General features: G+C 59.6%; 52 protein-coding genes and 4 pseudogenes (1 of these 56 running past the window's edge). 13 read left to right on the forward strand and 43 right to left on the reverse strand.

The annotated features are described in order from the left end of the window. The 31 genes and pseudogenes from mhpE to rpmH all read right to left on the reverse strand — a co-directional run. Positions 1-523, reverse strand: a pseudogene (mhpE, locus tag G7009_RS19010) (4-hydroxy-2-oxovalerate aldolase); the annotation flags it as partial. Further along, positions 520-1,449 carry an acetaldehyde dehydrogenase (acetylating) gene (locus G7009_RS19015; RefSeq protein ID WP_181131642.1) on the reverse strand — a complete coding sequence of 310 codons (930 nt, stop codon included), beginning with the start codon at positions 1,447-1,449 and terminating at the stop codon, positions 520-522. The gene G7009_RS19015 and the pseudogene mhpE, both read right to left, overlap by 4 nt. Positions 1,450-1,463: 14 nt before the next feature. Further along, a complete protein-coding gene (gene mhpD / locus G7009_RS19020) occupies positions 1,464-2,258 on the reverse strand; it encodes a 2-keto-4-pentenoate hydratase (RefSeq protein ID WP_181131643.1) in 795 nt (264 codons plus the stop codon). 268 nt (positions 2,259-2,526) lie between these two features. Further along, on the reverse strand, positions 2,527-4,068 hold the full coding sequence (locus tag G7009_RS19025; protein WP_181131644.1) for a bifunctional 3-(3-hydroxy-phenyl)propionate/3-hydroxycinnamic acid hydroxylase: 1,542 nt from the start codon (positions 4,066-4,068) through the stop codon (positions 2,527-2,529). Continuing rightward, complete coding sequence (locus G7009_RS19030; RefSeq protein WP_181131645.1) at positions 4,065-4,889, reverse strand: alpha/beta fold hydrolase; 825 nt, start codon at positions 4,887-4,889, stop codon at positions 4,065-4,067. The genes G7009_RS19025 and G7009_RS19030 overlap by 4 nt, the downstream gene beginning before the upstream one ends. Next, positions 4,882-5,772, reverse strand: coding sequence for a VOC family protein (locus G7009_RS19035; protein ID WP_258197991.1), 891 nt, complete (start codon positions 5,770-5,772; stop codon positions 4,882-4,884). Before G7009_RS19035 ends, G7009_RS19030 begins: the two co-directional genes overlap by 8 nt. Positions 5,773-6,544: 772 nt before the next feature. Beyond that, complete coding sequence (locus G7009_RS19040; protein WP_181131646.1) at positions 6,545-7,231, reverse strand: TetR/AcrR family transcriptional regulator; 687 nt, start codon at positions 7,229-7,231, stop codon at positions 6,545-6,547. A 451-nt stretch (positions 7,232-7,682) separates the two neighbouring features. Continuing rightward, positions 7,683-7,857: pseudogene (locus tag G7009_RS19045) on the reverse strand (IS3 family transposase); the annotation flags it as partial. Further along, positions 7,851-8,027 carry a hypothetical protein gene (locus tag G7009_RS19050; RefSeq protein WP_181131778.1) on the reverse strand — a complete coding sequence of 59 codons (177 nt, stop codon included), beginning with the start codon at positions 8,025-8,027 and terminating at the stop codon, positions 7,851-7,853. The pseudogene G7009_RS19045 and the gene G7009_RS19050, both read right to left, overlap by 7 nt. A gap of 212 nt (positions 8,028-8,239) precedes the next feature. Beyond that, positions 8,240-8,646, reverse strand: a pseudogene (locus tag G7009_RS19055) (RES family NAD+ phosphorylase); the annotation flags it as partial. 73 nt (positions 8,647-8,719) lie between these two features. Then, positions 8,720-10,555 carry a glutamine--fructose-6-phosphate transaminase (isomerizing) gene (gene glmS / locus G7009_RS19060; RefSeq protein ID WP_181131647.1) on the reverse strand — a complete coding sequence of 612 codons (1,836 nt, stop codon included), beginning with the start codon at positions 10,553-10,555 and terminating at the stop codon, positions 8,720-8,722. An 11-nt stretch (positions 10,556-10,566) separates the two neighbouring features. Next, positions 10,567-11,334 (reverse strand): DeoR/GlpR family DNA-binding transcription regulator, encoded by a 768-nt coding sequence (locus G7009_RS19065; RefSeq protein WP_181131648.1) that lies wholly within the window; start codon positions 11,332-11,334, stop codon positions 10,567-10,569. Positions 11,335-11,731: 397 nt separating this feature from the next. After that, positions 11,732-13,099: a bifunctional UDP-N-acetylglucosamine diphosphorylase/glucosamine-1-phosphate N-acetyltransferase GlmU gene (gene glmU, locus G7009_RS19070; protein ID WP_181131649.1), complete on the reverse strand. Its 1,368-nt coding sequence runs from the start codon at positions 13,097-13,099 to the stop codon at positions 11,732-11,734. Positions 13,100-13,213: 114 nt separating this feature from the next. Then, on the reverse strand, positions 13,214-13,639 hold the full coding sequence (locus G7009_RS19075) for a F0F1 ATP synthase subunit epsilon (RefSeq protein ID WP_181131650.1): 426 nt from the start codon (positions 13,637-13,639) through the stop codon (positions 13,214-13,216). Positions 13,640-13,683: 44 nt separating this feature from the next. Continuing rightward, positions 13,684-15,060, reverse strand: coding sequence for a F0F1 ATP synthase subunit beta (gene atpD, locus G7009_RS19080; RefSeq protein WP_181131651.1), 1,377 nt, complete (start codon positions 15,058-15,060; stop codon positions 13,684-13,686). A 27-nt stretch (positions 15,061-15,087) separates the two neighbouring features. Continuing rightward, the gene (gene atpG, locus G7009_RS19085; RefSeq protein ID WP_181131652.1) at positions 15,088-15,948 is read right to left on the reverse strand and encodes a F0F1 ATP synthase subunit gamma; all 861 of its coding nucleotides are present in this window, start codon (positions 15,946-15,948) and stop codon (positions 15,088-15,090) included. Positions 15,949-15,997: 49 nt separating this feature from the next. Next, the gene (gene atpA / locus G7009_RS19090) at positions 15,998-17,542 is read right to left on the reverse strand and encodes a F0F1 ATP synthase subunit alpha (RefSeq protein WP_181131653.1); all 1,545 of its coding nucleotides are present in this window, start codon (positions 17,540-17,542) and stop codon (positions 15,998-16,000) included. A 21-nt stretch (positions 17,543-17,563) separates the two neighbouring features. After that, the gene (locus tag G7009_RS19095) at positions 17,564-18,100 is read right to left on the reverse strand and encodes a F0F1 ATP synthase subunit delta (protein ID WP_181131654.1); all 537 of its coding nucleotides are present in this window, start codon (positions 18,098-18,100) and stop codon (positions 17,564-17,566) included. 12 nt (positions 18,101-18,112) lie between these two features. After that, positions 18,113-18,583 carry a F0F1 ATP synthase subunit B gene (locus tag G7009_RS19100; protein ID WP_181131655.1) on the reverse strand — a complete coding sequence of 157 codons (471 nt, stop codon included), beginning with the start codon at positions 18,581-18,583 and terminating at the stop codon, positions 18,113-18,115. Positions 18,584-18,641: 58 nt separating this feature from the next. Further along, positions 18,642-18,899, reverse strand: a complete 258-nt coding sequence (gene atpE / locus G7009_RS19105; RefSeq protein WP_003097235.1) for a F0F1 ATP synthase subunit C — start codon at positions 18,897-18,899, stop codon at positions 18,642-18,644. Between the two features lie 142 nt (positions 18,900-19,041). Beyond that, entirely contained in the window at positions 19,042-19,911 is an 870-nt protein-coding gene (atpB, locus tag G7009_RS19110) for a F0F1 ATP synthase subunit A (protein WP_181131656.1), read from the reverse strand. 16 nt (positions 19,912-19,927) lie between these two features. After that, positions 19,928-20,335, reverse strand: coding sequence for a F0F1 ATP synthase subunit I (locus G7009_RS19115; protein WP_181131657.1), 408 nt, complete (start codon positions 20,333-20,335; stop codon positions 19,928-19,930). Positions 20,336-20,483: 148 nt separating this feature from the next. Next, positions 20,484-21,356 (reverse strand): ParB/RepB/Spo0J family partition protein, encoded by an 873-nt coding sequence (locus G7009_RS19120; RefSeq protein ID WP_181131658.1) that lies wholly within the window; start codon positions 21,354-21,356, stop codon positions 20,484-20,486. 9 nt (positions 21,357-21,365) lie between these two features. Continuing rightward, positions 21,366-22,157 (reverse strand): ParA family protein, encoded by a 792-nt coding sequence (locus G7009_RS19125; protein WP_181131659.1) that lies wholly within the window; start codon positions 22,155-22,157, stop codon positions 21,366-21,368. A gap of 18 nt (positions 22,158-22,175) precedes the next feature. Continuing rightward, positions 22,176-22,826 (reverse strand): 16S rRNA (guanine(527)-N(7))-methyltransferase RsmG, encoded by a 651-nt coding sequence (gene rsmG, locus G7009_RS19130; protein WP_181131660.1) that lies wholly within the window; start codon positions 22,824-22,826, stop codon positions 22,176-22,178. Continuing rightward, positions 22,823-24,715 carry a tRNA uridine-5-carboxymethylaminomethyl(34) synthesis enzyme MnmG gene (mnmG, locus tag G7009_RS19135; RefSeq protein WP_181131661.1) on the reverse strand — a complete coding sequence of 631 codons (1,893 nt, stop codon included), beginning with the start codon at positions 24,713-24,715 and terminating at the stop codon, positions 22,823-22,825. Before mnmG ends, rsmG begins: the two co-directional genes overlap by 4 nt. Positions 24,716-25,245: 530 nt before the next feature. Next, positions 25,246-26,616 (reverse strand): tRNA uridine-5-carboxymethylaminomethyl(34) synthesis GTPase MnmE, encoded by a 1,371-nt coding sequence (gene mnmE / locus G7009_RS19140; RefSeq protein WP_181131662.1) that lies wholly within the window; start codon positions 26,614-26,616, stop codon positions 25,246-25,248. An 86-nt stretch (positions 26,617-26,702) separates the two neighbouring features. Then, positions 26,703-28,385, reverse strand: a complete 1,683-nt coding sequence (gene yidC, locus G7009_RS19145) for a membrane protein insertase YidC (RefSeq protein ID WP_181131663.1) — start codon at positions 28,383-28,385, stop codon at positions 26,703-26,705. Positions 28,386-28,387: 2 nt separating this feature from the next. After that, on the reverse strand, positions 28,388-28,633 hold the full coding sequence (gene yidD / locus G7009_RS19150; protein WP_181131664.1) for a membrane protein insertion efficiency factor YidD: 246 nt from the start codon (positions 28,631-28,633) through the stop codon (positions 28,388-28,390). Next, positions 28,626-29,030: a ribonuclease P protein component gene (rnpA, locus tag G7009_RS19155; protein WP_181131774.1), complete on the reverse strand. Its 405-nt coding sequence runs from the start codon at positions 29,028-29,030 to the stop codon at positions 28,626-28,628. The genes yidD and rnpA overlap by 8 nt, the downstream gene beginning before the upstream one ends. A 13-nt stretch (positions 29,031-29,043) precedes the next feature. Then, positions 29,044-29,178 carry a 50S ribosomal protein L34 gene (gene rpmH, locus G7009_RS19160; protein ID WP_003253163.1) on the reverse strand — a complete coding sequence of 45 codons (135 nt, stop codon included), beginning with the start codon at positions 29,176-29,178 and terminating at the stop codon, positions 29,044-29,046. Between the two features lie 580 nt (positions 29,179-29,758). Here rpmH and dnaA point away from each other — a divergent pair. The 4 genes from dnaA to gyrB are packed head-to-tail and all read left to right on the forward strand — an operon-like array spanning position 29,759 to position 35,965. Further along, complete coding sequence (gene dnaA / locus G7009_RS19165) at positions 29,759-31,276, forward strand: chromosomal replication initiator protein DnaA (RefSeq protein ID WP_181131665.1); 1,518 nt, start codon at positions 29,759-29,761, stop codon at positions 31,274-31,276. Positions 31,277-31,316: 40 nt separating this feature from the next. Further along, positions 31,317-32,420 carry a DNA polymerase III subunit beta gene (gene dnaN, locus G7009_RS19170; protein WP_181131666.1) on the forward strand — a complete coding sequence of 368 codons (1,104 nt, stop codon included), beginning with the start codon at positions 31,317-31,319 and terminating at the stop codon, positions 32,418-32,420. A gap of 16 nt (positions 32,421-32,436) precedes the next feature. After that, positions 32,437-33,540: a DNA replication/repair protein RecF gene (gene recF / locus G7009_RS19175; RefSeq protein ID WP_181131667.1), complete on the forward strand. Its 1,104-nt coding sequence runs from the start codon at positions 32,437-32,439 to the stop codon at positions 33,538-33,540. 4 nt (positions 33,541-33,544) lie between these two features. Then, a complete protein-coding gene (gene gyrB / locus G7009_RS19180) occupies positions 33,545-35,965 on the forward strand; it encodes a DNA topoisomerase (ATP-hydrolyzing) subunit B (RefSeq protein ID WP_181131668.1) in 2,421 nt (806 codons plus the stop codon). Between the two features lie 254 nt (positions 35,966-36,219). Here the strand turns inward: gyrB and G7009_RS19185 are convergent, their stop codons facing one another. After that, on the reverse strand, positions 36,220-37,107 hold the full coding sequence (locus G7009_RS19185) for a LysR family transcriptional regulator (RefSeq protein WP_181131669.1): 888 nt from the start codon (positions 37,105-37,107) through the stop codon (positions 36,220-36,222). Positions 37,108-37,243: 136 nt separating this feature from the next. Here G7009_RS19185 and G7009_RS19190 point away from each other — a divergent pair, with 136 nt between their 5' ends. Beyond that, positions 37,244-38,893: a GMC family oxidoreductase gene (locus G7009_RS19190; RefSeq protein ID WP_181131670.1), complete on the forward strand. Its 1,650-nt coding sequence runs from the start codon at positions 37,244-37,246 to the stop codon at positions 38,891-38,893. Positions 38,894-38,992: 99 nt separating this feature from the next. After that, complete coding sequence (locus G7009_RS19195; protein WP_181131671.1) at positions 38,993-40,615, forward strand: MFS transporter; 1,623 nt, start codon at positions 38,993-38,995, stop codon at positions 40,613-40,615. Positions 40,616-40,781: 166 nt separating this feature from the next. Here the strand turns inward: G7009_RS19195 and G7009_RS19200 are convergent, their stop codons facing one another. From G7009_RS19200 to glyQ, 4 genes are all read right to left on the reverse strand, one after another. Then, a complete protein-coding gene (locus G7009_RS19200; protein ID WP_181131672.1) occupies positions 40,782-41,552 on the reverse strand; it encodes a lysophospholipid acyltransferase family protein in 771 nt (256 codons plus the stop codon). Positions 41,553-41,614: 62 nt separating this feature from the next. After that, positions 41,615-42,145: a D-glycero-beta-D-manno-heptose 1,7-bisphosphate 7-phosphatase gene (gene gmhB, locus G7009_RS19205; RefSeq protein ID WP_181131673.1), complete on the reverse strand. Its 531-nt coding sequence runs from the start codon at positions 42,143-42,145 to the stop codon at positions 41,615-41,617. Between the two features lie 3 nt (positions 42,146-42,148). Next, the gene (gene glyS / locus G7009_RS19210) at positions 42,149-44,203 is read right to left on the reverse strand and encodes a glycine--tRNA ligase subunit beta (RefSeq protein ID WP_181131674.1); all 2,055 of its coding nucleotides are present in this window, start codon (positions 44,201-44,203) and stop codon (positions 42,149-42,151) included. After that, entirely contained in the window at positions 44,200-45,147 is a 948-nt protein-coding gene (glyQ, locus tag G7009_RS19215) for a glycine--tRNA ligase subunit alpha (RefSeq protein ID WP_181131675.1), read from the reverse strand. The genes glyS and glyQ overlap by 4 nt, the downstream gene beginning before the upstream one ends. Before the next feature lie 82 nt (positions 45,148-45,229). On the opposite strand from glyQ, the gene G7009_RS19220 reads away from it, so the two are divergent. Together G7009_RS19220 and G7009_RS19225 are read left to right on the forward strand one after the other, a co-directional pair. Next, positions 45,230-45,781, forward strand: a complete 552-nt coding sequence (locus tag G7009_RS19220) for a DNA-3-methyladenine glycosylase I (RefSeq protein WP_181131676.1) — start codon at positions 45,230-45,232, stop codon at positions 45,779-45,781. A gap of 39 nt (positions 45,782-45,820) precedes the next feature. Continuing rightward, positions 45,821-46,708 carry a lysophospholipid acyltransferase gene (locus G7009_RS19225; RefSeq protein ID WP_181131677.1) on the forward strand — a complete coding sequence of 296 codons (888 nt, stop codon included), beginning with the start codon at positions 45,821-45,823 and terminating at the stop codon, positions 46,706-46,708. A 42-nt stretch (positions 46,709-46,750) separates the two neighbouring features. On the opposite strand, the gene G7009_RS19230 is transcribed toward G7009_RS19225, so the two are convergent. Genes G7009_RS19230 through def form a run of 5 tightly spaced genes read right to left on the reverse strand, consistent with a single transcriptional unit; the run spans position 46,751 to position 51,274 of the window. Continuing rightward, on the reverse strand, positions 46,751-47,065 hold the full coding sequence (locus G7009_RS19230) for a tetratricopeptide repeat protein (protein WP_181131678.1): 315 nt from the start codon (positions 47,063-47,065) through the stop codon (positions 46,751-46,753). Between the two features lie 9 nt (positions 47,066-47,074). Then, positions 47,075-48,448 carry a Trk system potassium transporter TrkA gene (gene trkA, locus G7009_RS19235; RefSeq protein ID WP_181131679.1) on the reverse strand — a complete coding sequence of 458 codons (1,374 nt, stop codon included), beginning with the start codon at positions 48,446-48,448 and terminating at the stop codon, positions 47,075-47,077. 19 nt (positions 48,449-48,467) lie between these two features. After that, the gene (gene rsmB, locus G7009_RS19240) at positions 48,468-49,778 is read right to left on the reverse strand and encodes a 16S rRNA (cytosine(967)-C(5))-methyltransferase RsmB (protein ID WP_181131680.1); all 1,311 of its coding nucleotides are present in this window, start codon (positions 49,776-49,778) and stop codon (positions 48,468-48,470) included. Next, entirely contained in the window at positions 49,775-50,707 is a 933-nt protein-coding gene (gene fmt / locus G7009_RS19245; protein WP_181131681.1) for a methionyl-tRNA formyltransferase, read from the reverse strand. Before fmt ends, rsmB begins: the two co-directional genes overlap by 4 nt. Before the next feature lie 60 nt (positions 50,708-50,767). Next, entirely contained in the window at positions 50,768-51,274 is a 507-nt protein-coding gene (def, locus tag G7009_RS19250; protein WP_181131682.1) for a peptide deformylase, read from the reverse strand. Between the two features lie 199 nt (positions 51,275-51,473). Between def and dprA the strand changes: the two genes are divergently transcribed. The 3 genes and pseudogenes from dprA to G7009_RS19265 all read left to right on the forward strand — a co-directional run bounded on the left by dprA (position 51,474) and on the right by G7009_RS19265 (position 54,125). Continuing rightward, on the forward strand, positions 51,474-52,571 hold the full coding sequence (dprA, locus tag G7009_RS19255) for a DNA-processing protein DprA (protein ID WP_181131683.1): 1,098 nt from the start codon (positions 51,474-51,476) through the stop codon (positions 52,569-52,571). A 36-nt stretch (positions 52,572-52,607) separates the two neighbouring features. Then, the gene (locus tag G7009_RS19260) at positions 52,608-53,165 is read left to right on the forward strand and encodes an L-threonylcarbamoyladenylate synthase (protein WP_181131684.1); all 558 of its coding nucleotides are present in this window, start codon (positions 52,608-52,610) and stop codon (positions 53,163-53,165) included. 667 nt (positions 53,166-53,832) lie between these two features. Further along, a pseudogene (locus tag G7009_RS19265) lies at positions 53,833-54,125 on the forward strand (hypothetical protein). A gap of 30 nt (positions 54,126-54,155) precedes the next feature. On the opposite strand, the gene G7009_RS19270 reads toward G7009_RS19265, so the two are convergent. Continuing rightward, positions 54,156-55,133 (reverse strand): NADPH:quinone reductase, encoded by a 978-nt coding sequence (locus tag G7009_RS19270; RefSeq protein WP_181131685.1) that lies wholly within the window; start codon positions 55,131-55,133, stop codon positions 54,156-54,158. A 132-nt stretch (positions 55,134-55,265) separates the two neighbouring features. On the opposite strand from G7009_RS19270, the gene hemF reads away from it, so the two are divergent. Next, positions 55,266-56,186 carry an oxygen-dependent coproporphyrinogen oxidase gene (hemF, locus tag G7009_RS19275; protein WP_181131686.1) on the forward strand — a complete coding sequence of 307 codons (921 nt, stop codon included), beginning with the start codon at positions 55,266-55,268 and terminating at the stop codon, positions 56,184-56,186. A 30-nt stretch (positions 56,187-56,216) separates the two neighbouring features. Then, complete coding sequence (aroE, locus tag G7009_RS19280; protein ID WP_181131687.1) at positions 56,217-57,041, forward strand: shikimate dehydrogenase; 825 nt, start codon at positions 56,217-56,219, stop codon at positions 57,039-57,041. On the opposite strand, the gene G7009_RS19285 is transcribed toward aroE, so the two are convergent. After that, positions 57,038-57,149 carry the final stretch of a SulP family inorganic anion transporter gene (locus G7009_RS19285; protein ID WP_181131688.1) on the reverse strand. Its footprint extends 1,454 nt past the window's final position, so 112 of the gene's 1,566 nt are visible here — the last part of the coding sequence; the start codon falls outside the window, past its right edge — the gene reads right to left on this strand; the stop codon is at positions 57,038-57,040. The two genes, aroE and G7009_RS19285, sit on opposite strands and share 4 nt — an antisense overlap.

A 57,149-nucleotide genomic window follows, 5' to 3' on the forward strand; every position in this document is an offset into this window, starting at 1 on the left:
CATCCATGTTCATCGCCCCGCCCGAGTCCACCACATAGATGCAGGTGGCGCCGTAGCTTTCCATCAGCTTCGCCTGTTGCGCGAGCCCTTCGGGCGTTTGCATATGGCTCATCATCAGGAAGCCCACGGTGTCCATGCCCAGCTCGCGGGCGTATTCGATGTGCTGCTTCGACACGTCCGCCTCGGTGCAATGGGTGGCCACGCGCACGACACGCGCGCCGGCGGTGTAGGCGGCTTTCAGGTCGTGGATGGTGCCGATCCCTGGCAGCAGCAGCGTGGCGATCTTGGCGTGGTTGACCGCGTCGGCGGCTGCTTCGATCCATTCGAGGTCGGTATGGGCACCGAAACCGTAGTTGAAACTGGAGCCCTGCAGGCCATCGCCGTGGGCGACTTCGATGGAGTCGACCTTGGCTCGATCCAGTGCCGTGGCGATGGCGCGCACGTCATCCAGCGAATACTGGTGGCGGATGGCGTGCATGCCATCGCGTAGGGTCACGTCGGAGATGTAGAGTTTCTGGCTCATGCCGAAGCCCCCATTGCTTGCGCCATGCGCTCGGCGGTGGCCAGCGCGGCGGAGGTCATGATGTCGAGATTGCCGGCGTAGGCCGGCAGGTAGTGAGCGGCGCCTTCGACTTCAAGGAACACCGAGGTTTTCAAGCCCGAGAACTTACCGTGGCCGGGGATGTTCAGGTCGGTGACATCGTCGAACTGCACCTTCTGCTTCAAGCGGTAACCCGGCACATAGGCCTGCACGGCGGCGGCCATTTCTTCCACGCTCGCCTCGACCCTGGCTTTGTCTACAGACTCGCTGAGTACGTACACGGTGTCACGCATGATCAGCGGCGGCTCCGCCGGGTTCATGATGATGATCGCCTTGCCCTTCGCGGCGCCGCCGATCACCTCAATGGCCTTGCTGGTGGTCTCGGTGAACTCATCGATATTGGCGCGTGTGCCTGGGCCGGCGGATTTCGAGGCGATGGAAGCGATGATTTCCGCGTAGTGGACTTTGGCCACCCGGGCAACAGCGGCCACCATCGGAATGGTCGCCTGCCCGCCGCAGGTCACCATGTTCACGTTCAGCGCTTGCAGGTGCTGCTCCAGGTTGACCACCGGCACGCAATACGGACCGATTGCGGCCGGGGTCAGGTCGATCAAGCGAAGATTGGGCTTGTGACCGCGCAGGAAGGCGTCGTTCTTCACGTGAGCGCCAGCGCTGGTTGCATCGAAGACGAAGTCGATCTCGTGGAAGATCGGCAGGCGGGACAGGCCCTCGACGCCTTCGTGGGTGGTGGCGACGCCCATTCGTGAGGCACGGGCCAGACCGTCGGAGGCCGGGTCGATACCGACCATGACGGCCATTTCCAGGTGCTGCGCGTTGCGCAGGATTTTGATCATCAAATCGGTACCGATGTTGCCGGAACCGATGATGGCGACTTTGCGTTTACTCATGGTTTTCTCTCTGCTCATTCGCCGCTGAAGGTCACGCCGACGCGGCCCAGGCCGTCGATCTCGGCGTCGAAACGGTCACCGGCGGCCACCGCCACCATCGGCCCGAGGGCACCGGTGAGGACGATGTCGCCGGCCTTGAGCGGCTCGCCCAGGCGGGCCATGGTGCGGGCCAGCCAGACCGCCGCATTCAGCGGATGGCCGAAGCATTCGGCGCCGCTGCCGGCGGACGCTTCCTCGCCATTGCGGGTCATGCGCATGGCCGCGCCGCGCAAGTCCAGGCCGTCGATACGGCGGGCCGGGCCGCCGAGCACGAAGCAACCGCTGGAGGCGTTGTCGGCTACGGTGTCGGCAAAGCGGATGTTCCAGCCCTGCACGCGGCTACCGACGACCTCCAGTGCCGGGAGGACCCAGTTGGTGGCATTGATGAGATCGGCGAAAGTGGTGTCGGCGCTGGGCAGGTCGCGCTCCAGTACCAAGGCGATCTCCGCCTCGATCCTCGGTTGCAGCACTCGGCTGAAGGGCACAGTTTCGTTATCGCCATAGGCCATGTCGGCGAACAGGCAGCCGAAATCCGGCTGGTCCACGCCCAACTGGGCCTGCACCTTGGGGTTGGTCAGGCCGACTTTGCGGCCGACCAGGCGCCGGCCGTTGGCCAGGGCGTGGGCGACATTGAGGCGCTGGATGGCGTAGGCGGCCTCGCCGTTCTCCGCGCCCAGGGAATCACGCAAGGGAGCAATGGTCTCGCCCTGCTGTTCCGCGCGACGAAGGTCCGCGGCCAGGCGTTCGAGAGTCTCTTGGCTGATGGTCATGGGGCACCTCTGTTCAGTGCTGATGGAAGCCCAGTTGCCGGCGACGTCTCGGCGTAACTAAGTTGCCGACTCACCGCTGGACCTCCACATGGTTTTTTAGGGCCGTCCTCGTGATGCCTGTATGGCTAGTGTCGAAAACCCGGACACGAGCAGCCCCAGGACTAGTCACGAAGAACAGTCCGCGTTTCATTTGAATAAAGGTCGTCAGCAGGAGGCTTCACAGTCGTCTCTGACTACTAAGCCCTCTGGACTGGTACGATCCGACTTGTCAGCCCAAAGCAGGTACATCCAGGTTACCGCTTGCAGCCAAGACGATTTTGTCCGGGCGTACAGCGACGACATCGACCCCATGCTTGTCGAGCCAGGCAATCAGCTCACCGTCAATGTCGATCAAGTCGCTATCGGTCTGCGCGTGCTGATCGACCGAGCGCAACGCGATAAACCGTGCTCCCAGCTCTTCCCATGCGGCTTTCTGAGAGGCATTGAGCTTGCTGGCGGGATCGATGTTGGCGCCCAGGAAAACGATGCCATCTCCGGCAAGATCATCGAGCAGGCTGAATTTCCCTCTGCAGTTGGCTGCTCGCGGCTGCGGCAGCAGCTTGCCAACCACGTCCTTACTCCCTTCACCTTTTTGCAGCCATCCCAGTTGATAATGAGGTGGACGCAGCACTGCCGGCAGATCGCCAGACGTGCGTTCGGCCTCCATCATTGCCGCAATCTGTTCGTCGGACAGTTCTCGCTTGATGATCATGCCCATGCCGACCGAAAGCTGCGTATAGCGATCCACATCCGGCGCGCGCTCGGTCTCGTAGGTGTCCAGAATGGATTCAGGCAACCGCCCACGCAGCACTTCGGCCAACTTCAGGCAAACGTTTTGGGTATCGCGAATGCAAGACTGCATCCCCGACCCAGCCCACGGCGGCATCAGGTGCGCAGCGTCGCCGCAGAGGATGACGCGGCCTTCACGCCAGCGTTCGGCAAAGCGCACGTGGTGGTTATAAAAGGCCTGCTGGTGGATCTCCACTTCGTTTTCGGTTACACCGAGCAAATTGAGCAACTTCCAAAGTTGTTCGTGGGTTTGGAAGTCGGCATCTGTCTCACCGGGATTGAGCGGAAACTCCCAGCGATGGTTGCCCATCGACAGTGCAATATCGACCACAGGCCGCTTCTTGTCCGACCAGAACGTCAGCATATGGCGGTTCGGCCACCACCGTTTGACGCGGCAGTCGATAACCACCCAGCGAACCGGCAAGGTGTCACCGATCAGTTTGATGCCCAACTGCTCCCGGATCTGGCTTGCGCCACCATCACAGGCCAATGCGTAACGAGCTCGAACAGTTTCGACATCGCCAGTATCCAGATTCTTGACGCTGACGGTTACACCTTCACCGTCCTGGTCGAGCGAAATCGTCTCGTACCCATACTTGACGCTCACGCTCTCATAGCGTTGCGCGCCGTCGCGGAGAATTCTCTCCATCTCGGGCTGATAGATCGCATAGGAGGTAGGGTGACCGAATTCGCTGGAAGGGAAAGGCATCGAAGTCAGCTCACGACCTTCGTAGTCCACCCAGCGCAGTGAGTGGGTCACGTCCATGACTTCCTTCATTCTCGCGGCCAGGCCCATGCCCTGGAAAATGCGCATGGTCCAGTCATTTACCGTTACCGCACGGGCCCTGGAATAGATGTCCTTGTTGCGCTCGATGGCGACGGTCTTCACCCCAAGCTTGCCAAGAACGTTGGCAGCAGCGACACCGCCTGGGCCGTAACCAATAATGGCGATGTCTGCGTCGAACTGAGTCTTGTTACTCATGGGGCAAGAAATCCTTCAACAATGCGATTGAACTCGTCGGCGTGTTCCCATTGCACCCAGTGACCGCATTGCGGCATCACCAGAAAACGAGCATGGGGAATCTGCTTCATCAACGTGAAACCGGCGTCCAGAGGCATCACACGATCTTCGCGCCCCCAAATGATCAGCGTCTGGTGCGGTAGCCGCGTCAGTCGAGCATCTCGCCACAGCTCTTCGGGCATGCCTCCAGGACCCGGACGCATCGGCGGCTGAGCGACGATCCGTGGGTCCATCGCAGCCTCAAAGCGCTCCTTTAACAGATCGTCAGTGAGCGCTGCCGGGTTAAACACCATCTGGCTCGTGAAGCTTTTGAGGCGATCTAAGGACGGCCCAGGACCGTCGTAGAAACCGACCAGGTTCTTGATTCCCTCCGTCGGGAACACCGAGCTGACCGGCGCCCCCCCGCCTGGGCCCATCAGGACCATGCGGTTGATGCGCTCCGGCTTCTCCAGAGCAATCTTCAGGGTGACCATTCCGCCCATCGAGTTGCCCACAAAATCCGCTTTGTCGATGCCAAGCGCGTCGAGGAGTCCAATGATGACTCCAGCCCACCAACCTGGAATGGGGGCATCCGTCGGCTTCATATCCGACTTGCCGAACCCCGGCAGGTCAGGGCAGATGACGCGATGGGTCGCAGCGAAGTGGGTGATATTGCGGCTGTAATTCGACCATCCGGTTGCTCCGGGACCGGAACCTTGGAGAAGTACCAGAGCTGGGCCTTGACCCTCATCATGGTAGTGAACCTTGACGCCATTGATCGTGGCGAAACTGCCCTTAGCCATGTGTGCGATCCTCCGGTTTGATCTTCAGTTCGTGGCCCCAGATGCTCATCGAGTCGTGGCGCTCCACAGTCCAGGTCGCATCGTTGATCTCGCGCGCCCCCCAGCCGTACTCGAACTCCCACTTCGACGGTGACAGCATGTAGAACGAAGTCATGTGGTCATTCGTATGGCGACCGAGGTCCCATGCCAGCGGAACGCCGTTCTTCTTCACGCGGTCGAGGGCGAGTCCGACATCGTCCAGGCTCTGGGTCTGCAGCATGAGATGGATGATTCTTTTGGGGTGGGGAACCGCCGCAAATGCAAGGGAGTGATGGCGCGCATTGCAGTGCATAAAAGTCACTTTTGCGCGCATGCCAGGCGCAGGCATGAACTCGATGTAATCGCTGAGTTTGAAACCCAGACTGGCCCAGAACGCTTGATACTCGGCATCGTCCCTCACTGCGATTACTATGTGACCAAGACCCTGATCGCCAGTGACGAAACCCAGTACACCAGCGGGCGACACGAACGGCTTCTGGAACAACTGAGTCGCTCCATAGAACACCTCGATCGTCACTCCGGCGGGATCCACGAAAGTGGCCAGCTCAACGACGCCGCGCGCCTTGGCCAGCGCTATATCCTTCGTATACGGGACATCTTGCGCATCCAGGGACGCCAATACATCGGCAAAGGCGACCGGCGTCGAAGTTTCAAAGCCAATAGCCTTGAGGTCGTCCAGCGGACCCTGCTCAACGCGCAAACGCCAGGCGCGCTCGTCGACGCGCATTTCCAGCGCACCTTCACTTTCGTTGACCTCGGCGCCGAGGATCTTGCGGCCGTATTCGGCCCAGGCCTCTAGGTCAGCAGCTTCGACGACGACGTAGCCCAATGCAGAAATGGACATATGTTCTCCGTGCATGAATGTGAGTTGACGCTTGGCTATGGGCTTGGGGAGGAATGAGCGTCTGGATCGCGAAGACCGTCCCGTTTGGGACGTCGCGTAACACTTGGGAGTGGTTCGTCGCTTATCGGTGGATAACCGTCGACGCTGAAGTCCCAGCTGTTGCCCACCCTTGCCCTTGGCTTAGCGACGATTAGTTGCTAGCCCAAGCAGCATTCTCAACGATGGTTCACACGCCATTTGGGTGCTGAAGGTGAGCGGGATTGACTTGGTCGGGTCGCCGGTGCGATCGGGGATGGATGCTGCAGCAGCTTTAAGGCTGAGATCATTCATCGAATAAACCTCTATTTGTTTTTATTGGTCTCGCTCAGGCCTTGGAGGCTTGGCTTTTGCCTGGCCCCGGCAGAGCAGACGACATCACACATCGACATATCAATGTATGTGTCGTTCGCTACATAAGCTAAGTGAAAGCGCCTGCCTTGATCAAGCCCCCGGCAAGATTTTTGTGGCTAGAGCCGGACGGCCGGTCGTTGGGCCATGACTGCTTTTCCATCTAACAACGTCTAGAACGGTGCTCTCGGGCGATGGGTGAATCGTTGCCTAAGAGCAGTGAGGATTGTTTCAGAGAGGGGGAGTTGGCAGGGCGACGTTCTCGCTAGCTCAGAAAAGACCCGGGTTGGTGCGCCACCAAAGCCACTTCCCAGGCGCATTGTCCGGCTGGCACCTAGGCTTGGTTCTTTTCTGCACGTCCGATGTCGCCCGGGGCGCTGAATAATTAGCCTCCTAAAGGCTTGCGTTCTTCAAGGCGCTTCTCTGCCAGGGCCTGCATTGCGCAGAGCTGCTGGCGACAGCAATTGACCACATCCACCGATCCCGGATCCAATTGCGAGGCAACGAAAATGCCATCCCCGAATGCCATCCACACCTGTGACAGCTCCTCGGCGAGGTCACGAGGCAGAATCTGACCTGCTGGGCGGATAACGTGGAGAATCTGCTCCGCCAAGATGTCACGGCTGTGCTTGCGAATACGAGCAATGACGCTGGTCACCTCGGGATCCGAGCTACGACGCTCTAAGCCAATGAGGAAAATAAGTCTCATGAACGCGGGAGGTTTTTCAAGGAACTCGGCATCACTGCGCGCCTGGCTTTCTATCAGATCCGCATCATTAGTCCTCGCGCTTCTGCGTGCCAGGTTACTGTCAATCACCTGTAAGGCACTATGCTCGAGAGCCGCCAGCAGTAGTTTTTCCTTACTTCCAAAGTGCCAGTAAATTGAGGTTGTGGGATAGCCGCTACGCTCCCTGATCATCGACATACTGGTACCGGCATAGCCGAATTCGGCCATCAGACCCATCGTTACATCAAGAATCTTTTCCGGATTCGCTTCGGCCCGTTGGCGTGTGGTTGAGCGTTTTTTTACGACCTTACTTTTTTTTTCCGACGAATGCTCCGCATTGCTCATCGGTTTATCCCCTTGAATCTAATAATCGTCTTAGCCAGCTGACCACAATATCGCTCATGGCCTCCTTCAGGCACCAGTGCTACTCGAGCTCTCAGATCGAAGTCAGCTTCGGAGGGATACAAGGCCTCGCTGGTCGCGGGTATGACAATTGTGACCATCTGCATCTTCAACCGGCTACCTCGACATCACCTCGAAGGCCGATCCCGAACACTCGTACCGACCTCCAGATGATGGTCAGAAAGATTCTCTTTGGCTCGACAAAGCGCTTCATTCATGCCTTCGATCTTCGTGAAACCCTGACGATGAACTGACGGCATAAACCTGGCGACAACCATACTGGTAGAGCGCTTTTGAATCCATGATAAGCCTATGTGGCCAAGCGGTGACCAGCGGTTTCTCAACCACCGGACCGGTTCTTTCGACGAGCCTGGCAATTGGCAGGCCGCAATTAGGACCGACGAGGGTTTTGCAAATCAATCAGCATGTGCGCTCGTACTCTTCCGACATCAAGAGCGCGGTAGCCTTGTTTAAAATGGATTCTCCTGCTCAAGACGAGCGATCCGGGCTCGCAGCTCCTGGATTTTCTACTGCTCGGGCGTCAGGGCTTTGCTCTGAGGCGTTACCCCAGCCCAAAACATGGAACTCCATTGATCGGATCAACATTCACGTAAACGGCCGTCGCTTTGACGATGCCATTTTCGATCAACGCATACGTCAGTCGTGGCGTACCCTCGGCATCATCGTGCAGAACACAAGCTGTGGCTGCTTGGAACACGGGGAAGATGGCTGCGCCCATCCGAAAGCCTCTTGATAGCTAACCAGCCCAACAAGCGGGTCTGTCATCTGCGACATTCTGCATTTCCTTCTTCTTGCGGGCTCGAAAGTTGCGCCTCTCCTACGGCCTCGGCCCCGCTAAAGGCGAGGCTTGGGCAGTAGCGACAAATTTCCATTTCCTACAGCCGGAATTGAGGCGGAAAGCCTCTGGTCAGGGTTTCCCGTTCGGTATAGTCAGGACTTGATTAGCCGCGTGTCCAGGCCGAAGCGCTCTTGGCTGATCAGCCGGTACTTGTCCTCGGCGAGATTGCAGCTGACCAGCAGGTTCCAAGAATGGCGAGAGACGGCAGACGGGATCAGCACAAAGGGATGCTTGGCCAGCAAGGCGTCTGCAAACTTCTGCTGGTTGGGAGAGGCCAATGCGCTCGTCAACCAAACCGGGTTCGGCACGTCCTCGGGCTGTACAACGTGGATCAGCTTCGGGTCGAGCACTTCGAAACAGGTGAGGACATGCGGCACCGTGCCCAGTGCGTCGAAGCCGGCTGCACCGCGACCTCGAGGATGGCGGACGATGGATCAGCCGATGCGTACACGACGTTACGCCCCGGTGGGTTCCACCGACCACCCATTGCATGGTGTCCCGTCAATTCTAAGGGCGCGAACACCACGCTTCTCCTACGACCTAGCCCCTAAAGAACGCTAAAACCGACCCGCTTACTCCACCGTCACCGACTTGGCCAGGTTACGCGGCTGGTCGACGTCGGTGCCTTTGAGCACGGCGACGTAGTACGAAAGCAGCTGCAACGGAATGGTGTACAGGATCGGCGCCAGCGCATCGATGATGTGCGGCACCTTGATCACATGGGTACCCTCTCCATTGGTCAAGCCGGCATGCTCGTCGGCGAAGACCACCAACTCACCGCCACGGGCGCGAACTTCCTGCAAGTTGGACTTGAGCTTCTCCAGCAGTTCGTTGTTCGGGGCCACGGTCACCACCGGCATGTCGCTGTCTACCAGCGCCAGCGGACCATGCTTGAGCTCGCCCGCCGGGTACGCTTCGGCATGGATGTAGGAGATCTCCTTGAGCTTGAGCGCCCCTTCCATGGCGACCGGGAACTGCGCGCCGCGTCCCAGGAACAGGGTGTGATGCTTGTCGGCGAACAGCTCGGCGGTCTTCTCGATGGTGCTGTCCATGGCCAGGGCTTCGCCCAGACGCGACGGCAGGCGACGTAGCTCTTCGACCAATTCGGCTTCGACACCGGCTTCAAGGGTGCCGCGCACACGGCCCAGGGCCAGGGTCAGCAACATCAGGGAGACGAGCTGGGTGGTAAAGGCCTTGGTGGAGGCAACTCCGATTTCCGGACCCGCCAGAGTCAGCAGGGTCAGGTCGGACTCGCGCACCAGGGAGCTGATGCCGACGTTGCAGATGGCCAGGCTGCCGAGGAAGCCAAGCTCCTTGGCATTGCGCAGCGCTGCCAGGGTATCGGCGGTCTCGCCCGACTGGGAGATCGAGACGAACAGGGTGTCCGGCTGCACGACGACCTTGCGGTAACGGAACTCGCTGGCCACTTCCACCTGACAAGGGATACCGGCCAAGCTCTCGAGCCAGTAACGGGCAACCATGCCGGCATGGTAGCTGGTGCCACAGGCGACGATCTGCACATTGCGCACCTTGGCGAACAGTTCGGCTGCTTGTGGGCCGAAGGCCTGGACCATGACGTGATCATTCGTCAGACGGCCTTCCAGGGTGCGTTGCACCACGGCGGGCTGCTCATGGATTTCCTTGAGCATGAAGTGGCGATAGGTGCCTTTGTCGGCGGCTTCGGCGCCCTCGTGATACTGCACGGCCTCACGTTGCGCCAACTGGCCATCTTGATCCCAGATCGTCACCTGGTCGCGAAGGATCTCGGCAATGTCACCCTCCTCCAGGTACATGAAGCGGTCGGTAACCTGGCGCAGCGCCAGTTGGTCGGAAGCCAGGAAGTTCTCGCCATGACCCAGGCCGATCACCAGGGGGCTGCCACTCCGGGCAGCCAGCAGACGATCAGGCTGCGCCGCGCTGATGACCGCCAGGCCATAGGCGCCATGCAGTTGCTTGACCGCTGCCTTGAGGGCATCGCCCAGGTCGGGCACGGTCTTCAAGATATGATTGATCAGGTGGACGATGACTTCGGTATCGGTCTGCGAAGTGAAGGCATAGCCAAGCCCTTTCAGGTCCTCGCGCAGGCTTTCGTGGTTCTCGATGATGCCGTTGTGCACTACTGCCAGATCCTGTCCGGAAAAGTGCGGGTGAGCATTGTGCTCGGTCGGCGCGCCATGGGTGGCCCAGCGGGTATGAGCGATACCCAGGTTGCCGACCAGTGGTTCGGCAGTGACGGCGGTTTCGAGCTCGCTCACCTTGCCAATGCGACGACGACGCTCCAGCTGACCCTGCTGGGTATAGACGGCCAGGCCGGCACTGTCATAGCCGCGGTATTCCAGGCGCTTGAGGCCTTCGATCAGGATGGTTGTGATATTGCGCTCGGCAACGGCACCGACGATTCCACACATATGTCTTGCTCCTAGCTGAGGGCGGCGCACATCAGGTTGATGCCGCGGGCTTTGATCTGGTCGCGTGCCTCGGCGGACAGGCGATCGTCTGTAATGAGGGTGTTCACGCTGCTCCAAGGCAGCTCGAGATTGGGGATCTTGCGGCCAACCTTGTCGGACTCGACCATGACGATTACTTCCCGGGCCACATCGGCCATGACGCGACTGAGACCGAGCAGTTCGTTGAAAGTGGTGGTACCGCGTTCGAGGTCGATGCCATCGGCACCGATGAACAGCTGGTCGAAATCGTACGAGCGCAACACCTGCTCGGCCACTTGACCCTGGAAGGATTCCGAATGCGGATCCCAGGTGCCGCCCGTCATGAGCAGTACAGGTTCGTGCTCCAGCTCGGTAATGGCGCGAGCCACGTTCAGGGAGTTGGTCATGACTACCAGCCCGGGCTGACGACCCAGTTCCGGGATCATCGCGGCGGTAGTGCTGCCGCTGTCGATGATGATTCGGGCATGCTCACGGATACGTCCTACCGCCGCCTTGGCAATAGCCTGTTTGTAGACTGAAATAGGCTGTACCGCCTCGCTGAGCAATTCCTGGGGCATGGTGACGGCTCCACCGTAGCGACGCAGCAGCAACCCGTTGGCTTCGAGAGCGGCTAGGTCCTTGCGTATGGTGACCTCGGACGTCTCGAAACGCTTGGCCAGCATGTCGACGCTCACTTCGCCCTGCTCGTTGAGCAGAGCCAGGATATTGTGACGTCGCTGAGGAGTGTTACGTTTCGACATGGCGTACTAAGTTTCGATTCGAAAGATAATGCTTGCAATCAAAACCTATGAACGGAATTTCGTCAAGTCCGAGTTTGTGGTCCCTGTGGATATCTGCTCCGGCAACGAGCGTGCTCGCGCAGGGCTGCGTTGCCGGCACAGAACAAGCCCGCAAGCGCGGCGCATATTTTGTGGGAGTGGGCTTGCCCGCGAAGCAGGCACTGCGGTGTATGGCACCGGCTTCGCCGGTGTTCGCGGGCAAGCCCGCTCCCACAAAATATGCGCTGCGCTTGCGGGATTTGTTCCATGGGTGGGCAGGCCAGCCCGCGCCAAGGCTTAGCCACCGCCAAACCCTGACTGGAGAAACAAAAAAGCCGACTTATCCACATAAGTCGGCTTTTGTTTTTACATCGCTCGATCAGCTTTTCTTGATTTTTTCCGGACGCTTCCATCCATCGATGTTGCGCTGACGCGCACGCGCCACTGCCAACTGGCCCGCCTCTACCGATTGCGTAATGGTCGAGCCTGCTGCCGTTGTAGCTCCAGACGAGATATCCACAGGCGCGACCAGCGAATTGTTCGAACCGATGAAGACGTCTTCCCCCATCACGGTCCTGAATTTGTTGGCCCCGTCATAGTTGCAGGTGATGGTGCCAGCGCCGATGTTGGTGCGGGCGCCGATCTCGGCATCGCCCAGGTAACTCAAGTGGCCGGCCTTGGCGCCCTCTCCCAGATGCGCATTTTTCAGCTCGACGAAGTTACCCACATGGGCCCGGGCTTCGAGCACACTGCCCGGACGCAAGCGGGCAAACGGACCGGCATCGCTGCCTTCGCCCAAGATCGCGCCTTCCAGGTGACTGTTGGCCTTGACCACCGCGCCCTTGCGCAGGGTGCTGTTCTTGATGACGCAGTTGGGGCCGATCTGGACATCATCTTCGATGACGACGGTACCTTCGAGAATCACGTTGACATCGATAAGCACATCGCGACCTACCGTGACTTCACCACGTACATCGAAGCGTGCCGGATCGCGAAGCGTGACTCCTTGGGCCATCAGACGACGCCCCTCTCGAAGCTGGTAGTGGCGCTCGAGTTCCGCCAACTGCCGACGGTCGTTGGCGCCCTGGACTTCCATCGGATCCTGGGGTTGCTCGGTGGCCACTACCAGCCCATCGGCGACGGCCATGGCAATCACGTCGGTGAGGTAATACTCGCCTTGGGCATTATTGTTGGATAACCGACCCAACCATACCGCTAGACGCGACGCAGGGACGGCGAGGATGCCGGTATTGCCTTCCTTGATCGCCTTTTGCACCTCGTTGGCGTCCTTGTGTTCGACGATGGCGGCAACCTGGCCACTCCCATCGCGAACGATCCGACCATATCCAGTCGGGTCCTGAAGAGTGACAGTCAACAGTCCCAGTTGCTGGTCGTTGACCTTGGCCAGCAAGCGTTGAAGGGTTTCTACCTCGATCAGCGGCACATCGCCGTAAAGGATCAGGACGGTCTCGGCACTGATGGCGGGAAGCGCCTGGGCCACGGCATGGCCAGTACCCAACTGCTGGTCTTGCATGACGAAGTTTAGGTCATCGGCGGCCAGACGATCGCGTACCTGCTCGGCGCCATGGCCGATGACTACATGAATACCCGTTGGGTGGAGCTTGCGCGCACTGTGGATAACATGGCCGAGCATCGAGTTGCCGGCCACGGGATGAAGCACCTTGGGTAGCGCGGAACGCATGCGAGTGCCTTGGCCTGCGGCGAGAATAACGATATCGAGTGACATTGACTGGCTACCAATCCTGGGCGGTCAGCGGAATGACCGGTATGTGGGAGACTGAAAAAGAAAAAGGGTAGCCGATGGCTACCCTTTTTCTCAATCGACATGAAACCGGCGGCATCAGCCGCCGAACTTCTTGCGGATCTGTTGGACGGTACGCAGCTGGGCTGCGGCCTCGGCCAGGCGTGCCGAAGCAGCACTGTAGTCGAAATCCGCGCCTTTTTCATGCAGGGCCTTCTCAGCGGCCTGAACAGCCTCCTGAGCAGACGCCTCGTCCAGGTCTGCAGCACGTTGCACAGTATCGGCAAGCACCTTGACCATGTTCGGCTGCACTTCAAGGAAACCACCGGAGATGTAGAACACCTCGCGATCGCCACCCTGCTTGGTCAGCGTGATCGGACCCGGCTTGAGATTGGTGATCAGCGGGGCGTGGCCTGGGGCGATACCAAGATCACCCAGGTTGCCGTGCGCAATCACCATCTCGACCAGACCGGAGAAGATCTCTCCTTCCGCGCTGACGATATCGCAATGGACTGTCATAGCCATCTGCTTGCCTCAACCTGATTAGCGCCCCTTTCGGGGCGCCTGGATTACAGTTTCTTGGCTTTCTCGACCGCTTCTTCGATACCGCCGACCATGTAGAACGCTTGTTCTGGCAGGTGGTCGTAGTCGCCGTTGAGGATGCCTTTGAAGCCAGCAATGGTGTCTTTCAGGGAAACGTATTTACCCGAGGCACCCGTGAAGACTTCAGCCACGAAGAACGGCTGGGACAGGAAGCGCTGGATCTTACGAGCGCGGGATACCAGTTGCTTGTCGGTTTCGGACAGTTCGTCCATACCGAGGATCGCAATGATGTCCTTCAGCTCTTTATAGCGCTGCAGCACGTACTGAACGCCACGGGCGGTCTCGTAGTGCTCGTTGCCGATGACGTTCGGGTCCAGCTGGCGCGAAGTCGAGTCCAGTGGATCGACCGCTGGGTAGATACCCAGGGAGGCGATGTCACGGGACAGTACGACGGTGGCGTCCAAGTGGGCGAAGGTGGTCGCCGGCGACGGGTCGGTCAGGTCGTCCGCAGGTACGTAGACGGCCTGGATCGAAGTGATCGAGCCCTGCTTGGTGGAGGTGATACGCTCCTGCAGAACACCCATCTCTTCAGCCAGAGTCGGCTGGTAGCCTACTGCCGAAGGCATACGGCCCAGCAGTGCGGATACTTCGGTACCGGCCAGGGTGTAACGATAGATGTTGTCGACGAACAGCAGAACGTCGTTACCTTCGTCACGGAACTTCTCGGCCATGGTCAGGCCGGTCAGCGCTACGCGCAGACGGTTTCCCGGTGGCTCGTTCATCTGACCGTAGACCAAGGCTACCTTGTCGAGAACGTTGGAGTCCTTCATCTCGTGGTAGAAGTCGTTACCCTCACGAGTACGCTCACCCACACCGGCGAACACGGAATAACCGCTGTGCTCGATGGCGATGTTACGGATCAGTTCCATCATGTTGACGGTCTTGCCGACACCGGCACCACCGAACAGACCAACCTTACCACCCTTGGCGAACGGGCAGACCAGGTCGATAACCTTGATGCCGGTTTCCAGCAGATCGTTGCCGCCTGCCTGCTCAGCGAAGGAAGGCGCGGCACGGTGAATGCCCCAACGCTCTTCTTCACCGATAGGGCCCGCTTCGTCGATCGGGTTGCCGAGGACGTCCATGATGCGACCCAGGGTCGCTTTACCGACCGGCACGGAAATGGCTGCGCCGGTATCGATGACATCCAGACCGCGCTTGAGGCCTTCGGTGGAGCCCATCGCAATGGTACGAACCACGCCGTCGCCCAGCTGCTGCTGAACTTCGAGGGTGGTTTCCGCGCCTTGAACTTTCAGCGCGTTGTAAACACTCGGAACGACGTCACGTGGAAATTCCACGTCGATGACGGCGCCGATGATTTGAACGATACGTCCGCTACTCATAGCTGGATCCTCTGAATTTTTGAACCGTTAAACCGCGGCAGCGCCGCCGACGATTTCCGAGATCTCCTGGGTGATCGCAGCCTGACGCGCCTTGTTGTAGATCAGCTGGAGGTCGCTGATCAGGTCACCGGCGTTGTCTGTGGCGTTCTTCATGGCGATCATCCGGGCAGCCTGTTCGGCCGCATTGTTCTCGACCACCGCCTGGTAGACCTGCGACTCCACGTAACGCACCATGAGGCCGTCCAGCAGCTCCTTGGCGTCGGGTTCGTAGAGGTAGTCCCAGTGGTGCTTGAGTTCTTGATCCGGGGTTGCCACCAACGGTACCAACTGCTCGACCGTAGGCAATTGCGTCATGGTATTGATGAACTTGTTCGACACCACGGACAGGCGATCGATACGGCCGTCCAGATAGGCGTCCAGCATGACCTTCACGCTGCCGATCAGATCGTTGATCGACGGCTCTTCACCCAAATGGCTGATCGCGGCCACGACGTTGCCGCCGAAGCTACGGAAGAAGGCTGCGCCTTTGCTGCCCACTACGCACAGGTCGATTTCGATACCCTGTTCGCGGTTGGCGTTCATGTCCTTGACCAGGGCCTTGAACAGGTTGGTGTTCAAGCCACCGCACAGACCACGGTCACTGCTCACCACGACGTAACCGACACGCTTGATTTCGCGTTCGATCATGAAGGGATGGCGGTATTCCGGGTTGGCGTTGGCTAGATGACCGATCACCTGACGGATACGCTCCGCGTAAGGACGGCTAGCAGCCATGCGCATTTGAGCCTTGCGCATTTTGCTGACCGCCACTTTTTCCATGGCGCTGGTAATTTTTTGCGTGCTTTTGATGCTCGCAATCTTACTGCGAATCTCTTTTGCGCCTGCCATGTATCACCTATGAGGTTAGCAAGCGGGGGCCAGAAGCCCCCGCTGCGGCTTACCAGGTCTGGGTGGCCTTGAACTTCTCGATACCGGCTTTCATGCCAGCGTCGATTTCGTCGTTGAAGTCACCTTTCACGTTGATCTTGGCCATGAGTGCGGCGTGATCGCGGTTGAAGTAGGCGATCAGCGCTTGTTCGAAGCTGCCGACCTTGGGGATTTCAACGTCGGTCAGGAACCCACGCTCAGCGGCGTACAGCGACAGCGCCATGTCCGCGATGGACATAGGAGCATACTGCTTCTGCTTCATCAGCTCGGTGACACGCTGACCGTGCTCGAGCTGCTTGCGGGTAGCCTCGTCCAGGTCAGACGCGAACTGGGCGAATGCCGCCAGTTCACGATACTGAGCCAGGGCGGTACGGATACCACCGGAAAGCTTCTTGATGATCTTGGTCTGAGCGGCACCACCTACGCGGGATACCGAAACACCGGCGTTCACTGCAGGGCGGATGCCCGAGTTGAACATGGCCGATTCCAGGAAGATCTGACCGTCGGTGATCGAGATCACGTTGGTCGGAACGAACGCGGAAACGTCGCCAGCCTGGGTTTCGATGATCGGCAGAGCGGTCAGGGAACCGGTCTTGCCAGTCACGGCGCCATTGGTGAACTTCTCGACGTACTCTTCGGAAACGCGCGATGCACGCTCCAGCAGACGGGAGTGGAGATAGAACACGTCGCCTGGATACGCTTCACGTCCTGGTGGACGGCGCAGCAGCAGGGAGATCTGACGGTAGGCAACGGCCTGCTTGGACAGGTCATCGTAAACGATCAGTGCGTCTTCACCGCGGTCGCGGAAGAACTCGCCCATGGTGCAGCCGGCGTAAGGCGCCAGGAACTGCAGTGCGGCGGATTCGGAAGCACTGGCGGCAACGATGATGGTGTTGGCCAGGGCACCGTTTTCTTCCAGCTTGCGCACGACGTTGGCAATGGTCGACTGCTTCTGGCCCACGGCCACGTATACGCAGAAGATGCCGCTGTCTTTCTGGTTGATGATCGCATCGATCGCCAGAGCGGTCTTACCGATCTGACGGTCACCGATGATCAGCTCGCGCTGGCCACGGCCGACCGGGATCATGGCGTCGACGGCCTTGTAGCCAGTCTGTACAGGCTGGTCTACCGACTTACGCCAGATAACGCCCGGAGCAACCTTCTCGACCGCGTCGGTCTCGGTGTTGTTCAGGGGGCCCTTGCCGTCGATCGGGTTGCCCAGTGCGTCGACGACGCGACCCAGCAGTTCCTTGCCAACCGGAACTTCCAGGATGCGGCCGGTGCACTTGGCGCTCATGCCCTCGGCGAGGGTGGTGTAAGCGCCCAGCACGACCGCACCCACGGAGTCTTGCTCCAGGTTCAGGGCCATGCCGTAGACGCCGCCCGGGAACTCGATCATTTCGCCGTACATGACGTCGGCCAGACCGTGAATCCGCACGATACCGTCGGAAACGCTGACGACGGTACCTTCGTTACGGGCTTGGGAGGCTACATCGAGCTTGTCGATGCGGCCCTTGATGATTTCACTAATTTCGGAAGGATTGAGTTGCTGCATTGCTCTGCTGCCCCTTCAAACTCAAGATTTCAATGCTTCGGCCAGTTTCGCGATCTTGCCGCGAACAGAGCCATCGATAACCAGGTCGCCGGCGCGGATGACGACGCCGCCGATCAGGCTGGCATCCTCCGACGCGTGCAGGCGCACTTCCCGGCTGAGCCGTGCACTGAGAACCTTGGCGAGTTTGTCTTGCTGTTCTTGGTTCAACGCAAAAGCACTGGTGACTTCCACGTCCACGGATTTTTCCTGCTCGGCCTTGTACAGCTCGAACAGTGAGGCAATCTCCGGCAACAGCAGGAGACGGTCGTTTTCCGCGGCAACATGAATGAAATTCTGTGCCTGTGCATCGAACTTGTCACCGCACACTTCAATGAAAGCGGCGGCCTTTTCTGCGCTCGTCAATCGCGGGGCCTTGAGCAGGCGCTGCATGGTGTCGTCTTCGGACACCGCAGCAGCCAGGCCGAGCATGGCTGACCAATTGGCCAGCTGCTGATGGGCCTGTGCGTGCTCGAAGGCTGCCTTAGCGTAAGGTCGGGCCAACGTGGTCAGTTCTGCCATGATCGCCCTCGCTTAAATTTCAGCGGCCAGTTTATTAACCAGCTCCGCATGCGCGTTTTGATCGATTGTGGCACCAAGGATCTTTTCAGCACCGCCGACAGCCAGCATACCCACTTGGGCACGCAAGGCGTCCTTGACGCTGTTGAGCTCCTGTTCGATCTCGGCTTGAGCCTGGGCCTTGACACGGTCAGCTTCGACGCGGGCCTGTTCACGGGCTTCATCGACGATCTGGGTACCGCGTTTCTTCGCTTGCTCAATGATTTCGGCTGCCTGCGTCTTAGCTTCGCGCAGTTGCTGACCCACTTTCTCTTGGGCCAGCTCCAGGTCGCGAGCTGCGCGATTGGCAGCGTCCAGTCCTTCAGCGATCTTTTTCTGGCGTTCCTGCAAAGCCGTGATGACCGGAGGCCACACGAACTTCATGCAGAAAAGCACGAAGAATAAGAACGCAACGGACTGGCCAATCAGGGTTGCATTAATGTTCACGCCAACACCTCGCTCGTTCTCTGTCCATCACCCTAATCAACTCGTCGGTAACGAGTGATTAGCCAGCGATCTGGCCAACGAACGGATTCGCGAAGGTGAAGAACAGGGCAATACCAACACCGATCATGGTTACGGCGTCGAGCAGACCGGCAACGATGAACATTTTAACCTGCAGCATCGGAACCATTTCCGGTTGACGCGCAGCGCCTTCCAGGAACTTGCCGCCCAGCAGGCCGAAACCAATGGCGGTACCCAGAGCGCCCAGGCCGATCAGCAGAGCAACAGCGATAGCGGTAAGACCAACTACAGTTTCCATCTTTCCTCCCGACTTTTACGTCGTATTGGTTAGGTTTTTTAGTTTGAAGCGGTAAAACGAACTGTTTTGTACAACTGCCCTTGCGGACTTTTTAAGCCCTCCCCCGAACAGGCGGGAAGGCTATCAGACACGCCAGGCGGTCTTAATGGTTATCTTCGTGAGCCATCGACAGGTAGACGATGGTGAGCATCATGAAGATGAAAGCTTGCAGGGTGATGATCAGGATGTGGAACACCGCCCACGCCCATTGCAGCACGATACCCAGGCCGCTGAGCCACAGGATGCCGGCGCCGAACATCACCGCGATCAGGATGAACACCAGTTCGCCGGCATACATGTTGCCGAACAGACGCAGTGCCAGCGAGATCGGCTTGGCGATCAGGGTGACGAATTCCAGCAGGAAGTTGACCGGAATCAGCAGGATCTGCACAAAGATGTTCTTGCTGCCGAACGGGTGCAGGGTCAGTTCACCGATGAAGCCGCCCAGACCCTTGACCTTGATGCTGTAGAAGATGATCAGGGCAAACACGCTCAGGGCCATGCCCAGGGTCGCGTTCGGGTCGGTGGTCGATACGGCACGGAACGGAATGTGCGGATCGCCAGAGATCATGATGGCCAGTTGCGGAATCCAGTCGACCGGGATCAGGTCGATGGCGTTCATCAGGAATACCCAGACGAAGATCGTCAGTGCCAGCGGCGCGATCACCGGGCTACGGCCGTGGAAGGAGTCCTTCACGCTGCCGTGGACGAAGTCGACCAGCACCTCGACGAAGTTCTGCAGACCGCTCGGTTGGCCGGAAGTGGCCTTCTTTGCCGCCATGCGGAAGATGAAGAGGAAGATCAGACCCAACGCAACAGACCAGCCCAGGGTGTCCAGGTGGAAAGCCCAGAAGCCCATAGCCTTGGCTTCGGCAGCCGAATGGGCAAAGCCCCAGCTGCCGTCTGGTAGTTGACCGTAGGTCAGGTTCTGCAAGTGGTGCTGGATATAGCCCGAAGCGGTTTCTGCTGCCATGGTTGCCTCAAACGCCCTAAGGTCTCGAATGTCTTTTAATCATCAGCAGTGGCGCAAACCAGCTGACCGATATCGTCAACAGGAAGACGCCGAATACTGCCAACGGCGCCAGTGGCTTCACCCCTGCGAAGGTCAGTGCGAAAAGCACTGCCGTCAGAATCAATTTGCCAGCCTCGCCTGCGTAGAACGACTTGACGATGGCTTGCGCTGCCCTGGCCCCGCTATAGCGAAAGGCCTTCCAGGCGAAATACACATTGGGCAGCCAGGCAATCAGTCCTCCGCAGAGGCCCGAATATCCACTTACCGCCCCTTGCCACTGCCACAACACCAGAGTTGCCAGCAGCAGCACGATACATTGAGCCAGCAGTACCGGAAAAACCTCCCAGCGATGGAAAGGCAGGCGGTTTGGCGTGCGTATTTCCATCACGACTGCTCCTCTGAAGTCGACCTTTCAACCAGCGACGACTTGGCATAATTTGTGCCGACAAAATGCGCGCAGAGTATAGGGGTGGATCAACCCCTATTCAACTATCAGGTAGTGATTTCCGACTACGCCTACATCAGGAATTGTTTCAGCGGATGTGAGCGAGAACACCTTGCAACTCGTCGAGCGAGTTGTAGCGAATTACCAGCTGGCCTTTTCCCTTGTTACCGTGACGTATCTGTACCGCAGAGCCCAGACGCTCTGCCAGACGCTGTTCGAGGCGTGCGATATCCGGATCGGCCTTGGCCGGCTCGACCTCTTCAGGTTTGCCGTTGAGCCATTGGCGCACCAGTGCCTCGGTCTGGCGCACGGTCAGCCCACGTGCGACAACATGACGCGCCCCCTCGAGCTGCTGTGCCTCCTCGAGACCGAGCAATGCACGCGCGTGGCCCATTTCCAGATCACCGTGCGCGAGCATGGTCTTGATCGCTTCCGGCAGGGAAATCAGGCGCAGCAAGTTGGCCACGGTCACCCGCGACTTGCCCACGGCATCGGCCACCTGTTGCTGGGTCAGCTCGAACTCCTGCTGCAGACGCTGCAAGGCCATGGCCTCTTCCAGAGGGTTGAGGTCCTCACGCTGGATGTTCTCGATCAGCGCCATGGCGATGGCTGCATCATCCGGCACTTCCCGGACCATCGCGGGGATGGTGTCCAGGCCGGCCTGCTGGGTGGCGCGCCAACGGCGCTCACCGGCAATGATCTCGTAGCGGTCTTCGCCGATCGGACGAACCACGATCGGCTGCATCACGCCCTGGCTACGAATCGACTGGGCCAGCTCTTCCAGTGCCTGTGGGTCCATGTCCCGGCGCGGCTGGTACTTGCCACGCTGGATCACCTCGACCGGCAGGTGCTGCAGCTCCCTGCGATCGACCTTCACCGCCTGCTCCTCGAGCACGCTGACGGTAGGACCACTGAGCAGTGCGTCCAGCCCGCGTCCCAGACCTCGTTTCTTAACGGCCATGCGGATTCCTTACGTTGTCTGGGCAGTACGTGATTGACGGCGTTGACGACGCACCAACTCACCGGCCAGCGCCAGGTAGGCCTGCGCACCGCGCGATTGCTTGTCGTACGCCAGCGCGGGCATGCCGAAGCTTGGCGCTTCGGCCAGGCGAATATTGCGTGGAATGACCGTGTCGTACAGCTGCTCGCCGAAATGCTCCTTGAGCTGCGCCGAGACATCGTTGTTCAGGCTCAGGCGCGGATCGAACATGGTTCGCAGCAATCCCTCGATTTTCAACTGGGGATTGAGCCGCGCGGCGATACGCTTGATGTTGTCCACCAGGTCGCTCAGACCCTCCAGCGCGTAATACTCGCACTGCATGGGAATGATCACGCCATCGGAGGCGACCAGCGCGTTGAGGGTGAGCATCGACAGGGACGGCGGGCAATCGATGAGAATGAAGTCGTAGTTGTCGCGAATCGGCGCCAGCGCATTGCGCAGACGACTTTCCTTGACCTGCATTTCCAGCAGCACCACTTCCGCGGCGGTCAGGTCGCGGTTGGCGGGTAGCAGCTGGTAGTTGCCATGCTCGGAAAAGTGCATGGCCTGGGCCAGGTCGCATTCACCGATCAGCAGGTCATAGACCGAATGTTCGAGAACGTGCTTGTCCACGCCACTGCCCATGGTGGCGTTGCCTTGTGGATCGAGATCGATCAGCAGCACGCGGCGCTTGGTTGCAGCCAGCGATGCGGCGAGATTGATACAGGTGGTGGTCTTGCCCACGCCACCCTTCTGGTTCGCGATTGCGAATACCTTAGCCATTGTTGCGTGTGTTCCCTGTCATGCCTTGCGGCGCAGTATCAGTAGATGGCGCTGGCCTTGGCAACCCGGTACGGTCAAGGCCTGCTCGCTGTCCACTGTGAAGTCTGCGGGCAATGCTACCAGTTCGTCGGCAGGATGCAGCCCTTTCATTGCAAGCCACTGCGTCCTGGTGTCGCCCAGGTGGCGGGTCCAGTTGGTGAAATTCTCCATGCTGCTGAACGCTCGGGAGATGATTCCACAAAAGGGATGCTCAGGTCGGTATTCCTCGACGCGGCTGTGGATAACCTGGAGGTTGTCCAGCTTCAGCTCCATTTTTACTTGCATGAGGAATCGAGTCTTCTTGCCGTTGCTGTCGAGAAGCGTGACCTGCTTGTGCGGGTTGAGGATAGCCAACGGTATGCCCGGCATGCCACCGCCGCTGCCCACATCCAGCCAACGCTCGGTGTCATTGTGGATAAACCTCATGACGCTGAGACTGTCGAGGAGATGGCGCGAGACCATCTCGTCCGGGTTGCGTACGGCGGTGAGATTGTAGGCCTGGTTCCATTTGATCAACAGCGCCAGATAGCCCAGCAGTCGTTCATGCTGCTGCGGACTCAGCTCTACGCCGAGCTCGCGCGCGCCTGTGGACAACTCTTGTGCATGCTGCGGGGTGACCAGGGAACTCAAGCGCTTCGCTCCAATCCGCGGCCAGCGCCGCGCTTTTTCAAATGAATCAGCAAAAGGGAAATCGCCGCCGGGGTGACACCGGGGATGCGCGAAGCCTGGCCCAGCGTCTGTGGTCGAGCCTGGCCGAGCTTGCTCTGGATCTCCTTGGACAGTCCGGAGATCGTGGTGTAGTCGATATCCGCTGGCAGGGCTGTGTCCTCGCTGGCACGCAGTCGTGCGATCTCCTCCTGCTGGCGATCGATGTAGCCAGCATACTTGGTCTTGATCTCTATCTGCTCGGCTACCTGCGGAGCGATATCCACGCTGCCGGTCACTTCGACCAGGCCGGCGTAGTCGATTTCAGGTCGGCTCAGCAGACTCAGCAGGTTGTACTCGTGAGTCAACGGCGTGCCGAATTTATCGGCAACTGCCTGTCCTTGAGCGGTGTCCGGACGTATCCAGGTACTTTTCAGACGCTGCTCCTCGCGCTCGATACCTTCGCGCTTGGTGCAGAAGGCAGCCCAGCGCTGGTCATCGATGAGACCAAGCTCGCGACCCTTTTCGGTCAGACGCAGGTCGGCGTTGTCCTCGCGCAGGATCAGGCGATATTCGGCCCGCGAGGTGAACATGCGATACGGCTCCTGCGTACCCAAGGTAATCAGGTCATCCACCAGCACGCCGATGTAGGCCTCGTCGCGTCGCGGACACCAGCTTTCGCGACCCTGCGCGCGCAGCGCGGCGTTCGTTCCGGCCAGCAGTCCCTGGGCGCCCGCTTCCTCGTAGCCCGTGGTGCCATTGATCTGCCCTGCGAAGAACAGGCCTGCGATGACCTTGGTTTCCAGACTGTACTTGAGGTCGCGCGGATCGAAATAGTCGTATTCGATCGCATAGCCTGGACGCACGATATGGGCGTTCTCCATGCCCTGGATCGAGCGCACTATCTGCAACTGCACGTCAAACGGCAACGAAGTCGAAATCCCGTTCGGGTAGAGCTCGTGGGTAGTCAGGCCCTCGGGTTCGATGAATACCTGGTGACTCTGCTTGTCCGCGAAGCGATGGATCTTGTCCTCGATCGACGGACAGTAACGCGGTCCGACACCTTCGATCACGCCGGAATACATCGGCGAGCGATCGAGGTTGGAAGCGATGATCTCGTGGGTACGGGCGTTGGTATGGGTGATCCAACAGCTGACCTGACGGGGATGCATCCGCGCATTGCCCATGAACGACATGGTCGGAATCGGCGTGTCGCCTGGCTGCTCGGTCATTAGCGAGAAATCCACCGAGCGACCATCGATACGCGGTGGAGTACCGGTCTTCAATCGGCCAACGCGCAATGGCATCTCTCGAAGACGACGTGCCAAGGCAATGGCAGGTGGATCGCCCGCACGACCGCCGGAAAAATTCTCAAGGCCGATGTGGATAAGTCCGCCGAGGAAGGTCCCGGTCGTCAACACCACGGCGTCAGCCATGAAACGTAATCCCATCTGCGTGACGACACCGCGAACCTGATCCTGCTCGACGATCAGGTCGTCACAGGATTGCTGAAATATCCACAGGTTCGGCTGGTTCTCGAGGATCTCGCGCACCACGGCCTTGTAGATGGCACGGTCTGCCTGAGCACGCGTGGCACGTACTGCTGGGCCCTTGCGATTGTTGAGCACGCGGAACTGGATACCGCTCTTGTCGGTAGCCAATGCCATTGCACCGCCGAGCGCATCGATCTCCTTGACCAGATGACTCTTGCCAATGCCACCGATCGCCGGGTTGCAGCTCATGTGACCAAGGGTTTCCACGTTGTGGGTCAGCAGCAGGGTTTTGACACCCATGCGAGCGGACGCAAGCGCAGCCTCGGTACCGGCATGGCCGCCGCCGATGACGATCACTTCAAAACGGGAAGGGAAATCCACCACGCACCTCGTGCCTGTTTTGCGAATAGAGAAGGTAAGCGGACAAGTATAGGGACTTCCCCCTGCTCAAAGAAACCTCTTGCGCAAATTTTGATCAGGCTGTGGATGAATGGCAGGCAATAGAAATAGAGAGAAAAGATTTATAAAAGCTTTGTTTTTATGTTTATTCTTACACAGGCACATATCTGTGTATAAAGCTCTGTACACGAGTAAAATCAGTGCGTACAGAGATTTTAAACCCTGTGTGCTACTACAGCGGAGGGGTCTGGATAACTCGGTTTAACCTGTGGATTAAATGCCTATTTATCCACAGGCGGTTCTATCACCAGCTTGTAGCCCCAGTTATCAAGAGAGCTGAAGTATGGTTTTCCACAGGGCTTAGGCGCAAGAAAAGACACCTGTTGATAAATTCACAGGCGTTTTGAGAGAGGCTTGGGAGGATCGAGGTGGAAAATTCCGTCTGTGGATGAAACTGAGGGGGTGGAACGGGGAGGAAAATGGGTATCTGTGGATAGATACCCGGTGGATATCTATTTGCCAATGCAGAAGCTGGAGAAGATTCTTCCCAACAGGTCGTCGGAACTGAACGCGCCTGTGATCTCACCCAACGCCTGTTGTGCTTGGCGCAGGTCCTCTGCCAAGAGCTCACCAGCACCCGCCAGCGTCAATTGCGCCCTTCCGTGCTCCAGATGCGCACTGGCCTGGCGAAGGGCTTCCAGATGTCGACGACGTGCGCTGAAGCTGCTCTCCGAGGTCTGCTCATAGCCCATGCAAGCCTTGAGGTGTTCACGCAGCAGGTCCAACCCCATGTCAGGGTCGCGCGCACTCAGAGTGATGGTGACGTGCCCGTCGTCGCATTGCTCGACTGCTATCGGTTCGCCACTCAGATCGGCCTTGTTACGAATCAAGGTGACCTTGGCGGGTGTTGGCCGCTGGTCCAGAAATTCCGGCCACAGTGCAAAGGGATCACTTGCTTCTGGGCCTGTGGAGTCGACCACCAGGAGCACCCGGTCTGCTTCAGCGATAGCGTTGAGCGCCCGCTCGACGCCTATTTTCTCGACTTGGTCATCCGTATTCCTCAGCCCGGCCGTATCCACGACATGCAGCGGCATGCCATCGATGTGGATATGTTCTCGGAGAATGTCCCGAGTAGTGCCGGCAATATCGGTAACGATGGCGGCTTCTCGACCCGCGAGCATGTTCAGAAGGCTCGACTTGCCGGCATTGGGGCGTCCGGCGATGACTACGTTCATCCCGTCGCGCAACAGCGCGCCTTGGCCAGCCTCGCGCTGTACCGTGGACAACTCCTGACGTACCGCATCGAGCAGACCGAGCACATGACCGTCGGCAAGAAAATCGATTTCCTCCTCAGGGAAGTCGATCGCGGCCTCCACATAGATCCTCAGCGCAATCAGCGACTCTGTGAGTTTATCCACACGACGGGAGAATTCGCCTTGCAGTGACTTCAAGGCATTACGCGCAGCTTGCGCTGAACTGGCCTCGATAAGATCGGCGATCGCCTCCGCCTGCGCCAGGTCGAGCTTGTCGTTGAGAAAGGCACGCTCGCTGAACTCTCCTGCTCTGGCCAGCCGACAGCCCAGCTGCAAGCAGCGCTGCAGGAGCATGTCCAGGACCACCGGGCCTCCATGGCCCTGCAGCTCCAGGACATCCTCGCCCGTAAAGGAATTGGGCCCAGGGAAGAACAGTGCAATGCCTTCGTCCAGGACCTGGCCATCCTCGGCGCTGAACGGCCCGTAATGGGCATGCCGGGGCTTCAGAGTGCGTTTGGTGATCGCCTGGCCCGCCTGGTGGGCCAATGGGCCGGAGAGCCTGACGATGCCCACGCCTCCACGACCAGGAGCAGTGGCGATGGCAGCGATGGTTTCACGGACGGTGTTCATGCTGGAAGCCTCGAGAACAGATTCGACAGATAGCAAAAACGCCCCACTAGGGGGCGTTTTTATACACAGGCTAGCGTATTAGCCTGTTATGCAGCGGCCTTTTTGGTCGCCCTTTCGATACCACGGGTGATGTACCACTGCTGGGTGATGGACAGGCAGTTGTTCACGACCCAATACAGCACCAGACCGGCAGGGAACCACAGGAAGAAGAACGTGAAGATGATCGGCATCATTTTCATGACCTTGGCCTGCATCGGATCCGGTGGCGTCGGATTCAATCGCTGCTGGATGAACATGGTAGCGCCCATGATGATCGGCAGGATGAAGAACGGATCCTTGATCGACAGGTCGGTAATCCACAGCATCCAAGGCGCCTGGCGCATCTCGACACTTTCGAGAAGTACCCAGTACAAGGCCAGGAACACCGGCATCTGTACCAGGATCGGCAAGCAGCCGCCCAGCGGGTTGATCTTCTCTTTCTTGTAGAGCTCCATCATCGCCTGAGACATCTTCTGGCGATCGTCACCGAACTGTTCCTTCAACTGAGCCAGTTTCGGCGCGACGGCACGCATACGTGCCATCGAACGATAGCTGGCCGCGGAAAGCGGGAAGAACAGCCCTTTGATCAGCATCGTCAGAACGATGATCGACCAGCCCCAGTTACCCAGCAGGCTGTGGATATGTTGCAGCAGCCAGAAGATCGGCTGTGCAATGAACCACAGGAACCCGTAGTCGACGGTCAGCTCCAGGCCTGGGGACAATTCCTTGAGCTTGGATTGGCTCTTCGGACCCGCATAGAGCGTTGCGCTGGTTTCAGCGGTAGCGCCGGCAGCCACGTTCAACGTAGGACCGGTATAGCCGATGATGTAGTTACCCTGGCTATCCTTGCGAGTCTGAACAATGTTGTTGTCCGACTTGTTCGGAATCCACGCGGTGACGAAGTAATGCTGCAGCCATGCAACCCAACCGCCGGAAACGTTTTCCTTCAGGCTGCCTTTGTCGATGTCCTTCATCGACACCTTGCGATACGGCTCCGCACTTGTCCACAGGGCCGCACCCAGATAGGTAGCCGTACCGGTGGCAGTGCTCGAGGACGGGTCGGAGCTGCCATCGCGCTTGAGCTGGGCGAACAGGTTGCCGTTCCAGGGCTGGCCACTCTGGTTGTCGATCAGGTAGTTCATGGCCAGATCGTATTCACCACGCTTGAAGCTGAAGCGCTTGATGTAGTTGACGCCGTTCTCGCTGAACTTCAGATCGACGACCAACTGGTCCTGACCGTCGGCCAACTGGAAGCGCTTGCTCTCGGCCGAGTACAGAGGACGACCCGCGGCTCGAGCGTCAGGACCGTTGGCGCCGGTCAGGCCGCTCTGGGCCAGATAGACGCGCTCGCTGCCGTTATCGAACAGCTGGAACGGAATGTCCGGATGATCCTGGCGCCGTGGATACAAAGGCAGTGCCAGTTGGACGATATCACCGCCCACCGGATCGATAGCCAGGTCCAGGACATCGGTCTTGACCCGGATCAGGTCCTTGCTGACTGCGACAGGTGTCACTTCGGCTGGGCTGGATTCACCATTGGCGCTCGGCACATCGGCGCTGGCGCCGTTATTGCCGGTTGGTACGGTATCCGGCAGCGTCGGGGCAACGTTGCTGGCAGCAGTATTCTGAGTCGGCAAGGCAGCCTGACCGTAGTCATCGTTCCACTTTAGGACGAGGACGTAGGACACGATTGCCAGGGCGACGATCAGGATCGTGCGTTTAATATCCATGATTACTCGGCTATCGAAGAAGTTCGGGAGGAAGGAGCAGGCGGAACCGGATCGAATCCGCCCTGGTTCCACGGATGACAGCGCCCCAGGCGACGAACGGTCAGCCAGGTGCCACGCATGAGGCCATGCGTATCGATGGCTTCATAGGCGTAACAGGAGCAACTGGGATAGAAACGACAGTGACTGGCCATCAAAGGACTGATGGCATAACGGTAGAACTGGATCGGTACGAGGGCCAGTTTACGCATCGTGACTGTCTACCCGTGGGGAATCGGCATTCACTGCTGGGGAGGGCCGATTGCGAGCAAGGCGCTTCCAGAGCTTGCCAAAGTGTTGGTGCAATTCTGGGTTTTCTACGTCACCCAACCCCTTACGCGCGACGACCACGATATCCCAACCTGTCAGCAGATGCTGGTGCAGGCGAAAGGAATCGCGCATCAAGCGTTTGAGGCGATTGCGCTGAACGGCGAGCTTGACGCTTTTCTTGCCGATCACCAGGCCGAGACGAGGATGATCGAGCCCGTTCTCGCGGGCAAGGATAAGCAGGTTTTTCCCTGGAACCTTGCCGGTTGGGGAGTCGAAGACCGCTTTGAAATGCCGGGGTGTAAGCAGTCGCTTGTCCCGACTGAAGTCCTGACTCACCACCTGTGCCGAAAAATCAAATGGCCAGACGCTTACGGCCTTTGGCACGACGACGCGACAGAACTGCGCGGCCGTTCTTGGTTGCCATGCGAGCACGGAAACCGTGAGTGCGCGCGCGCTTGATGGTGCTTGGTTGGAAAGTACGTTTCATGGCGTGTTACCTGGGTTCGTCGACAACGGGCCGGAATGGCCCCCGTTTTAAGAGACCGGCGATTCTAGAGAAAGCAAGCCCATAGGTCAATTTCCAACCAACCATTACTTGTCGGACAGACATGGCGTTCGTCGGATGAATCGAACGGGGCGAAGCCGGATCACGGTCTTAAACATAGAAAATAAAGAGAGGTATTAAAAAGCTTTCTAGTAAATCTTATAAAGCTTAAGGAACCCGATATCTGTGGATAAAACGTTGCAGGCCTTTATTCTAGGGTTGTACAGAGATTTGAAACATTGTCGGTAAGAGGTGCTGCGCCTGTGTGATACCCGCCTCAATCCTGTGGATAGAAAGCTATTTTATCCACAGCGGATTTATCCACAGGGTTTTGCATAGGGTTGTGCAAAGATCTCAAGTGCAGTTATGCACAGAGTTTATTCACAGGTGGCATGGGCCATTTTGGTCGATTTATGCACTCATGATGTCATCCGCATTGCACGCCTATGTGGATAAGTGCTCATCCGCTCGGTACAATGGCGGCTTGTTTTTGCCTCACCGGCGCTCAACTCAGGGGATATCCGTGTCAGTGGAACTTTGGCAGCAGTGCGTGGAACTCCTGCGCGATGAACTGCCTGCCCAGCAATTCAACACCTGGATCCGTCCGCTACAGGTCGAAGCTGAAGGCGACGAGTTGCGTGTCTATGCGCCCAACCGTTTCGTCCTCGATTGGGTGAATGAAAAATACCTGAGCCGCCTTCTGGAGCTGCTGGGGGAGCATGGCAACGGCATGGCCCCCGCTCTTTCCTTATTAATAGGAAGCCGTCGCAGCTCTGCGCCACGTGCAGCCCCCAACGCACCGGTCAGCGCGGCCATGGCTGCCACACTGGCCCAGCAGCCTGCTCAGGTCAGCGCCCCGGAACCGGTCGCGCCGGCCGCGCCTGCATTGATACTGCCTGGGGATATTCAGGCGACGCCTTCGCGCAACAGTTTCGATGCCATGGAGGATTCCGCGCCTGCCCAGCCCGGCAACGGTCGTATGGAGCCGCGTACGGTGCAGGTCGAAGGTGCGCTCAAGCACACCAGCTATCTAAACCGCACCTTCACGTTCGAGACCTTTGTCGAGGGCAAGTCCAACCAGCTGGCCCGGGCGGCAGCCTGGCAAGTCGCGGATAACCCCAAGCATGGCTACAACCCGCTCTTCCTTTATGGAGGCGTCGGCCTGGGTAAGACTCACCTGATGCACGCGGTGGGTAACCATCTCTTGAAGAAGAACCCCAATGCCAAGGTGGTTTACCTTCATTCCGAGCGCTTCGTGGCGGATATGGTCAAGGCGTTGCAGCTCAACGCCATCAACGAATTCAAGCGCTTCTACCGATCGGTGGATGCACTGTTGATCGACGACATCCAGTTCTTCGCGCGCAAGGAACGTTCCCAGGAAGAGTTCTTCCACACCTTCAACGCGCTTCTCGAAGGTGGACAGCAGGTCATCCTGACCAGCGATCGTTACCCGAAAGAGATCGAAGGCCTGGAGGAGCGCCTCAAGTCGCGCTTCGGGTGGGGGCTGACGGTCGCTGTGGAACCGCCCGAGCTTGAAACCCGGGTGGCGATCCTCATGAAGAAGGCTGACCAGGCCAAGGTCGATCTGCCTCATGACGCTGCATTCTTCATCGCCCAGCGTATCCGCTCGAACGTTCGTGAGCTGGAAGGCGCGCTCAAGCGTGTCATCGCACACTCACACTTCATGGGGCGTGATATCACGATCGAGCTGATCCGTGAGTCGCTCAAGGATCTATTGGCGCTGCAGGACAAGCTGGTCAGTGTGGATAATATCCAGCGCACCGTGGCCGAGTACTACAAGATCAAGATTTCCGATCTGCTGTCCAAGCGGCGCTCGCGATCCGTTGCGCGGCCTCGTCAGGTTGCCATGGCTCTGTCCAAGGAACTGACCAACCATAGCCTGCCTGAAATAGGCGATATGTTTGGTGGCCGTGATCACACAACGGTGCTGCACGCCTGTCGCAAGATCAACGAACTGAAAGAATCCGACGCGGATATTCGCGAGGACTACAAGAACCTGCTGCGCACGCTGACGACCTGATCGTCCGTAGCGCGGCTTCTGGAAGGCAAGGGACTAGACCATGCATTTCACCATTCAACGCGAAGCCCTGTTGAAACCACTGCAACTGGTCGCAGGCGTAGTAGAGCGCCGCCAGACCTTGCCGGTACTGTCCAATGTGCTGCTTGTCGTGCAAGGACAGCAGCTGTCGTTGACCGGTACCGACCTGGAAGTGGAACTGGTCGGCCGCGTGCAGTTGGAAGAACCCGCCGAGCCGGGCGAGATCACGGTCCCGGCGCGCAAGCTGATGGACATCTGCAAGAGCCTGCCCAGTGACGTCCTGATCGACATCAGGTTGGACGAACAGAAGCTCCTGGTAAAAGCTGGCCGCAGCCGCTTTACCCTTTCGACGCTGCCGGCCAACGACTTTCCAACCGTCGAGGAAGGTCCAGGCTCGCTGACCTGCAACCTGGAACAAAGCCGCCTGCGTCGTCTCATCGAGCGCACCAGTTTCGCCATGGCCCAGCAGGATGTGCGCTACTACCTTAACGGCATGCTGCTCGAGGTATCAACCGATACCCTGCGTGCAGTCGCCACCGACGGGCATCGCCTGGCGCTGTGTTCCATGCAGGCCGCCATTGGCCAGGCCGAACGCCATCAAGTGATCGTCCCACGCAAAGGTATTCTTGAACTGGCACGTCTGTTGACCGACCCCGAGGGTATGGTCAGCATCGTATTGGGACAACACCACATTCGAGCTACCACGGGTGAGTTCACCTTTACCTCGAAGCTGGTAGACGGCAAATTTCCTGACTATGAACGTGTCCTGCCAAAGGGTGGCGACAAGTTGGTGATCGGTGATCGACAGGCACTGCGCGAGGCCTTCAGCCGTACCGCTATTCTGTCCAACGAGAAGTACAGGGGCATTCGACTGCAGCTGGCCAGTGGTCAGTTGAAGATCCAGGCCAATAACCCCGAACAGGAAGAAGCCGAGGAAGAGATCAGCGTCGATTATACGGGCGGTTCGCTCGAGATCGGCTTTAACGTCAGCTATCTACTGGATGTGCTGGGCGTCATGACCACCGAACAGGTTCGTCTTATCCTGTCCGACTCCAACAGCAGTGCTCTGCTGCAGGAAGCCGGCAACGATGACTCAGCCTACGTTGTCATGCCGATGCGTCTGTAACCTGTAGCAGGCCCAGATGTCCCTACTTCGTGTTTCGGTCACCGCTGTACGCAATTTGCAGTCGGTGACCTTCTCTCCGTCTCCTCGCATCAACATTCTTTATGGCGCCAATGGCAGCGGCAAGACCAGTATTCTGGAGGCCGTTCATCTGCTGGGGCTGGCCCGTTCCTTCCGCAGTACACGCCTGAATCCGGTCATACAGTACGAACAGCCGAGTTGCACGGTTTTCGGCCAGGTGGAATTGCAAGAAGGCGGCTCCAGCAACCTGGGAATCTCAAGAGATCGCCATGGCGACTTTAGCATCCGTATCGATGGCCAGAATGCCCGCAGTGCTGCCCAGCTGGCCGAAATCCTGCCCTTGCAGGTGATCAACCCGGATAGCTTCCGATTGCTTGAGGGTGCTCCCAAGATTCGCAGACAGTTTCTGGACTGGGGTGTGTTCCACGTGGAACCCCGCTTCATGTCCACTTGGCAACGCCTCCAGAAGGCGCTACGGCAGCGAAACTCATGGTTGCGGCATGGTACACTTGACGCAGTTTCGCAAGCCGCCTGGGACAGGGAATTATGCCTGGCGAGCGCCGAGATAGATGAATACCGTCGCAACTACATCAAGGCCTTGAAGCCGGTCTTCGAGCGAACCCTGAGTGAACTGGTCGAACTTGATGGGCTTACCCTGAGCTATTACCGAGGCTGGGACAAGGATCGGGATTTGAGTGAAGTACTCGCCTCCTCCCTCCTTCGTGACCAGCAGATGGGACATACCCAGGCTGGCCCTCAACGTGCCGATTTGCGTCTGCGCTTGAGTGCCAACAATGCAGCCGACATTCTGTCCAGGGGCCAGCAAAAGCTCGTTGTCTGTGCGCTGCGTATTGCTCAGGGGCATCTCGTCAGTCAGAGCCGTAGAGGGCAATGCATCTATCTTGTAGATGATCTGCCATCCGAATTGGATGAGCAGCATCGCCAGGCATTGTGCCGCTTGCTTGAAGAATTACATTGCCAGGTTTTTATTACCTGTGTAGATCACGAACTACTGAGGGGAAGCTGGCAAACGGAAACGCCAGTGGCCTTGTTCCACGTGGAACAAGGGCGTCTTACCCAGACCCACGACCATCGGGAGTGAAGGCATGAGCGAAAATCAAACGTACGACTCTTCCAGCATCAAGGTGCTGAAAGGGCTGGATGCCGTGCGCAAGCGTCCCGGCATGTATATCGGTGACACAGATGATGGTAGCGGCCTGCACCACATGGTGTTCGAAGTGGTCGACAACTCGATCGACGAAGCGCTCGCCGGGCATTGTGACGACATCACCGTAATTATCCATCCGGATGAATCGATCAGCGTACGCGATAACGGTCGCGGCATTCCGGTGGATGTGCATAAAGAAGAAGGCGTTTCCGCGGCAGAAGTCATCATGACCGTGTTGCACGCTGGCGGTAAATTCGACGACAACTCCTATAAGGTTTCTGGCGGCCTCCATGGTGTAGGCGTGTCGGTAGTGAACGCGTTGTCCGAAAAGTTGGTGCTGACCGTGCGTCGTAGTGGCAAGGTCTGGGAGCAGACCTATGTCCATGGTGTGCCTCAAGCTCCGATGGCGATCGTGGGTGACAGTGAAATCACTGGCACGCATATCCATTTCAAGCCGTCCGCGGAAACCTTCAAGAACATTCACTTCAGCTGGGACATACTGGCCAAGCGAATTCGTGAGCTTTCATTCCTAAACTCGGGCGTCGGCATCCTGCTCAAGGATGAACGTTCGGGCAAGGAAGAATTCTTCAAGTACGAAGGCGGATTGCGGGCGTTTGTCGAATACCTGAACACCAACAAGAACCCTGTGAATGCTCAGGTGTTCCACTTCAACGTCCAGCGCGACGATGGCGTAGGTGTAGAAGTTGCCTTGCAGTGGAACGACAGCTTCAACGAGAACCTGTTGTGCTTCACCAACAACATTCCCCAGCGTGACGGTGGTACTCATCTGGTCGGCTTCCGCTCTTCCTTGACGCGCAGCTTGAACAGCTACATCGAGCAGGAAGGCCTGGCCAAGAAGAACAAGGTTTCCACCACGGGTGACGATGCCCGTGAAGGCTTGACTGCAATCATCTCGGTCAAGGTGCCTGATCCCAAGTTCAGCTCGCAGACCAAGGACAAGCTGGTTTCCTCGGAAGTGAAGACTGCTGTGGAACAGGAGATGAACAAGTACTTCAGCGACTTCCTTCTGGAAAATCCAGGAGAAGCCAAGGCCGTGGTCGGCAAGATGATCGACGCTGCCCGCGCTCGTGAAGCCGCTCGCAAGGCGCGTGAGATGACTCGTCGTAAAGGCGCGTTGGACATCGCCGGCTTGCCAGGCAAGCTCGCCGACTGCCAGGAGAAGGACCCTGCCCTTTCCGAACTGTACCTGGTGGAGGGCGACTCCGCGGGTGGTTCGGCCAAGCAGGGTCGGAATCGTAAGACGCAGGCGATCCTGCCGCTCAAGGGCAAGATCCTCAACGTAGAGAAAGCGCGTTTCGACAAGATGATCTCGTCCCAGGAAGTGGGTACGCTGATCACCGCATTGGGCTGCGGCATCGGTCGCGACGAGTACAACATCGAAAAGCTGCGTTATCACAACATCATCATCATGACCGATGCTGACGTCGACGGTTCGCACATCCGTACCTTGTTGCTGACCTTCTTCTTCCGCCAGCTGCCGGAATTGGTGGAGCGCGGCTATATCTACATCGCTCAGCCACCGCTGTACAAGGTCAAGAAAGGCAAGCAAGAGCAATACATCAAAGACGACGACGCCATGGAAGAGTACATGACGCAGTCGGCCTTGGAGGACGCGAGCCTTCATCTGGACGAGTCTGCGCCAGCGGTATCGGGCGTGGAGCTGGAGCGCCTGGTCAACGAGTTCCGCGGCGTGATGAAGACACTCAAGCGTCTATCGCGCTTGTACCCGCAGGAGCTCACTGAGCACTTCCTCTATCTGCCGGAGGTCACCCTCGAGCAGTTGGGCGACCATGCGGTGATGCAGGCGTGGTTGGCGCGATTCCAGGAACGTCTGAACACTACCCAGAAGTCCGGCCTGGCTTACAACGCGAGCCTGCGAGAAGACAAGGAGCGCAACGTCTGGCTGCCAGAGGTGGAAATCACTTCGCACGGCCAGGCCAGCTACGTGACCTTCAACCGTGACTTCTTCGGCAGCAATGACTACCGCACTGTGGTGGTACTGGGCGGCAAGCTGGCTACCCTGCTGGGCGAAGGGGCTTACGTCAAACGTGGCGAGCGGCGCAGGGCCGTGGTCGAGTTCAAGGAAGCCCTCGACTGGCTGATGAACGAGACCGCCAAGCGCCATACCATCCAGCGCTACAAAGGACTGGGCGAGATGAACCCGGACCAGTTGTGGGAAACCACCATGGACCCGACCGTTCGCCGCATGCTCAAGGTCACCATCGAAGATGCCATCGCTGCCGATCAGATCTTCAATACCCTGATGGGTGATGCTGTAGAACCGCGACGTGAGTTCATCGAAAGCAATGCGCTATCGGTATCCAACTTGGACTTCTGATAAGCAAAGCTGCAGGATCCGCTGATTCGACCACTGTCGATTTCAGCGACAAAAAGGCCAACCATCAAGGTTGGCCTTTTTTTGGGTCTGTGGATCTAGCGACCGAGCATCACAGCCCGCAGTTGGTTCTGAGCTTGCTGAACTGCAAGCTTATCGTTTCTGTTGCATGGAACCAGACGACGTACCTGAACATACGCTTCAAGTGCCCTGCTCTAGCGATTACCGCCTTTGGAACACCCTTCACCGAAAGCCGCCTACTCCGCCAGTAGCGATTCCTGCTCGCGCGCGCACACCGATAACAGATAATCCCAGACCACACGAAGACGTACCGACTTGTGCAGCTCACGCCGAGTACATATCCAGTAGCTTCGCTGGATCGTCTCGTCAGGCAACACCCTCACCAAAGCAGCATCATGCCTGGCCATATAGTTGGGCAAGACGGCAATGCCCAGCCCCGCTCTGGCCGCCTGTTGCTGGGCAATCACGCTGGTGCTGCGAAACGCTACATTGGGCGCGCGGCAGAAACTGTTGAGGAACAGCAACTCCTGGCTGAACAGCAGATCATCGACATAGCCGATCCAGCTGTGCAACGCGAGGTCCTCGCGGTGCCGCAGTGGCGGTGCCTTTGCCAGGTATCCGGGGCTGGCATAGAGCGCCAGTCGGTAATCCGTCAGCTTGCGAGTTATCAACAGGTCGGCATTGGGCCGCTCCAAATGAATACTGATCTCGGCTTCGCGGTTCAGGATACTGACGAAACGTGGCACCGCGACCAACTCCACTTCCAGGCCCGGATAGCGCTTGAACAGTTCGTTCATCCGCGGCGTGAAGAACATGATGCCGATGCCCTCCGTCACGCCAAGACGAATCTTGCCGAGCGGCGTGATGGCCTGGGTGATTTCCTCCTGTGCCAGCAAGGCGACGTTTTCCATGGCTTCGGCGTGCTTGAGCAAGGCCTGGCCGGAGGGTGTCAGTTCGTAACCCTGCGCATGCTGCACGAACAGCGCTGTCCCGAGACTCTTTTCGATACTTTCGATATGCCGGGCCACGGTACTGTGGGTAGTGTTCAGGCGTTTGGCTGCCGTCAGCAAGCGACCGCTGCGCTGCAACTCGAGAAAGAACCTTAGATCGTTCCAGTCGAACATGCCTTTCCTTGGGAGCCTGAGATCTAGATGGGTGCGCTAAAACGCACAGCGGTTGAGTGAAATCTAACGTTTTCACAGTGAAAATAATCAATAAGATAGTTAGCGACAAGAATAATAATCAGGCGCGAGGTTGCACATGCCATCAGCCGATTCTGTCTTCGATTTCGTGATCGTGGGTGCCGGCCCCGCTGGCTGCCTGCTTGCCAATCGATTGTCCGCCGATCCTTCATGCCGGGTGCTGTTGCTCGAGGCTGGTGGTCGCGACAACTACCCCTGGATACACATTCCGGTCGGTTACCTGTATTGCATCGGTAACCCGCGTACCGATTGGTGCTTCAAGACCGAAGCGCAGGTTGGCCTGGGTGGGCGCAGCCTGGGTTATCCACGCGGCAAGGTGCTGGGTGGCTGCTCATCCATCAATGGGATGATCTACATGCGCGGACAGGCTGCCGACTACGATGCCTGGGCCGCGCAAGGCAATGCCGGCTGGGCATGGTCGGACGTCCTGCCATTGTTCAAGGCCTGCGAGAACCATCATGCCGGTGAGACAGACAGCCATGGGGCCGAGGGCGAATGGCGCGTCGAACAGCAACGCTATTCCTGGCCCATCCTGGATGCCTTTCGTGAAGCTGCCCAACAGAGTGACATTGCCACGGTGGCGGACTTCAATACCGGTGACAATCAAGGCTGTGGATACTTTCAGGTCAACCAACGCAGCGGTGTCCGCTGGAACGCTTCGAAGGCGTTTCTGCGTCCGGTCCTCAAGCGCCCCAATCTGACGGTACTGACCGACGTGCAGGTCGATCAGGTGGTCCTGGCAGACGGACGGGCTTCAGCGGTAAAAGCCTATTGGCAAGGAAAATGGCATGGCTTTGCCGCGCGGCGTGAGATCATTCTCTGTGCTGGCTCCGTGGGATCCCCTGGCATATTGCAGCGTTCGGGCATTGGCCCGCGCAAGCTGCTGGAAGATTTGGGTATCGCTGTGCGCAAGGAATTGCCTGGCGTCGGTGGCAACCTGCAGGACCACCTGCAACTGCGCCTGGTCTATCAGATCCGTAATACCCGTACCTTGAACCAGATGGCCAACAGCCTGTTCGGCAAGATGGGCATGGGCCTGCGCTATCTCTACGATCGCAGCGGACCGCTGGCCATGGCGCCGAGCCAGTTGGGCGCCTTCGTTCGATCCGATCCGCAGCAGGCGACCGCAAACCTGCAATACCACGTCCAGCCGCTGTCCCTGGAGCGCTTCGGCGAGCCCTTGCATCAGTTTCCGGCCTTCACCGCTTCGGTGTGCAACCTGCGTCCCAAGAGCCGTGGACGCATCGATATTCGCTCGGCAGACATGACTGCCGCACCGCTCATCGATCCCAACTACCTCAGCGATGCAGAAGACCTGCGCGTCGCCGCGCAATCGGTACGACTGACCCGTCGTATCGTCCAGGCCCCTGCCCTCGCGGCATTCTCGCCAGTGGAGTATCTCCCGGGTTCCGCGCTGCAGACCGAGGAGGAGTTGCAAGAAGCGGCCGGCAGGATCGGTACTACCATCTTCCACCCGGTAGGGACATGCCGCATGGGCAGCGGACCACTCGATGTAGTCGATGACCAACTACGGGTGCATGGCATTCCTGGCCTGCGAGTAGCCGACGCCTCGATCATGCCGCAGATCGTTTCCGGGAATACCTGCTCGCCTACACTCATGATCGCCGCCAAAGCGGCTCAACTTATCCTCAAGGGAGCGGCAACCCGCATCAACCTCAGCGATAGAAGTGCGATACCGACGCCCTGACCCGGGTGTGTGCAAGACCGGCAGCCTAGCGGTCGATGGCTGTCGACAGTGGAAACAACAAAAATAATCACTGTGGCCTGCGGGCCGAGGACAGCAACGATGTCGGATTACATTGGAGAGCAAGGTGCGGCGACCGCTACCAACAGTCGGCGTGAGGAACGCAAGATCATTTTCGCGTCATCCCTCGGGACAGTGTTCGAGTGGTATGACTTTTTTCTCTATGGGGCTCTGGCAGCGGTCATCAGCAAGCAGTTCTTCGCAGGCGTCAATGACACCACGGCTTTCATCTTCGCTCTGATGGCCTTTGCGGCCGGGTTCCTGGTGCGGCCCTTCGGTGCCTTGGTATTCGGTCGCCTGGGGGACATGATCGGGCGCAAGTACACCTTTCTCATCACCATCGTACTGATGGGGCTGTCGACCTTTGCGGTCGGTCTTCTGCCCACCTATGCGAGCATCGGTATCGCCGCACCGATACTGCTGGTGGTCCTGCGCATGCTGCAAGGGCTGGCGCTTGGCGGTGAATACGGCGGTGCCGCGACCTACGTGGCCGAACATGCGCCGCCTGGCAAGCGCGGCTTCCATACCGGCTTCATCCAGTCCACCGCTACTCTCGGCCTGCTGCTGTCGTTGCTGGTGGTCCTGGGCAGTCGTTATATCAGTGGCGACGAGTTCGAAACCTGGGGATGGCGCCTGCCGTTCCTGTTGTCGATCGTGCTGCTGGGCATCTCCACCTGGATTCGCATGAGCATGCACGAGTCGCCGGCCTTCGTGAAAATGAAGGCCCAAGGCAAGGTGAGCAAATCGCCGATTCGGGAATCCTTCACCTCGTGGCCCAACCTCAAGGTGGTGCTGACGGCGCTGTTCAGTATCAACGCGGGACAAGCCGTGACCTTCTATACGGCGCAGTTCTACATCCTGTTCTTCATGACCCAGATGCTCAAGATGGACCCGGCTCAAGCCAACACCTTGCTGATCATCAGCGTGGTCATCGGCGCGCCGTTCTTCGTGTTCTTCGGCTGGCTCTCCGATCGTGTCGGACGTAAACCGATACTCATGCTCGGGTTGCTGTTGGCCACCGTGCTGTACTTCCCGATGTTCAAGGCCCTGAGCCATTATGCCAACCCCCAGATCGATGCGGCGAGCCGCGAGGCACCCATCGTCGTAAACGCGGATCCGCGAAGCTGCACCTTCCAGTTCGATCCAGTAGGCAAGGCTCGTTTCGACAGCCCATGCGACAAGGTCAAGACCTTCCTGGTCAAACAAGGGCTTCCCTACAGTTCGACCAGTACCGCAGCTGGAAGCGAAGTGGTCGTCACCATTGGCGACAAGGCCATCAATGGCTTCGATGAAGCGGCCATGCGGGCGGCGATCGAGCAAGCGGGCTATCCGGCCAAGGCTGACCCGGCGCAGGTCAATGAAGTGATGGTCGTGGTGCTTATCGTGGCGATGATCCTGATCGCGACCATGACTTATGGGCCATTGGCAGCGGTGATGGTCGAGCTGTTCCCGACACGAATCCGCTACACCTCGATGTCTCTGCCCTACCATATCGGCAATGGATGGTTCGGTGGCTTCCTGCCCACCGTATCCTTTGCATTGGTGGTATACACCGGGGATATTTTCTACGGGCTCTGGTATCCCGTGCTGATCACGGGCATCAGCCTGATCGTGGGTATCTTCTGTCTGAAAGAGACACGGGACGTCGATATCGACAAGGTCTGAGCAGGCAAGAAAAAACCGGCGTAAAAGCCGGTTTTTTTAGATCGCAAAAAAACTTATGCACGTTTTCAGAAAAATCTATTCATCTGATAATAATCAATAAAATCAAAATGTTATGGAATTAATCGACCATTGATTCAGAAATTACCAACACGTTATCCACAGATCGTTACACCAAACCCTGATCGGGTTGCTGTATAGGTTCGGCGATCGATCCCAAGGCATGTTGAGTCGCCTCGTTCCAGCGTGCCGCTCGGTCATTGAGCTCGGCAACGGCACGGGGCCCCGTCCCTTCAGCGTACATCGGCTTGCCGATGACCACCTCGATCGTGCCTGGATGCTTGGCCCAGCCTTCCTTGGGCCAGAACTTGCCTGCGTTGTGCGCAATGGGCAGTACCGGCAGGCCGGCATTGACCGCCAGTGCCGTGCCGCCACGAGAAAACTTGCCGATCTGGCCATAAGGCACACGTGTGCCCTCAGGGAAGATCAACACCCATACGCCTTGCTTGAGCAGCTCGTCGCCCTTGCTGGCCACATGGCGCAAGGCCTCTTTGGGATTGTTGCGGTCGATGGCGATGGGACGCAGCATGGCCATCGCCCAGCCGAAGAAGGGCACGTACAACAGCTCACGTTTGAGCACCTGGCTCATGGGCTGGAAGTAGGCGGAAAGGAAGAACGTTTCCCAGGTGCTCTGGTGATTGGAGAGAATCACGCACGGTTGCTCTGGAACATTCTCGGCGCCGGTAATCTTGTAGCGAATGCCTAGGAACACCCGCGCCAACAGCACGGCGAAGCGACACCAATACACGTTGATGAAGCGGTAGCGTTTGCGAAAGGGCAGGAAGGGTGCGATGAAGAAACTAAGCGTGCACCACAGCAGCGAACTGGTCCCCAACAGCAGGTAAAAAAGAAAGACTCTGATCGCCTGCAGGATCGACATAGTGGCAAATACCGTTGCGGGACAGTGCCCGCCTGAATGAAAAGTACGCCCAGCGAAGCGCACTACTGGATAAGTTCTCTGGCGACTGCGGCCAGGTCATCGAAAATCAGCGTGGTTTCCGGTATCCCTTTTTCCAGGGTCCGTACGCCTTTGCCAGTCTTCACCAGCACAGGTTGTGCATGGACAGTCAGCGCTGCTTCCAGGTCACCCTTGCTGTCGCCGACAAACCAGACATCGGTCAGGTCGACGTGGTAATGCTCGGCAATGGCCAGCAACAGGCCGGGCTGTGGCTTGCGGCAAGCGCAACCATCGTCCGGGCCATGCGGGCAATGCACGATCAGCCCGACCTCGCCTCCCTGTTCGGCGACCAATGCACGCAGGTGCGCGTGCATGGCGTCGAGGGTCGAGAGCGGATAGTAGCCGCGGGCGATGCCGGACTGGTTGGTGGCCACGGCCACCGTCCAGCCCGCCTTGCTCAACTGCGCGATGGCCTCGATCGAGCCGGCAATGGGCTTCCACTCCTCCAGCGACTTGATATAGGCGTCAGAGTCGTGATTGATCACGCCATCCCGATCAAGAATCAGCAGCTTCAAGGTTCACCCCAACAGCGAGATATCGGCCACGCCCAGGAACAGGCCGCGCAGGCGGCTGAGCAGGGCATAACGGTTGGCGCGCACCTTGGGATCCTCGGCGTTGACCATCACCGCTTCGAAGAACGCATCGACCGGCTCGCGCAGGGCCGCCAGACGAGCCAGCGATTCACTGTACTGACGTGCCGCGGCCATCGGTTGCACGGCATGGTCGGCCTGCTGGATGGCCGAATACAGCGAGAACTCGTTGGCGTTGTCGAAGTACTTCGGTTCGACCTGAGCGGCGATTGCGCCTTCGGCCTTGCCCAGCAGGTTCGATACACGCTTGTTGACCGCCGCCAGCGCTTCGGCTTCCGGCAGCTTGCGGAAGGCCTGCACTGCTTGCACACGCTGGTCGAAGTCCAGCGCCGAAGCTGGCTTGAGGGCGCGCACCGACAGGTAGGTGGCGACATCGATGCCTTCGTCTTCGTAACGCGCACGCAGGCGATCGAAGATGAACTCCTGCACCTGCTCGGCCAAGCCTGCGGCCTTCACTTTGCTGCCGAACTGGGTGACGGCGAAGCTGACCGCGCCGTTGAGGTCGAGGTCGAGTTGCTTCTCGATCAGAATGCGTAGCACGCCCAGGGCGGCACGACGCAGCGCATAGGGATCCTTGCTACCGGTGGGCAGCATGCCGATGCCGAAGATACCGACCAGGGTATCGAGCTTGTCGGCGATCGCGACAGCGGCACCGGTCAGGGTTTCCGGCAGTTCGGCACCCGCGCCGCGCGGCATGTATTGCTCGTTCAGCGCCAGCGCGACATCTTTCGGCTCGCCGTCGTTGAGCGCGTAGTAGTAACCGGCAACGCCCTGCATCTCAGGGAATTCACTGACCATTTCGGATGCCAGGTCGCATTTCGACAGCAGACCGGCGCGCGCGGCACGTTGGGCGTCGCCACCGATGTGCGGGGCGATGAAGGCAGCCAGTTTCGAGACGCGCTCGGCCTTGTCGTAGACACTGCCCAGCTGCGCCTGGAAGACCACGTTCTTCAAGCGCTCGTTGAACGATGCCAGCGGCTGCTTCTTGTCCTGCTTGAAGAAGAACTCGGCATCGGTCAGGCGTGGTCGCACGACCTTCTCGTTGCCTTCCACGATCTGCCGCGGATCCAGGCTTTCGACGTTCGCCACGGTGATGAAGCGCGGCAGCAGTTTGCCTTCGCTGTCCAGAAGGCAGAAATACTTCTGGTTGTCCTGCATGGTGGTGATCAACGCTTCCTGAGGCACATCGAGGAAACGCTCCTCGAACGAGCAGACCAGCGGCACCGGCCATTCGACCAGGGCTGTCACCTCATCGAGCAGTGCAGGCGGCACGATGGCAGTGCCTTCCTGCTGCAGGGCCAGCTCGGCGGTACGTTTGGCGATCAGCTCGCGGCGCTCGGCGAAATCGGCCAGTACATAAGCCTTGCGCAGATCGGCAGCGTAGTTGGCCGGTGCAGTGATGGTGACGTTCTGCGGATGGTGGAAACGGTGACCACGGGATTCGCGACCGGCCGTCTGCGCCAGGATCGTGCAATCGATGACCTGATCGCCGAGCAGCATCACCAGCCACTGGGTCGGACGCACGAACTCTTCGCGACGAGCACCCCAGCGCATGCGCTTGGGGATCGGCAGGTCGTTGAGGGAGTCTTCGACGATGGTCGGCAGCAGGCTGGCGGTCGACTTGCCCGGGATATGCTGGGAGAAACGCAGCTTGGCGCCGCTCTTGTCGATGTCGGACAGCTCTACACCGCATTTCTTGGCAAAGCCCAGGGCAGCCTGGGTCGGATTGCCATCGGCATCGAACGCGGCCTGAAGGGGTGGGCCATCGATATTGATGCTGCGATCGGGCTGCTGCACGTCAAGCTGGGTGAGCAGCACGGCCAGGCGACGAGGGGCCGCGTAGACCTGCTTGCCGGTGTAGTTGAGGCCGGCCGCCTGCAGACCCTTCTCGATCCCTGCCAGGAACGCGTCGCCCAGCGTGGCGAGGGCCTTGGGTGGCAGCTCTTCGGTGCCCAGCTCGACCAGGAAATCTTGAGCACTCATTGTGCAGCCTCCAGCTTAGCCAACACTTCATCTCGTAGTTCGGGGGTTGCCATCGGGAAGCCCAGGCGTGCACGGGCATTCAGGTAGCTCTGGGCCACGTCACGGGCCAGGGCGCGTACGCGCAGGATGTAACGCTGGCGTTCGGTCACCGAGATGGCACGGCGCGCATCGAGCAGGTTGAAGGTATGGGAGGCCTTCAACACCATCTCGTAGGTCGGCAGCGGCAGATCGAGCTTGATCAGGCGGTTGGCTTCGCTTTCATAGAAATCGAACAACTCGAACAGTTTTTCGACATTGGCGTGCTCGAAGTTGTAGGTCGACTGCTCCACTTCGTTCTGGTGGAACACGTCGCCGTAGGTCACCTTGCCGAACGGGCCATCGGTCCATACCAGGTCATAGACCGAATCGACGCCCTGCAGGTACATCGCCAGACGCTCCAGGCCGTAGGTGATTTCACCGGTGACCGGCAGGCATTCGATACCGCCCACTTGCTGGAAATAGGTGAATTGAGTGACTTCCATGCCGTTGAGCCAGATTTCCCAGCCCAGGCCCCAGGCGCCGAGCGTTGGCGATTCCCAGTTGTCTTCGACGAAGCGGACGTCGTGCACCAGCGGATCCAGGCCGATGGCTTTCAGCGATCCCAGATACAGTTCCTGGAAGTTGGCCGGATTGGGCTTGAGCACGACCTGGAACTGATAGTAATGCTGCAGACGGTTGGGGTTTTCACCATACCGTCCGTCGGTTGGACGACGGCTTGGCTGCACATAGGCGGCGTTCCAGGTTTCCGGGCCGATGGCGCGCAGGAAAGTAGCAGTATGGAAAGTGCCGGCGCCTACTTCCATATCGTAGGGCTGAAGTACCACACAACCTTGTTCCGCCCAGTACTGTTGAAGGGCGAGGATCAGGTCTTGGAAGGTACGCACGGCTGGCGTAGGCTGGCTCACGAAATTCACCTGTATCTAGGGCTGCGAATGTAAAGAGCGGGAGTATAACCCGATTCGCCGGTCCCACTACCCCAGGAGCCTTATGCCCCGCTGCTTTTGGTGTTCCGATGACCCGCTGTACCAGGCCTACCATGACCGGGAATGGGGCACGCCGCAGCGCGATCCCGCGGTGCTGTTCGAAATGCTCTTGCTCGAAGGCTTCCAGGCCGGTCTGTCGTGGATCACCGTACTGCGCAAGCGCGAACGTTACCGCGACGTGCTCTACGGTTTCGAACCACAACGTCTGGCCCAGATGAGCGATGCCCGGATCGAGGAGCTGATGCTGGACGCGGGCATCATTCGCAACCGTCTCAAGCTGAAGGCGGCCCGGCGCAACGCGCAAGCGTGGCTGGCTGTGGATAACCCTGCCCAATGGCTCTGGTCCTTTGTCGACGGCATGCCGAGGATCAATCATTTTCGCGATCGCGCCGAAGTCCCGGCCGTGACCGACGAAGCTCGAGCGATGAGCAAGGCCCTGCAGAAGGCGGGCTTCACCTTCGTTGGCCCGACCATCTGCTACGCCTTCATGCAGGCGACCGGCATGGTCATGGATCACACCACCGATTGCGATCGTTACGCCGCATTGCTGCGCTGAGGTTTACAATGCGCGCCTTGCATTAGAAGGAATCAGCCTGTGGAAAAATTCAAAGGCGCCCTGATGGTCGGTGCGCTGCGATTGTTCGCCAAGCTTCCCTGGGGGGCCGTGCAGCGGGTCGGTACCGGCATCGGCTGGCTCATGTGGAAAATCCCCAACGGGTCACGCAATGTCGTGCGCATCAACCTGGAAAAGTGCTTCCCGGAAATGGACCCGGCGGCTCGCGAACAATTGGTCGGTCGAGCGCTGATGGACATCGGCAAGTCGTTCACCGAAAGCGCCTGTGCCTGGATCTGGCCGGCGCATCGTTCGCTGGCGCTGGTCCGTGAAGTGCAAGGCCTGGAGGTGCTGGAAGCGGCGCTGGCCTCGGGCAAGGGTGTGGTGGGGATCACCAGCCATCTGGGCAACTGGGAAGTGCTCAATCACTTCTACTGCAACCAGTGCAAGCCGATCATCTTCTATCGTCCGCCCAAGCTGAAGGCGGTGGACGACCTGCTGCGCGAACAGCGGGTGCAGATGGGCAATCGCGTGGCGCCATCGACCAAGGAGGGCATTCTGAGCATCATCAAGGAAGTCCGTCGTGGCGGTCAGGTGGGCATCCCCGCGGATCCGGAGCCGGCGGAGTCGGCCGGCGTGTTCGTGCCCTTCCTCGGCACTCGGGCCCTGACCAGCAAGTTCGTACCGAACATGCTGGCCGGCGGCAAGGCGGTGGGGGTCTTCCTGCATGCCCTGCGCCTGCCGGACGGCTCGGGATTCAAGGTGATCCTCGAAGCCGCTCCGCCAGCGATGTACAGCGAAGACACCGCCACGGCGGTCGCTGCCATGAGCCAGGTGATCGAACGCTATGTGCGCGAATACCCCAGCCAGTACATGTGGAGCATGAAGCGCTTCAAGAAGCGCCCCGAGGGCGAGCAACGCTGGTATTGAGTCGAGACGAGCGCGGGTACCGACGGTGCCCGACGCTCGCGCTCATTGGCCGGACTTGTCCAGCTTCTTCAGAAAGACGCCCATTTCCTTTTCGGCCTGCTTGTCACCGTGCGCCCGAGCCGCGGTCACCCCCTGCTCCCAGGCATGGCGCGCCGCGGCCAGGTCACCTCGCAACTGGTGCGCCTTGCCCAGCAGCTTCCAGGCAGCCGAATACTTCGGATCGAACTCGACGCAGCGGGCCAGGTGCTCGGCAGCCTGGTCGGCGTCACCGGTATCCAGCCACGACTTGCCAAGGCCAAAGCGCAATAGCGAGTTATCCACACCCTTGGCCAGCATCTTTTCCAGTGATTCGCGCATCGGGTTCTCCTAGAAAAAGCTGAGGCCGACGTGGAACAGCTTCTCCACATCGCGAATGTGCTTCTTGTCCACCACGAAGAGGATCACGTGATCCCCGGCTTCGATCACCGTATCGTCATGGGCGATGAGCACCTGCTCGGCGCGGATGATCGCACCGATGGTGGTGCCCTCCGGCAGGGCGATGTCTTCGATGGCCTTGCCAATCACCTTGCTCGACCGGGAGTCGCCATGGGCGATCGCTTCGATGGCCTCGGCGGCACCCCGGCGCAGCGAATGCACGCTGACGATATCGCCTCGACGCACGTGAGCCAGCAAGGTGCCGATGGTTGCCAACTGCGGGCTGATGGCGATATCGATTTCGCCGCCCTGGACCAGGTCGACATAGGCCGGGTTGTTGATCAGGGTCATGACCTTGCGCGCGCCCAGTCGCTTGGCCAGCAGCGAGGACATGATGTTGGCTTCGTCGTCGTTGGTCAGGGCCAGGAAGATATCCGCCTGGGCGATGTTTTCCTCGAGCATCAGGTCCCGGTCCGAGGCACTGCCCTGGAGCACCACGGTGCTTTCCAGGTTATCGGACAGGTAGCGGCAGCGGGCCTGGCTTTTCTCGATGATCTTCACCTGGTAGCGGCTTTCGATCGCCTCCGCCAGGCGCTCGCCGATCTGCCCGCCGCCGGCGATCACCACGCGCTTGTTGGTCTCGTCGATTCGTCGCAGCTCGCCCATCACCGCACGGATGTGCGCCTTGGCGGCGATGAAGAAGACCTCGTCGTCGACCTCGATCACCGTATCGCCCCGCGGCTTGATCGAGCGGTCACGACGGAAGATGGCGGCCACGCGGGTATCGACATTGGGCATGTGGGAACGGATCTGACGCAGCTGCTGACCGACCAGGGGGCCGCCGTGATAGGCCTTGACCGCGACCAACTGCGCCTTGCCGTCGGCGAAGTCGATCACCTGCAATGCGCCTGGGTGCTCGATGAGGCGCTTGATGTAGTGAGTGACCACCTGTTCCGGGCTGATCAGCACATCCACCGGGATGGCCTCGTTGTCGAACAGCTCCGAGCGCGTCAGGTAGGACGCTTCACGTACTCGAGCGATCTTCGTCGGCGTGTGGAACAAGGTATAGGCGACCTGACAGGCCACCATGTTGGTTTCGTCGCTGTTGGTCACCGCCACCAGCATGTCGGCATCGTCCGCCCCCGCCTGGCGCAATACCGTGGGCAGCGAGCCGCGGCCCTGCACGGTGCGGATATCCAGGCGATCGCCCAGATCGCGCAGGCGCTCGCCGTCGGTGTCGACGACGGTGATGTCATTGGCTTCGCTGGCCAGGTGCTCAGCCAGCGTGCCCCCTACCTGTCCTGCGCCGAGGATGATGATCTTCATCCGCTACTCCTGGTCTGCGTTACCCGCGCGAGGCGGCGATCTTGATCAGCTTGGCATAGTAGAACCCGTCGTGACCGCCTTCCTCGACCAGCAACTGCCGGCCATGGGGCTGGCGCAGGCCGGCTTCGGTGGCCAGGTCCAGCTCGCGGGCTCCGGGAGTGCGGGCGAGGAACGCGGCGATCACTTCGGTATTTTCGGTCGGCAGGCTCGAACAGGTGGCGTAGAGCAGCATGCCGCCGACCTCCAGGGTCGGCCACAACTTGTCGAGCAGTTCGCCTTGCAGCGTGGCCAGCGCCGGGATGTCATCGGCCTGACGAGTGAGCTTGATGTCTGGATGGCGCCGGATGACACCGGTGGCGGAGCAGGGTGCGTCCAGCAGGATGCGCTGGAACGGCTTGCCATCCCACCAGCTCGCGGTATCGCGGGCATCGCAGGCGATCAGTTCGGCATTCAAACCCAGTCGATCGAGGTTTTCGCGCACGCGGGCCAGGCGTTTGGCTTCCAGGTCGATGGCCACCACGGCATCCAGGCCCGCTTCGACTTCGAGCAGGTGGCAAGTCTTGCCCCCAGGTGCGCAGCAGGCATCGAGGACGCGTTGGCCGGGTGCCAGGTCGAGCAGGTCGGCGGCCAGTTGCGCGGCCTCGTCCTGGACACTGACCCAGCCTTCGGCAAAACCGGGAAGCTTGCGGACATCGCAGGCTTCGACCAATACGATGCCGTCGCGGCTGTAATGGCTGGCGCTTGCCTCGATGCCCACCTCGGCCAACAGCGCCAGGTAGCTGTCGCGGCTATGATGATGCCGATTGACCCGCAGGATCATCGGCGGATGCGCGTTGTTGGCGGCGCAGATGGCTTCCCAATGATCGGGCCAGAAGGCCTTCAGGGATTTTTGCAGCCAGCGCGGGTGGGCGGTACGTGCCACCGGATCGCGCTCGAGGCCGGCGAGCAGGGCTTCGCCTTCACGCTGGGCGCGGCGAAGCACGGCATTGAGCAAGGCCTTGGCCCAAGGTTTCTTGAGCTTGTCGGCGCAGCCCACGGTCTCGCCAATGGCCGCATGGGCCGGGATACGCGTGTAGAACAGCTGGTAAAGGCCTACCAACAGCAAGGCCTGCACATCGCTGTCGGCTGCCTTGAATGGCTTTTGCAGCAGTTGCGCGGCGAGCAGGTCGAGACGTGGCTGCCAGCGCGCGGTGCCGAAAGCCAGGTCCTGGGTCAGGCCGCGGTCGCGCTCCTCGACCTTGTCCAGTTGGGCGGGCAGCGAGCTGTTCAGGGAGGCCTTGCCGCTGAGCACGGCGGCCAAGGCGCGGGCGGCGGCCAGGCGCGGGTTCATTGGCCAAGTACCGCGCCGACGGCGAACTGCTCGCGACGGCTGTTGAACAGGTCGCTGAAGTTCAGCGGCTTGCCGCCGGGCACTTGCAACCGGGTCAGACACAATGCTTGTTCACCGCAGGCAACGACCAGGCCGTCTTTGCTGGCGCCTAGAATCTCGCCCGGCGAGCCCTGGCCGGTGGTCAGCTTCGCGGCCAGCACTTTCACACTGTCGCCGCCGAGGGTGCTGTGACACACCGGCCACGGATTGAAGGCGCGGATCAGGCGCTCCAGCTCGATAGCGGGGCGGCTCCAATCGATCCGGGCCTCATCCTTGTTCAATTTGTGCGCATACGTGGCCAACGCATCATCCTGGTCCTCACCTTCAAGGGTGCCAGCCTGCAGCCCGGCAATGGCTTCGATCACGGCAGGCGGGCCCATCTTGGCCAGCCGGTCGTGCAGGCTGCCGCCGGTGTCGTCGGCCGTGATGGCGGTGACGACCTTGAGCAGCATCGGACCGGTATCGAGGCCGGCTTCCATGCGCATCACGGTCACGCCGCTTTCGCGGTCACCAGCTTGCACGGCACGCTGGATCGGTGCCGCGCCACGCCAGCGCGGCAACAGAGAGGCATGACTGTTGATGCAGCCCAGACGCGGGATATCGAGCACCGCCTGGGGCAGGATCAGACCGTAGGCGACGACCACCAGAAGATCCGGTAGCAAGGCAGCCAGCTCGGCCTGGGCCTCGGGGTTGCGCAAGCTCGGCGGCTGAAGCACCGGGATGTCGTGGGCCGAGGCCAATTGCTTGACCGGGCTGGGCATGAGTTTCTGACCGCGCCCGGCAGGTCGGTCGGGCTGGGTATACACGGCCACGACCTGATAAGGGCTATCGAGCAGAGCCTGGAGGTGTTCGGCGGCAAACTCTGGGGTGCCCGCGAAGACAATGCGCATGGAGTTCTCGCTTCAAAAAGAAAAAGGCTTGCCGGAGCAAGCCTTCGAAAAGGGTATGGATCAGGCTTGCTGGCGATGCTGCTTTTCCAGCTTCTTCTTGATCCGATCGCGCTTGAGCTGGGACAGGTAGTCGACGAAGAGCTTGCCATTGAGGTGGTCGCACTCGTGCTGGATGCACACGGCGAGCAGGCCTTCGGCGATCAGCTCGTAGGGCTTGCCATCGCGGTCGAGGGCGTTGACCTTGACCCGCAGCGGGCGATCGACGTTCTCGTAGAAGCCAGGTACCGACAGGCAGCCTTCCTGGTACTGACCCATGTCCTCGGTCAGCTCTTGCAGTTCAGGGTTGATGAAGACCATTGGCGCGCTACGATCTTCGCTCAGGTCCATGACCACCGCGCGCAGGTGCACGTTGACCTGGGTCGCGGCCAGGCCGATGCCCGGCGCTTCGTACATGGTTTCAAACATGTCGTCGATCAGCTGACGCAAGGCGTCGTCGACTTCCGCTACCGGTTTGGCAATGGTGCGCAGGCGCGGGTCGGGGAATTCGAGGATGTTCAAGATGGCCATAGGAGTCTGAGCAGTACTGTGCGTTCGTTTGAAAACTGAACATACATAATAAAGGGATTCGGGGCGTTCGGCACCTGGCAAAGCTTGGCTAGGGTATGAATGGTGGCCTGGAAGTCCAATCGATGGACAGGTTTTCAAAGTATTATCAACAGAGTTATCCACAGGTTGTGCCAGGTGGATGACCGTCTGCCGATCAAGGATGATCCCCATGCACCTGCCACCCTGCTCGCCCGCTGAACTGGAAGCCCGCCTACGCCTGCATCGCCTGCCAGGAATCGGGCCTCAACGGTTCTTTACCTTGATACAAGCCTTCGGTGATGCGTCTTCGGCGCTCAGCGCGCCAGCCTCCGCCTGGCTTTCGCTGGGCCTGCCCGTAGCCAGTACCGAGGCCCGCCGCTGCCAGGAAGTTCGTACCGGTGTCAACGCCGCGATGAGCTGGCTAGAGCGTCCGGACCAGCATTTGCTGATGTGGGACAGTCCTGCCTATCCACCGTTGCTGGCGGAAACCTGCGACGCGCCACCCCTGCTTTTCGTCGCGGGAGACCCTGCTTTGCTCGAACGACCACAGCTGGCGGTAGTCGGGAGCCGCCGCGCATCGCCGCCAGCGTTGGATACCGCGGTCGGCTTTTCCCGTTGCCTGGCGCAGGCCGGCTTTGTCATCACCAGCGGCCTTGCCCTTGGCGTGGACGGGGCGTCCCACAAGGCCGCCTTGGACGTGGGAGGCCATACCATAGGGGTGCTGGGAACCGGGATCGAAAAACTTTATCCACAGCGCCATGCCCAGCTGGCGAAGCGGATGGTCGACAGCGGCAGTGCGCTGGTTTCCGAATTTCCACTGGACGCGGGGCCCCTGGCAGCCAACTTTCCCCGCCGCAACCGGATCATCAGCGGCTTGTCCCTGGGCGTGCTGGTGGTCGAAGCCAGCCTGGCCAGCGGCTCGCTGATTACCGCCCGTCTTGCGGCCGAGCAAGGCCGGGAGGTGTATGCCATACCCGGTTCCATACATCATCCAGGCGCCAAGGGCTGCCATCAGTTGATCCGCGATGGCGCCTTGTTGGTGGAAAGCGTCGGGCAGATCCTTGAAAGCCTCAGAGGCTGGCAGAATCTACCGCCTGCGCCGGTGCACGACCCCGACCACCCCTTGCTGGCGCTGCTGGTCGCCGCGCCACAGACCAGCGAAGAGCTGGCTCATGGCAGCGGCTTGCCCTTGAGCCAGGTTTTGGCCAGCCTTACCGAGCTGGAAATCGAGGGGCGGGTAAGCAATGAAGCTGGACGTTGGTTTGCCCGTTCCGCCTAAGTACACTGATGCCAGGCTTTAAGCGGAGAGACAGCAATGGTGAGCAGTTGGCGTGTGCAACAAGCCGCGCGTGAGATTCGGGCAGGTGCAGTGATTGCCTATCCGACAGAAGCGGTCTGGGGCCTGGGCTGTGACCCATGGAACGAAGAGGCGGTCGATCGCCTGCTGGCGATCAAGTCGCGCTCGGTCGACAAGGGCTTGATCCTGATTGCCGATAATATCCGCCAGTTCGATTTTCTCTTCGAGGATTTCCCTCAGGATTGGCTGGACCGCATGGCCAGTACCTGGCCGGGGCCGAACACCTGGCTGGTGCCTCACCAGGACCTGTTGCCCGAGTGGGTGACCGGGGTGCATGACACCGTTGCGTTGCGGGTCAGTGATCATCCCGTGGTGGGTGAGCTATGCGCATTGGTGGGGCCGCTGATTTCTACCTCGGCCAACCCGCAGGGGCGCCCGGCGGCCAAGACGCGGTTGCGGGTGGAGCAGTATTTCCGCGGGGATCTGGATCTGGTGCTGGGTGGCGCGCTGGGCGGGCGGAAGAATCCGAGTGTGATTCGAAATCTGGTGACGGGGGAGGTTGTAAGACCGGGGTGATGAGCCGGGGTTGGAGAGAAAGGGATTTTTAAACTCGGTTTTCCGCCTCTGTCGGGTAATGGCAGCTGACGTATTGCCAGGCGAGGCCTGCGGCCTCGATCGCGGGACCAGCCCGCTCGCCACCGGGGCGATGTCAGCCCCCAAGAGTCGGTGTATATCCAGGCTTCAGCCAAAAACTGAAAACGTACCAAGGCCAATGTAGGGCCGACCTTGGGCTCTTGGCTGACATCGCCCCGGTGGCGAGCGGGCTGGTCCCGCGATCGAGGCCGTAGGCCTCGCCTGGCAATAAAAGATTCTCAAGCCATTACCTGAGTGGTGGAGACCCATTTCAAAATGCTCCACCCCACCGCAGACTTTTCTGAATCTGCCCCGACCTGCTCAGAAACACTGTCCTATCTGCATTCAGAGAAATATTCTACGACCTTTGTCGAAAGTCGTACCCTTCCGCTTGGAAACCCATACCCCTACGCTCCATCCGTCGCTGACCATTCAGCGATGGGTGTGGTAACCCGGACACGACTGATCTCAGAACAGCCCATGGCGGCTGTACGCGGAAGGCTTCGGCCTGCCGGGATTGAGTCGTTCGCCCGGTTTACCACCCCGTGTACAGCTGCCACCCATTCGTGTGGTGACGAATCGGAGGCAGCTTCTGATAGGTACGACTGACATGACGAAAAAACCCGTACCAGACCCACTCCTCACCTGCACCACCACCCCTCGCCCCTTCGGCAACTGTGGCGCTGTCACCCTCCCCTGTTTTGCGTCGCTTCCGGCATCACCGCCCATGACGCGCTGGTTCACGCCGCCCTGTACCTGCGCTGTGCCTATGAAACAGGCTACAAGGCACTCGACGACATGAACCTCGCCTGTAACGGATTGCTCTGGTCCAGCCTGCACTCCGTCGAACTGGCCCAAGGGCTGGTGGAGTCCTTGATCGACCGACTGGAGGATGTGCGATGACATCCCCCTCCGTGATCGTAATCCGAGATCTCAGGGCAGCAGCACGGTAGACCCGACGGTCCGACGTGCCGACAGCTCCATCTGCGCCTTGGCTGCCTCCTCCAACGGATAACGCTGCTCGATGTCTACCTTCAACTGGCCACTGTTGATCATGGCAAACAGGTCGTCGGCCATGGCCTGGGTGTTTTCGGCGTTGTTCGCATAGGTCGCCAGGGTCGGACGGGTGACGTAGAGCGAACCTTTCTGCGCCAGGATCCCCAGGTTGACTCCACTGACCGCGCCCGAAGCGTTACCGAAGCTGACCAGCAGACCGCGAGGCCGTACGCAGTCTAGGGAGGTCAGCCAGGTGTCGGCACCGACGCCGTCGTAGACCACTGGGCATTTCTTGCCGTCGGTCAGCTCCAACACCCGCTTGGCCACGTCCTCGCGACTGTAGTCGATGGTCTCCCAGGCCCCGAGCGCCTTGGCGCGTTCGGCTTTTTCCGCCGAACTGACCGTGCCGATCAGCCTGGCACCCAATGCCTTGGCCCACTGGCAGGCAAGCGAACCGACGCCACCGGCGGCGGCATGGAACAGCAGGGTATCGCCTGGCTGTACGGCGTAGGTCTGCTTGAGCAGGTATTGCACGGTCAGGCCCTTGAGCATCACCGCCGCAGCCTGTTCGAAGCTGATCGCGTCGGGCAGCTTGACCAGGTTGGCTTCCGGCAGGGTATGGATCTCGCTGTAGGCACCCAACGGTCCGCCCGCATAACCGACGCGGTCGCCGACCTTGATTCGCGAGACCTGATCGCCCACCGCCTCGACCACGCCGGCGCCTTCGGTGCCCAGACCCGATGGCAGGGATGGCGGTGGATACAGGCCGCTACGGAAGTAGGTATCGATGAAGTTCAGACCGATCGCCTGGTTGCGCACACGTACCTCGTGCGGGCCAGGCGCCGCTGGCTCGAAATCCACCAGTTGCAGAACTTCCGGGCCGCCATGCTCGTTGAACTGGATACGCTTGGCCATCTCACACTCCTGTTGTCGGGGTAGAAGCAAACCTCTATCGGACGCCTTTGCTTGTCCGCCGTCAACTGCGACGCGGCATCGGCCGGTGGTATGCTACGCGGCGAACTCGCCCTTGCCCCACCAGGTGACCTGATGAATAGCCGCACCGAGGCCGTGAAGGCCTACCTGCTCGACCTGCAAGACCGCATTTGCACCGTCCTCGAGAAGGAGGATGGCGGCGCCAGTTTCGTCGAGGACGCCTGGGTTCGCGAGGCAGGCGGCGGCGGGCGGACACGCGTGATCGGCGAGGGTCGGCTGATCGAGAAAGGCGGCGTCAACTTTTCCCATGTCTTCGGTAACGGGCTTCCGCCATCGGCCAGCGCTCATCGTCCCGAGCTGGCCGGTCGCGGCTTCGAGGCCCTTGGCGTGTCGCTGGTGATTCACCCCTACAACCCGCATGTACCCACTTCCCATGCCAATGTGCGTTTCTTCATTGCCGAAAAAGAAGGCGAAGAGGCGGTGTGGTGGTTCGGCGGCGGTTTCGACCTGACGCCCTACTATGGCAACGAAGAAGATTGCATCCACTGGCATCGGGTCGCCGAACGCGCCTGCGTCCCCTTTGGCGCGGATGTCTATCCGCGGTACAAGGCCTGGTGCGACCGCTACTTCCACCTCAAGCACCGCGGCGAGCCTCGGGGCATTGGCGGCCTGTTCTTCGATGACCTCAACGAATGGGACTTCGATACCTGCTTCGCCTTCATCCGCGCCATCGGCGATGCGTACATCGAGGCCTATCTGCCTATCGTGCAGCGGCGCAAGAACACGGCTTACACCGCCGAGCAGCGGGCGTTCCAGGAGTATCGACGCGGGCGCTACGTGGAATTCAACCTGGTCTATGACCGCGGCACTCTGTTCGGCCTGCAGTCGGGTGGGCGCACCGAGTCCATCCTGATGTCCTTGCCCCCTCAAGTCCGTTGGGGTTATGACTGGAAGGCCGCGCCAGGTACCGAAGAGGCGCGCTTGACCGACTATTACTTGCAGGACCGCGACTGGCTCGGCCAGGCCGAGCAATGAATCGCTGTGGATAACTCAGGAGCAGCACCCATGGACCAGTACGTCGTGTTCGGCAATCCGATCGGCCACAGCAAGTCGCCGTTGATCCACCGTCTGTTCGCCGACCAGACAGGCGAAGACATGGAGTACGCCACGCTGCTGGCGCCGTTGGAAGAATTCAGTATCTGTGCGCAAGGCTTCTTCAAGCAGGGCCAGGGGGCCAATGTCACCGTGCCGTTCAAGGAAGAAGCCTTCCGCATGGTCGACAGCCTGACACCGCGCGCGCAACGCGCTGGCGCGGTGAATACCTTGAGCAAGCTGGCGGATGGCACTTTGCAAGGAGACAACACCGATGGCGCCGGACTTGTACGCGACCTGACCGTCAACGCTGGCGTCGAGCTGGCGGGCAAGCGCATTCTGATCCTGGGCGCCGGAGGTGCGGTTCGCGGCGTGCTCGAGCCGATTCTCGCCCACCGGCCGCAGTCCCTGGTGATCGCCAACCGTACGGTTGAAAAAGCCGAAAAGCTGGCCCATGAATTCAGCGACCTGGGGGCGGTTGCCGCCAGTGGTTTCTCCTGGCTGCGCGAGCCGGTGGACCTGATCATCAATGCCACTTCGGCCAGCCTGAGTGGAGCACTGCCGCCCATCGCCGACAGCCTGATCGAGCCGGGTCGTACCCTGTGCTACGACATGATGTACAGCAAGGAGCCCACGCCGTTCTGCCGTTGGGCCAGTGGCCTGGGCGCGGCAAAGGTACTCGACGGGCTGGGCATGCTCGTCGAGCAGGCAGCCGAAGCGTTCTTCATCTGGCGCGGTGTTCGTCCAGACACGGCGCCGGTGCTGGATGAACTGCGCCGGCAGCTGGGTCGCGGTTAATCCTCGAAACGGATGGGGCATTGAGTTGCCCCTTCCAGCTTCTGCAATTCCTCGATCACTTGCGGGCGGGCGCGTTGCAGCGTAAGGCAGCCGCCATTGCGCCGCAGT

The organism is Pseudomonas capeferrum, from assembly GCF_013523055.1.
Lineage (GTDB): Bacteria > Pseudomonadota > Gammaproteobacteria > Pseudomonadales > Pseudomonadaceae > Aquipseudomonas > Aquipseudomonas capeferrum_A.

What these genes read in the sequence shown, in the direction of transcription:
- G7009_RS19015 (WP_181131642.1), bottom strand. Translation starts at nt 1,449, where the DNA reads ATGAGTAAACGCAAAGTCGCCATCATCGGTTCCGGCAACATCGGTACC.
- mhpD (WP_181131643.1), bottom strand. Translation starts at nt 2,258, where the DNA reads ATGACCATCAGCCAAGAGACTCTCGAACGCCTGGCCGCGGACCTTCGT.
- G7009_RS19025 (WP_181131644.1), bottom strand. Translation starts at nt 4,068, where the DNA reads ATGAGTAACAAGACTCAGTTCGACGCAGACATCGCCATTATTGGTTAC.
- G7009_RS19030 (WP_181131645.1), bottom strand. Translation starts at nt 4,889, where the DNA reads ATGGCTAAGGGCAGTTTCGCCACGATCAATGGCGTCAAGGTTCACTAC.
- G7009_RS19035 (WP_258197991.1), bottom strand. Translation starts at nt 5,772, where the DNA reads ATGTCCATTTCTGCATTGGGCTACGTCGTCGTCGAAGCTGCTGACCTA.
- G7009_RS19040 (WP_181131646.1), bottom strand. Translation starts at nt 7,231, where the DNA reads ATGAGCAATGCGGAGCATTCGTCGGAAAAAAAAAGTAAGGTCGTAAAA.
- G7009_RS19050 (WP_181131778.1), bottom strand. Translation starts at nt 8,027, where the DNA reads ATGGGCGCAGCCATCTTCCCCGTGTTCCAAGCAGCCACAGCTTGTGTT.
- glmS (WP_181131647.1), bottom strand. Translation starts at nt 10,555, where the DNA reads ATGTGTGGAATCGTCGGTGCCGTTGCCGAGCGCAATATCACAACCATC.
- G7009_RS19065 (WP_181131648.1), bottom strand. Translation starts at nt 11,334, where the DNA reads ATGTCGAAACGTAACACTCCTCAGCGACGTCACAATATCCTGGCTCTG.
- glmU (WP_181131649.1), bottom strand. Translation starts at nt 13,099, where the DNA reads ATGTCACTCGATATCGTTATTCTCGCCGCAGGCCAAGGCACTCGCATG.
- G7009_RS19075 (WP_181131650.1), bottom strand. Translation starts at nt 13,639, where the DNA reads ATGGCTATGACAGTCCATTGCGATATCGTCAGCGCGGAAGGAGAGATC.
- atpD (WP_181131651.1), bottom strand. Translation starts at nt 15,060, where the DNA reads ATGAGTAGCGGACGTATCGTTCAAATCATCGGCGCCGTCATCGACGTG.
- atpG (WP_181131652.1), bottom strand. Translation starts at nt 15,948, where the DNA reads ATGGCAGGCGCAAAAGAGATTCGCAGTAAGATTGCGAGCATCAAAAGC.
- atpA (WP_181131653.1), bottom strand. Translation starts at nt 17,542, where the DNA reads ATGCAGCAACTCAATCCTTCCGAAATTAGTGAAATCATCAAGGGCCGC.
- G7009_RS19095 (WP_181131654.1), bottom strand. Translation starts at nt 18,100, where the DNA reads ATGGCAGAACTGACCACGTTGGCCCGACCTTACGCTAAGGCAGCCTTC.
- atpE (WP_003097235.1), bottom strand. Translation starts at nt 18,899, where the DNA reads ATGGAAACTGTAGTTGGTCTTACCGCTATCGCTGTTGCTCTGCTGATC.
- atpB (WP_181131656.1), bottom strand. Translation starts at nt 19,911, where the DNA reads ATGGCAGCAGAAACCGCTTCGGGCTATATCCAGCACCACTTGCAGAAC.
- G7009_RS19115 (WP_181131657.1), bottom strand. Translation starts at nt 20,335, where the DNA reads ATGGAAATACGCACGCCAAACCGCCTGCCTTTCCATCGCTGGGAGGTT.
- G7009_RS19120 (WP_181131658.1), bottom strand. Translation starts at nt 21,356, where the DNA reads ATGGCCGTTAAGAAACGAGGTCTGGGACGCGGGCTGGACGCACTGCTC.
- G7009_RS19125 (WP_181131659.1), bottom strand. Translation starts at nt 22,157, where the DNA reads ATGGCTAAGGTATTCGCAATCGCGAACCAGAAGGGTGGCGTGGGCAAG.
- mnmE (WP_181131662.1), bottom strand. Translation starts at nt 26,616, where the DNA reads ATGAACACCGTCCGTGAAACCATCGCTGCCATCGCCACTGCTCCTGGT.
- yidC (WP_181131663.1), bottom strand. Translation starts at nt 28,385, where the DNA reads ATGGATATTAAACGCACGATCCTGATCGTCGCCCTGGCAATCGTGTCC.
- yidD (WP_181131664.1), bottom strand. Translation starts at nt 28,633, where the DNA reads ATGCGTAAACTGGCCCTCGTACCGATCCAGTTCTACCGTTATGCCATC.
- rpmH (WP_003253163.1), bottom strand. Translation starts at nt 29,178, where the DNA reads ATGAAACGTACTTTCCAACCAAGCACCATCAAGCGCGCGCGCACTCAC.
- dnaN (WP_181131666.1), top strand. Translation starts at nt 31,317, where the DNA reads ATGCATTTCACCATTCAACGCGAAGCCCTGTTGAAACCACTGCAACTG.
- recF (WP_181131667.1), top strand. Translation starts at nt 32,437, where the DNA reads ATGTCCCTACTTCGTGTTTCGGTCACCGCTGTACGCAATTTGCAGTCG.
- gyrB (WP_181131668.1), top strand. Translation starts at nt 33,545, where the DNA reads ATGAGCGAAAATCAAACGTACGACTCTTCCAGCATCAAGGTGCTGAAA.
- G7009_RS19185 (WP_181131669.1), bottom strand. Translation starts at nt 37,107, where the DNA reads ATGTTCGACTGGAACGATCTAAGGTTCTTTCTCGAGTTGCAGCGCAGC.
- G7009_RS19190 (WP_181131670.1), top strand. Translation starts at nt 37,244, where the DNA reads ATGCCATCAGCCGATTCTGTCTTCGATTTCGTGATCGTGGGTGCCGGC.
- G7009_RS19195 (WP_181131671.1), top strand. Translation starts at nt 38,993, where the DNA reads ATGTCGGATTACATTGGAGAGCAAGGTGCGGCGACCGCTACCAACAGT.
- G7009_RS19200 (WP_181131672.1), bottom strand. Translation starts at nt 41,552, where the DNA reads ATGTCGATCCTGCAGGCGATCAGAGTCTTTCTTTTTTACCTGCTGTTG.
- glyS (WP_181131674.1), bottom strand. Translation starts at nt 44,203, where the DNA reads ATGAGTGCTCAAGATTTCCTGGTCGAGCTGGGCACCGAAGAGCTGCCA.
- G7009_RS19220 (WP_181131676.1), top strand. Translation starts at nt 45,230, where the DNA reads ATGCCCCGCTGCTTTTGGTGTTCCGATGACCCGCTGTACCAGGCCTAC.
- G7009_RS19230 (WP_181131678.1), bottom strand. Translation starts at nt 47,065, where the DNA reads ATGCGCGAATCACTGGAAAAGATGCTGGCCAAGGGTGTGGATAACTCG.
- trkA (WP_181131679.1), bottom strand. Translation starts at nt 48,448, where the DNA reads ATGAAGATCATCATCCTCGGCGCAGGACAGGTAGGGGGCACGCTGGCT.
- rsmB (WP_181131680.1), bottom strand. Translation starts at nt 49,778, where the DNA reads ATGAACCCGCGCCTGGCCGCCGCCCGCGCCTTGGCCGCCGTGCTCAGC.
- fmt (WP_181131681.1), bottom strand. Translation starts at nt 50,707, where the DNA reads ATGCGCATTGTCTTCGCGGGCACCCCAGAGTTTGCCGCCGAACACCTC.
- def (WP_181131682.1), bottom strand. Translation starts at nt 51,274, where the DNA reads ATGGCCATCTTGAACATCCTCGAATTCCCCGACCCGCGCCTGCGCACC.
- dprA (WP_181131683.1), top strand. Translation starts at nt 51,474, where the DNA reads ATGATCCCCATGCACCTGCCACCCTGCTCGCCCGCTGAACTGGAAGCC.
- G7009_RS19260 (WP_181131684.1), top strand. Translation starts at nt 52,608, where the DNA reads ATGGTGAGCAGTTGGCGTGTGCAACAAGCCGCGCGTGAGATTCGGGCA.
- G7009_RS19270 (WP_181131685.1), bottom strand. Translation starts at nt 55,133, where the DNA reads ATGGCCAAGCGTATCCAGTTCAACGAGCATGGCGGCCCGGAAGTTCTG.
- hemF (WP_181131686.1), top strand. Translation starts at nt 55,266, where the DNA reads ATGAATAGCCGCACCGAGGCCGTGAAGGCCTACCTGCTCGACCTGCAA.
- aroE (WP_181131687.1), top strand. Translation starts at nt 56,217, where the DNA reads ATGGACCAGTACGTCGTGTTCGGCAATCCGATCGGCCACAGCAAGTCG.